The following is a 51819-nucleotide window of genomic DNA, read 5'->3' as shown; positions in this document are numbered from 1 at the left end:
GCCGCGCCCCGTCGAAGGGCGCGGCCGGCCGTGTCGTCGCAGGTCAGCGCGGTTATCCCAGGCAATCAACGCATTTCGGGCCCGATGATCACGATTCGGTCACGGAGTGCGGCGAAGGCGTCAGCCGGCCTGTGCGGCGTACTCGTCGGCCGTCAGCAGGGCGCCGCGGGAGGTCACGTCCACCTTGAAGAGCCAGCCCGCGCCGAACGGGTCGGAGTTCACCACGGCCGGGTCGTCCACGGCCGACTGGTTGACCTCGACGACGGTGCCGCTCACCGGCGAGTACAGCTCCGAGACGGACTTGGTGGACTCGATCTCGCCGACGACGGCGCCCGCCTCGATCGTCGCGCCCACCTCGGGGAGCTCGAGGTAGACGACGTCGCCCAGCGCGTCGGCGGCGACGGACGTGACGCCGATCGTGGCGGGCGACGCATCGTCCACCCACTCGTGCTCGGCGGAGTAGCGGAGGTTCTCGGGGAAGTCGGCCATGGGGACTGCTCCTTCGGGGGTTCTGCGTGCTGGACGGCGGTCGGGCTCAGAGCGAGGTCAGGACGATCGTCCTACGACCGCTTGTAAAAGGGCAGCGGCACGACGACGAAGGGCTCGGCGCGCCCGCGCACGTCGACGGCCAGCTCGGTGCCCTCGGCGGACACCTCGGGCGTCACGTACGCCATCGCGACCGGGTAACCGAGCGTCGGCGACGGCGCGCCGGACGTCACATGACCGACGACGGCACCCACCGCGCCGTCGAGGCCGCGCTGCACGACGTCGTACCCCGCGCGGGCGGGGCGGCGGCCCTCCCCGCGCAGGCCGACGAGGACGCGCGCCGGAGCGCTCTGGGCGCGCGCCGCGAGGGCGTCGCGGCCCACGAACGGCAGCGGTGCGCCGGCGGCGTCGGTCTTGTCGAGCTTCACGACGCGGCCGAGGCCCGCCTCGTACGGCGTGGTCGTCTGGTCGAGCTCGTGCCCGTAGAGCGGCATGCCCGCCTCGAGCCGCAGGGAGTCGCGCGCGGACAGGCCCGCGGGGACCAGGCCGCGCCCCTCCCCCGCCGCGAGCAGCGCCCGCCAGAGCTCCACGGCCCGGTCGGCCGGCACGAAGAGCTCGAACCCGTCCTCCCCCGTGTACCCGGTACGGGCCACGAGCACGCCGATCCCCGCGACCGTGGCCTCCGCGGAGGCGTAGTACCTCATGCCGCGCACCGTGTCGACGTCGCCGTCGGCGGTGAGCGACGCGACGATCTCCTCGGCCTGCGGGCCCTGCACCGCGACCAGGGCCGTCTCGGCCGAGCGGTCCGTGACGACCGTGTCGAAGCCGGCCGACCGTGCGACCAGCTCGGCCGCGACGCGCGGCGCGTTGCCCGCGTTCGCGACGACGAGGAAGTGCTCGTCCGCCAGGCGGTACACGATGAGGTCGTCGAGCACGGAGCCGTCCTCGGCGCAGATCATCGAGTACCGCGCCCGGCCGACACCGATCGCGCTCGCGTTGCCGACCAGCGCGGCGTCGAGCGCGGCGCCGGACCCGGCCCCCTCGAGGTGGATCTCCCCCATGTGCGACAGGTCGAACAGCCCCGCGGCCTCCCGCACCGCGCGGTGCTCCGCGAGGTCGGAGGTGTACCGCAGCGGCATCAGCCACCCGCCGAAGCCGGTGAGGCTGGCGCCCAGCGCGACGTGCTCGTCGTGCAGCGGCGTGGTCTTGTCCTGCTGGTCCTCGGCCATCGAGGCTCCCTTCGTGGTGCACGGTCGTCGCTGTGGGTGCGCTCGTGGCCCTCTTCGAGGCGAGAACTGGGCCACGAGCCCACCCACAACGGGTCAGTGGGTGGGGGCCGGCTCCGCGTAGGACTCCAGCGGCGGGCAGGCGCACACGAGGTTGCGGTCGCCCTTGGCCCCGTCGATGCGGCGCACGGGCGACCAGTACTTCGCCGCCCGCAGGCTCGGCACCGGGTAGGCGGCGAGCTCGCGGGAGTACGGGTGCGTCCACTCGTCGGCGACGACGCTCGCCGCGGTGTGCGGGGCGTGCCGCAGCGGGTTGTCGTCCACGGTCCACTCCCCCGCCGCGACCCGGTCGATCTCGCCGCGGATGGCGATCATGGCGTCGACGAAGCGGTCGAGCTCGGCCAGGTCCTCGCTCTCGGTGGGCTCCACCATGAGCGTGCCCGCCACCGGGAACGACATCGTCGGCGCGTGGAAGCCGTAGTCGATGAGGCGCTTGGCCACGTCCTCCGCGGTCACGCCGGTCTCGGCGGTCATCGGCCGCAGGTCGAGGATGCACTCGTGCGCCACCAGGCCGTTCTCGCCCGTGTAGAGCACCGGGAAGTACGGGTCCAGCCGCTTCGCGACGTAGTTGGCGGTGAGGACGGCGGCCTTCGACGCCTCCGTGAGCCCGTCCGGGCCCATCAGCGCCAGGTAGGCGTACGAGATCGGCAGGATGCCCGCCGACCCGTGCGGCGCCGCGCTCACCGGCGCGATGCCGTCCTGCGCGCCGACCCCCGGCGTCGGGTCCGCCGGCAGGAACGGCACCAGGTGCGCCGCCACCGCGACCGGGCCCACGCCCGGGCCGCCGCCGCCGTGCGGGATGCAGAACGTCTTGTGCAGGTTGAGGTGCGACACGTCGCCGCCGAACTCCCCCGGCCGCGCCAGACCGACCAGCGCGTTGAGGTTCGCCCCGTCGATGTACACCTGACCGCCTGCATCGTGTACAAGGTCGCAGACCTCGCGCACGTGCTCCTCGTAGACGCCGTGCGTCGACGGGTACGTGATCATGATCCCGGCCACCTGCGGCCCGTGCTGCGCCAGCTTCGACCGCAGGTCGTCCAGCTGGATCTCGCCGTCGTCCGCCGTCGCCACGACCACCACGCGCAGCCCCGCCAGCGCCGCGGACGCCGCGTTCGTGCCGTGCGCCGACGCCGGGATCAGCACGATGTCGCGGTGCTCCTCGCCCCGCGACCGGTGGTAGCCCTTGATCGCCAACAGCCCCGCGAACTCCCCCTGCGAGCCCGCGTTCGGCTGCACCGACACCCCCGCGTACCCCGTGATCTCCGCGAGCTGCGCCTCCAGCGTGGACACCAGCTCCGCGTACCCCAGCGCCTGGTCAGCGGGCACGTACGGGTGGATGTCCGCGAAGCCCGGCCAGCTGATGGCCTCCATCTCCGCCGTCGCGTTGAGCTTCATCGTGCACGAGCCCAGCGGGATCATCGTGCGGTCCAGCGCCAGGTCCTTGTCGCTGAGGGACCGCAGGTAGCGGAGCATCGAGGTCTCGCTGCGGTGGATGTGGAAGATGGGGTGCTGCAGGTACTGCGTCGTTCGGGTCACGGCCGCGGGGAGGTCGGAAACCCCTCGCGCGGACGCGTTCACGGGCGCCTGGGCGCCCTCCACTTCGGGAAGGTCTACGTCCGCGCGAGGGGTTTCCGACCTCCCCGCTCCCTGCACCGCGTCGGCGTTCGTCAGCACTCGCGTGAAGGCGGCGAGGACTGCACCGACGTCTGACTGTGTGGTGGTCTCGTCGCACGCGATCTGTACGTGGTCGGCGTCGGCCTTGTACAGGTTGTAGCCGGCGTCGGCGGCTGCGGCGACGACCTGCTGTGCGCGGCCGGGGACGACGGCGCGGACGGTGTCGAAGAAGACGTCGTGCTCGACCGTGACGCCCGCCGCGCGCAGGCCCGCCGCGACGGCGGCGGCGCGGGCGTGGGTGCGCTCCGCGATCGCGCGGAGGCCGTCGGGGCCGTGGTAGACGGCGTACATCGAGGCCACGATGGCGAGCAGCGCCTGGGCCGTGCAGATGTTGCTCGTGGCCTTCTCGCGGCGGATGTGCTGCTCGCGGGTGGCGAGCGCGAGGCGCAGGCCCGTGGCGCCGTCGGCGTCGGTCGAGACGCCGACCAGACGGCCGGGGAGCTGGCGCTCGAGGCCCTTGCGGACCGCCATGAAGGCGGCGTGCGGGCCGCCGTAGAACAGCGGGACGCCGAAGCGCTGCGCCGAGCCGACCGAGACGTCCGCGCCCAGCTCGCCGGGGGAGGTCAGCAGGGTGAGGGCCAGGAGGTCCGCGGCCACCGTGACCAGGGCGCCCCGTTCCTTGGCCTCCGCGACGACGCCGCGCGCGTCCAGCACGCGGCCGGACGCGCCGGCCTGCTGCACCACGACGCCCACCAGGTCGCCGTCGGGCAGGGTGCCGCCGGCGGCGACGAACGCGTCGAGCCCCGCCGCCAGGCCGTCGTCGAGCCGGACCACGACCACCGGCAGGCCGATGGCCTCCGCGCGGCCGCGCGTGACCGAGAGGCTCTGAGGGAACAGGTCGGCGTCGAGCACGACGTAGCCGCTCTTCGCGCGCGACGCGCGCCACATCAGCGCCACGGCCTCCGCGACGGCGGTGGCCTCGTCGAGCAGCGACGCGCCGGCGATCCCGAGGCCCGTGAGGTCCTCGACGGCCTGCTGGAAGTTGAGCAGCGCCTCGAGGCGACCCTGCGAGATCTCGGGCTGGTACGGCGTGTACGCCGTGTACCAGGCGGGCGACTCGAGCACGTTGCGGCGGATCACCGGGGGAGTGGTGGTGCCGTAGTAGCCCAGGCCGATCATCTGCCGCTTGACCTGGTTCTTCCCCGCGAGGTCGCGCAGGTGGGCGAGCACCTCGGCCTCCGAGCGGGCGGCCGGCAGGTCCAGCGGGCGGTCCGTGCGGATCGACGCGGGGACGGCGGCGTCCACCAGGGCGTCGAGGCTCGCGTGGCCGAGGGTCTCGAGCATCGCGGCGACCTCGCGGCCGCGCGGGCCCACGTGCCGGTCGGCGAAGACGTCGGGGTCGATGCCGAGGAGGGCGCCCGAGAGGTTCGCGGGCGAGTCGTCCGGGAGGGTGGTCACGTCGGAGCTCCGAGGGTCGGGCCGGGCAGGCGGGGACTGGCGGGTCCTCCCCGCTCTGTCATCGGACGCGCGCGCGTCGACCTGAGAGTTTTGCCGGTCCGCCATGGCGTCGTCGCAGACGTGACCTACGACGTCGACGGGGCGCGCCGACTTGCACCGTCGGTGGGCCCGCGCCGTCACGAGGACGGAGCAGGGCCGCTTTCCAGAGTTGCCTCGCCGTGACGGTACGGATGCCTGAGAGATTCCCGGGGAGGGTTGCTCCTTCGGCGCCGGCCGGCCACCTTGCGGGGCACGGCGCGAGCTCTCCCGTCGCGGTTCGAGCGGCTATGTGGCAACCGCACCCGGGGGTGCGGCCGCGTTGTGGGGCAGCCGGGGCTGCGGTGTGACGCGGCCGATCCTACCCGGCCTCGGTGCCCTCCCGGGCCTTGCGGGCGTCGCGGGCGCGCGTGCCGGTGGCGAACGCGCCCACGACCAGCACCGCGCCGGCGAGCAGCAGGTAGAGCGCCAGCAGCTGCGCCCCCGTCGCGACGTCCGAGCTGGGCCGCAGCAGCATGACCAGGCCGAGCACGATCCACAGCACCGCGTTGACGAGCTGCCAGTCCCACGACGTCGTGCGCAGCGCCCGCCCGCGCAGCGCGCCGATGACGCCGACCACGCCGGCCGCGCACGCCCACACCGCCACGACCAGGTACAGCACCGGGCCGCTCATGGACGGCCACACGATGATGAGGACGCCCGCGAGGAGGCTGACGACGCCCGCGATCAAGCGCCAGCTGATCTCGTCGCCCGCGCCCTGCGGGCGGCCCGACCGCTTGGTGGGGGCGCCCTCGACGGTGAGCAGCACACCCTGGGCGACGATCACCAGGCCGACGAGCCACCGCACCCAGACGAGCCCGCGGTCGGGGTTCGCGAACAGCACGATCCCGGCCACCAGGTACAGGAGCGCGCGCAGGTAGACCAGGCCCCAGAGGCGGCGCGCGACGCCGAAGGTCCGGTCGGACAGGGGAGCGGCCCCCGCACCCGACGACCCGCCCGAGCCCGACGTCGTGTCGCTCATGCTCGCGATGCTAGAAGCGGTGCCGCCGGGTCGCGCGCCGGGGACCTGCGGCGTCGCGCGCGAGGGCGACCGTCAGCCGAGCTCGAGGTCGCGGGTCACCTCGACCATCGCGTCGACGACGGCCCGCACGGCCGGGCCGGGCTCGTGCCGCGTGGCGCGGTGCCGCGCCACGATGCGGCGGGTGCCGAGACCGGCGAGACGCGCGACCTCGACGCCCTCCGGCACGTCCCCGCCCTGCAGCGCGAGCGCGGGAAGCATCGCCACGCCCTGGTTCGCCGCGACGAGCGAGAGCGCCGTGTCGAAGTCGAAGAAGGCGTGCCGCTGGCTGACGGTCGCGCCCAGCGTGCGGGCCAGGCGGCGCAGCGCGCGGTCGGACGCGGTGTCGGGCTCCGCGCCCACCCACTGCAGGTTCGCCAGGTCGTCGAGGCGTTCGGGCATGGGCAGGCCCGCGGGCACGACGACGCACCACGGCTCGTCGAGCAGCGGGACGTCGTGCACGCCGCGGGGGGCGGGGGAGTCCATGTCGGCGTCGCGCTCGAGCAGGATGACGTCGAGGTCGCCGGCGCGCAGCATCCGGATCGCCTCCGCCGGCTCGTGCTCGCGCACGTCCACCTCGACGGCGGGGTACTGCTCGGCCAGGTCCAGGAGCATCGGGGCGACGACGGCGCGGATGCCCGTCTGGAAGGCGCCCAGCACGACCTTGCCGCTCACCCCCTCGCCGAGCCCGGCGATCGCCTGCCGGGCCTCGAGCAGCTCGGCCTCGATCCGCTCGCCCGCCTCGGCCAGCACGCGGCCCGCGGGGGTGAGGGTGACGCCTCGCGGACCGCGGTCGAGGACGGCGATGCCCTCCTCGGCCTCGAGCCGGGCGATCTGCTGCGACACCGCGGACGGGGTGACATGCAGAAGGTCTGCTGCCGCGAGCACGCCCCCGGCGCGGTGCACGGCAAGGAGGAAGGCAAGTCTCCGTGGGTCTGTAGCCATGTAGAGATACTAACTGCCGGTCGGAGAAGGATTTGATTGTGCTGAACGCAGATCGTGCTGCAGAATCGTTTCGACGCCGGCCGGACTCTCCGGCTCCCGGTTCTCGGGGGCGGCGTCCCACACATCCTCAGTTCTTCCTTCCCGTGGCACACGTGTGCCACGCCGACCCCCCGGAGGTGCCCGTCATGACGATCTCCCTGCTGACCGTGATTACTGCCCTCGGGTGGGTCGGCGCCATCGCCGTCGTCCTCGCCTACGGCATGGTGAGCAAGGGCCGCTGGACGGCCGACGGCATCCAGTTCCAGCTGGCCAACTTCGCCGGCGCGGCCGTGATGCTCCTCATCGCGATCATGAACGGCATCTGGCCGTCCGCCCTCGCGAACGTCGCCGCCGTCATCATCGGCGCCTTCGCGATGCGCACCATCGCCCGCACGCGTCGCGCCGAGCGAGCCGCCGCCGCTCAGCTCGCCGCCGTCCAGGCGACCGGCGACCCGCACGCCGCGGCCGTCGTCGACGGCTCGGCGGACCCGACCGCCGGCGCCCTCGTCGCCGAGACCCTGCACGCCGAGACCCTGGACGCCGCACCCGTGGCCGAGGTCGCGGAGCTGCCGCGCCAGGAGCGCGTCGACCTCGCCGCCTGACGCGGGTCCGAGCCCCGCGTCACTCCCGGCGGTGCCGCACGATCGCGGGCACGACCGCCCACAGGCTGAGCAGCACGACCGCCGACGCGGTGCCCACGACGATCCCCGCCGTGCGGCCCAGGACGACGTCGAACACCAGCTCGGCGGTGCCCGCCAGCGCGATCGCCAGGAGCACCAGGCCGGCGCGCGTCATCCGGTCGCCCCCGGTCACCACCGAGCGCTTGAGGTGCTTGCGGAACAGCGCCCGGTGCAGCGCGACCGGGGCGACGAGGAGCCCCGTCGTGGCCACGCACACGAGCACGAGCACGAGGTACACCGTGCGCTGCACGTCGTCCAGGTCCGCGAAGCGGCTCTGGAACGGCAGGATCAGCAGGAAGCCGGTGAGGATCTGCACGCCCGTCTGCATGACGCGCAGCTCCTGCAGCAGCTCGTTCCAGTTCCGGTCCGAGCGCTGCTCCGGCGTCTCCGGGCGGCCGTGCCCGCGGTCCGGGACGCCCCCGGTGGGCACGTCGGTCATGCCGCCTCCTCGCCGAGCGCGACGTCGACCACGACGGCGCGGTGGTCGCTGACCCCGAGGTCCACGGCCCGTGCCGCGCCGGCCGCGGCCACCGGGCCGTCGGCCAGCACGTGGTCGATCCGGATCCAGGGCCGCGTACGCGGATAGGTCGGCACGTGCACGAGCTCACGCCAGCCGGTGCGCCGGGCGGGCAGGTCGCCGCGCGTGTTGAGGTCGCCCAGCAGCACCAGCGGGCGCGGCGCGTGCCGCAGCCGCCGCCGCAGCCGCCGCAGCTGCGCGCCCTTCCACGGTTCGCGCTGGGACAGGTGCGTGGCGGCGACGGTCAGCCGGCCGTCGGGGGTCGACACGGCGGCCGCGACGGCGACGCGCGGCTCGTCGAGGCCCAGCGGCGGCAGCCCCGGGAGGTTCAGGCCGGGCAGGCGCATGGCGTGCCACGCACGCACCGGGTGGCGGCTCAGCAGCGCGATGCCGTAGCCGGGCGGGGCGGGGAGGCGGCCGTCGTCGCCCTCGGTCGTCCGGGGGGCCCGACGACGGCGCCACGCCGGGTCGAGCGGCCCGCGGACGGCGGGGACGAAGCGGTGCTCCGGCATCCCGAGCGCCGTGGCGACCCGGTACGCCTGCGCCTCACCGTCCGACCGGACCTGGCCGTGGTCCACCTCCTGCAGCGCCACCACGTCGGCGTCCAGCGCGGCCAGCGCCGCCCCGAGCCGGTCGAGGTCCACCTGCCTGCCGTCCACCAGGGCGTGCTGGACGTTCGCCGTCACCAGCCGGATCATCCGTCCTCCGTCCGCGAGGTAGCACCGGGCCGGCCGAGGGAGCGCCGGCACCCCGTGAGGTAGTGCGAGCCTCCCGCACGATGCGGCGTCTCGCACCCACGACCGGTGCGCGACCTGCTCCCTCGTCGTCAGAGGGTGCGGTGCCAGGCGACGATGCGGTCGACGGCGCGGGAGACGACGTCGGGTGCCGCGGCGAAGGAGAGGCGCACCCAGTCGCCGCCGCCCACGACGTCGAAGTCCGCGCCGGGGGTGATCGCGACGTCGGCCTCGGCGAGCAGGCGGCGGCAGTAGGTCACCGAGTCGCCGCCGACGGCGTCGCGGAAGCCCGCGACGTTCCCGTACAGGTAGAACGCGCCGTCGGCGGGCGCGACGGGCCGCCAGCCGAGCTCGTCCACGCGGTCGAGCAGGGCGGCGCGCGACGCCGCGTACCGGGCGACGTTGTCGGCCGCGGCGGCGTAGCCGGCCGGGGAGAAGGCCGCGACGCCGGCGTGCTGCGCCAGCGCCGGGGGCGAGAGGGCGACGTTGCCGGCGAGCGCGTCGACGGGGCCGACCAGCTCGTCGGGCAGCACGAGCCAGCCCAGCCGCCACCCGGTCATGGCCCAGTACTTGGAGAACGAGTTGACCACCACCGCACCGGAGCCCGTGTACATCGCGGCGGTGGCCTGCTGTACATCGGCCGAGTAGGCGATGCCGTGGTAGATCTCGTCGCTGATCAGGCGGACGTCGTGCTCGTCGCACCAGCGGGCGAGCGCGGCCAGTTCCGCGGGCGGCAGCATCGTGCCCGTCGGGTTGGCGGGCGACGCGACGACCAGGCCGTCCAGCCCGCCCTCGTAGTACGCCTCCATGAGCTGGGAGACCATGGGCTGGTACCGGGTGTCGGGGCCGCAGTCGAGCTCCACCACCTCGCAGCCCAGCGCCGCGAGGATGTTCTTGTACGCCGGGTAGCCGGGCCGGGCCAGCGCCACCCGGTCGCCGACGTCGAACGCGGCGAGGAACGCGAGCAGGAACCCGCCGCTCGACCCGGTCGTCACGGCGATGCGCGACGGGTCGACGTCGACGTCGTACCACCGCCGGTAGTGCCCGGCGATCTCGCGCCTGAGCGCGGGCACGCCCATCGACTCGGTGTAGCCGAGGTCCGCGGTGCGCAGCAGCTCCGCCGCCTTCTCCCGCACCACGTCCGACGCCCCGGTGGATGGCTCGCCCGCGCACAGGTTGAGCACGTCGTGCCCGGCCGCGCGGCGCTCGTTCGCCGTGGCCAGCACCTGCATGACGGCGAACGGCGGCACGTGGCTGCGGCGGGAGACCTTCATACGGCCATCATGCCGGGTCGCCCACCGCCGTGGTCGGTCGGTCCGCGCCTAGGCTGGGCGGAGACGACCCGAGGGGATGCCGATGTTCCGACGCCGCCGCGACGACCCGAGCGACCCCGCGCGCCGGGCCGCGCAGTACCAGGTGGACCGCGAGATCGCGGCGGACGAGGCCGCGGACCCGGGCACGGAGACCGGCGGCGCCGACCGCTCGGCCGCGCAGCCCCGCCGGCGCATGGACGACCGCGCGCTGTGGGTGGACACCGTCGTCGACCAGGCGATCCGCCGCGGCGAGTTCGACGACCTGCCGCTGGCCGGCAAGCCCATCCCCGGGCTGCGCGGCACGCACGACCCCGACTGGTGGCTCAAGAACCTGGTCGAGCGCGAGCAGATCACCGGCGTCCTGCCGGCCGCGCAGCTGCGCCGCGACGACGCCGAGCTGGACGAGACGCTCGACCGCGAGCCCGAGGAGGGGCGCGTCCGCGCGATCGTCGAGGACTTCAACGCGCGGGTCGTCGACGCCCGCCGGCAGCTGCTCGGCGGCCCGCCGGTCGTGACGCCCACGCGCGACGTCGAGCGCGAGGTGCAGCGGTGGCGCGAGCGCCGCCGCGCGCGCGGGATCCTCTGAGGCCGCCGTGGGCGACGTCGTCGTGGTGACGGGACCTCCGGGATCGGGGAAGTCCGCCGTCGCGGGGGAGCTGGCCGACCTGCTCGACCCCTCCGTGCTCCTCGAGGCCGACTGGTTCTTCGGGCGCTGGCGACGCGGCGCCGTCGACCCGTGGCTCCCGGAGGCCGCGGCCCAGACCGCGCCGGCGGGCCGGGCCGCGCTCGCCGCGACGGTCGAGTTCGCGCGCTCCGACGCCTGGGTGGTCTACGACGGCGTGCTGCACCAGGACGCCGCCGAGGATCTCGCGGCCCGCGCCGCGGACGCCGGCGTCGCCGTGCACCGCGCCGTCCTGCTGCCGCCGGTCGGCGTGTGCCTCGCCCGCGTGGGCGCGCGCACGGGGCACGGCTTCGACGACCCCGACGCCACGCGGGCCATGCACGCGGCGTTCGCCGCCGAGGTCGGCGGGACCGCGGACGACGCCGTCCTGCGCGACGACGCCGCGTCGCCCGGCGGCCTCGCGGCACGGGTCCGCGACCTGCTGCGCGCCGGGGCGCTGCGGGTGCCGGGCCCGGTCGCGGCCGGGGGAGTGCGGCCGTGACCGGGCACGCCGTCCTGCTCGACCTGCAGGGCACGGTCTACGAGGGCGACCGCCTCGTGCCCGGGGTCGACGACGCCGTCACCGCGCTGCGCGACGACGGCCACGCCGTCCGGTTCGTCACGAACACGGACTCGCAGGACTCGGCCTCGATCGTCGCGCGGCTGCGGGGGATGGGCCTTCGCCTCGACGCGACCGAGCTGTTCACCCCGGTCGACGCCGCGGTCGCGGACCTCGAGGGGACGGGCGCGCGGGTGCACGTGCTTGCCACGGCTGCCGTCCGCGACCAGCTCGCCGCGCGCCTCGACGTCGTCGGGGCGGAGGACGACCCCACGCACGTGCTGGTCGGCGACGTGCACGACGAGCTCGACTACCCCGCCCTCGACGCCGCGTTCCGCGCGGTCCTCGGCGGCGCGGAGCTGCTGGCGCTGCAGCACGGCCGCTGGTTCCTGCGGGGCGGCCGGCCCGCGCTCGACACCGGGTCGGTGGTCGCCGCGATCGAGCACGGCGCGGAGGTCACGGCGCGCACGCTGGGCAAGCCGAGCACGGAGTTCCTGCGGCTCGCGCTCGGCACGGTCCACCCGGAACCCGCACCCGACCGCACCTGGGTGGTGGGCGACGACCGGTCGTCCGACGTCGCGATGGGCCTCGCCGCCGGGGTCCGCACGGTGCTGGTGCGCACCGGCAAGTTCGCCCGGCAGGCCGACGACGACTCCCTGCCGCGGGCCGAGCACGTGCTGGACGACCTCACCGCCCCGCCGGGGCTGCTCGGCCGGCCGTGAGGGCGTGGGAGGCGGCGGCTACCGTGACGCCGTGACGACGCGCCCCCACGACCCGACCCTCACCGCCGCGTGCCTGGCCTCCCGCGCGGCGGCTGCGCTGGCCGTGACGCCGCGACCGACGACGGTCGACGGCCTGGTCGTCGGCGACCCCGGCACCCTGGTGCGCGGCGTCGCGGTGACGACGCTGGCCACGCTCGAGGTGCTGGAGCGCGCGGTCGCGGCCGGGGCGAACGTCGTCGTCACGCACGAGCCGCCCGACTACGACCACACGGGGGCCGCGGTGCCCGACCTGGAGGCGGAGGGCGACCCGGTGCTCGCGGCCAAGCGCGCGTTCGTCGCCGACCACGGCCTCGTCGTGTGGCGGGCGCACGACGCCTGGCACGACCGGCGCCCGGACGGCGTCGACGAGGGCACGGCCCGCGCGCTGGGCTGGTCGCTCGACCCCGCCGCGGAGGGGGCGTCGGTCTGCGAGGTCGGGCCGACGACGCTGGGCGAGCTGGCCGCGCACGTCGCGACGGCGCTCGGCGCGCGCACGGCCCGCTACGTGGGCGACCCGGACCAGCTCGTGCGGCGCGTCGGCCTGGACCTGGGGTTCCGCGGCTTCGCGCGCAACCGCGCGCTGCTGCGTCGCGCCGACGTGGACGTCGTCGTCGTGGGCGAGGCGCACGAGTGGGAGACGCAGTCGTACGCGCTGGACGCCGCGCACCTCGGCACGACCGGCAGAGGCGCGCCGAAGGGCCTGGTCGTGGCCGGGCACGTGCCGTCCGAGCAGGCGGGGGCGGCGCTCTTCGCCGACTGGCTGCGCGACGTCGTGCCCGAGGTGCCGGTGACGTTCCTGCCCGCGCCGGACCTCGCCCGGCCAGCGCTCCCCACGGAGCGCCCGGCCGAGCGGCCGGCGGGTTGAACGCGGCCCGGCCACGCCGGGCCACGCCGGGCCACGCGGGTCAGTCGACGTACGCGAGCGCGTCGATCTCGACGAGCATCTCCTCGCGGGGCAGCCCGACCATGACGGTGGTGCGCGACGGCAGCACGGCGTCCGGGCCGAGACGCTCGGTGAGGAACGCGCCGTACGCGTCGTTCATGGCGGCGAAGTCGTCGCGCGTCGTGAGGTAGACGCGCAGCATGACGACGTCCGCCATCGTGCCGCCGCCGGCCTTCACGATCGCCTCGACGTTCTGCAGCGTGCGCGTCGTCTGCGCGGCGACGTCGCCGGGGTAGAGGTACTCGTTGGTCGCCGGGTCCACGGGGCCCTGCCCGGAGACCTGCAGCAGGTTGCCGACCCGCACGCCCTGGTGGAACGTGTGGGCCGGGGCGGGGGCCTGGTCGGTGGAGATCGCGGTCTTCGAGGTCTGCTCAGCCATGTGCTCGTCCTTTCGGGGGTGGTACGGCCACTCTGGACCCGGCGTGCATTTCGACGCGCGGTGCGGCATCGTCGCACCGTCGACGGGGGAACGAGGAGGGCCTGACGATGGACGGTACCGGAGCCGAGGACACCTGTCGGATCGACCGCGAGAAGGTCGCCGCCCGGGAGGGCGAGCGCGTCGGCTGGCGGCACAAGGCGATCCCGCCCGAGCTGTGGGGGCTGACCGTCGCGGAGGTCCGCGAGCGCCACCCCCGGCTGTCGCAGCTCCCCACCCCGCTGCTCACGCTGTCCCGGGCGGCGCTCGACACCAACCTGCGGGTGATGGCCGACTGGTGCGCCGAGCGCGGTCTCGACCTCGCCCCGCACGGCAAGACGACGATGGCGCCGCAGCTGTGGGCCGAGCAGGTCGACGCCGGGGCGTGGGCGATCACGGTCGCGAACCCCTTCCAGCTGGGCGTGGCCCTCGAGTTCGGCGTGAGCCGCGTGATGGTCGCGAACAGCGTGATCTCGCCGCTCGCGCTGCGCTGGATCGCGGACGAGCTGGCGGCCGACCGCGACCTGCGGGTGCTGGTCTGGGCGGACTCGCCCGTCACGGTGGACCTCATGCACGACGCGCTCGCGGCGCACGTGGGTGCGTCGGGCTCGCGCCCGCCGATCGACGTGCTCGTCGAGCGCGGCGGCGCGGGCGGGCGGACCGGCGCGCGCGACCTGGACACGGCGCTGGCGGCGGCGGAGCGCGTGGTCGCGTCCCCGCACCTGCGCCTGGCCGGCGTCGGCGGGTACGAGGGCGCGCTCGCGCACGACTCCGACGCCCACAGCCGGGACGTGGTGCGCGGCTACCTGCGCGACATGGTCGAGGTGCACGAGCGCCTGGTCGCGGACGGGCGGTACGAGGTGGAGGTGCCGATCGTGACGGCGGGCGGCAGCGCGTACTTCGACGTCGTCGACGAGGTGATGTCGCCGCTGGTCGCGACGGGCACGCGCGTGGTGCTGCGCAGCGGGGCGTACGTCGTGCACGACGACGGCTTCTACCGGCACATCTCCCCGCTGGGGGAGGAGCCGCGCAGCGGCGGGCCGGGGTTCCGCAGCGCGATGCACGGGTGGGTCCGCGTGAGCTCGCAGCCCGAGCCGGGCCTGGCGCTGTTCGACGCCGGCAAGCGCGACCTGCCGTTCGACGAGGGCCTGCCCGAGGTGCAGCTCCGCCGCCCGCGCGCGGCGGGCGAGGATCCCGCCGCCGTCCCGGGCGTCCAGGTGACCGCGCTCAACGACCAGCACGGCTTCCTGCGGTGGGGCGGCGACGGCGTGGACCTCCGGATCGGCGACGAGCTGCGGCTGGGCCTGTCGCACCCGTGCACGGCGATGGACAAGTGGACGCTCGTGCCGGTGGTCGACGACGCCGACGCGGCCGACCCGGTCGTCGTCGACCTCGTGCGCACCTGGTTCTGAGTACTGGTCTGAGAGGGGACCGCGAGCAATGACCGCCGACTGGCTGATCCGCGACGCGCTGGTGCTCGACGGCACGGGCGCGCCCGGCGTCGTCGCCGACGTCGCCGTGACCGACGGGCGCGTCACCGCCGTCGACGGGGGCCGCTCGGACGCCCGTGCGGAGGGCGCCCGCCGCACGGTGGATGCCGACGGGCGCGCCCTGACGCCCGGCTTCATCGACATGCACGCGCACTCCGACGTGCAGCTCCTCGCGAACCCGGACCACACGGCGAAGGTGAGCCAGGGCGTCACGCTGGAGGTGCTGGGCCAGGACGGCCTGTCGTTCGCGCCCGTCGACGAGCGCACGCGCACCGCGATCCGCGCCCAGATCGCGGGCTGGAACGACGACCCCGAGGGCTTCGCCTGGGACTGGGAGTCGGTGGCCGGCTACCTCGACCGCCTGGACCGCGGGATCGCCTGCCACGCCGCGTACCTGGTGCCGCAGGGCACGCTGCGCCACCTCGTCGTCGGGCCGGACGAGCGCCCCGCGACGCCCGCGGAGGTCGCCCGGATGAGCGAGCTGCTCGCCCAGGGGATGCGGGAGGGCGCGCTGGGGATGAGCAGCGGCCTCACGTACACGCCGGGCATGTACGCGGACGACGACGAGCTCGCCGCGCTGCTGCGCGTCGTCGCCGCCCACGACGGCTACTACAGCCCGCACCACCGGTCGTACGGCAAGGGCGCGCTCGAGGCGTACGCGGAGATGATCGACCTGGCCCGCGCGACGGGCTGCGCGCTGCACCTCACGCACGCGACGATGAACTTCGCGCCCAACAAGGGGCGCGCGGGCGAGCTGCTCGCCCTGATCGACGCGGCCCTGGACGACGGCGTCGACGTCACGCTGGACACGTACCCGTACCTGCCCGGCTCGACGACGCTCAGCGCGATCCTGCCGAGCTGGTCCTTCTCCGGCGGCACCGACGCGCTGCTCGCCCGGCTGGCCGACCCCGCCGACCGCGAGCGCATCCTGTACGAGCTGGAGCACGTCGGCACGGACGGCTGCCACGGCTGCGTCGCGGAGTGGGACACGATCGAGATCAGCGGGGTGCAGAACCCCGCGCTCGCGGGCCGCGTGGGCCGCACGGTCGAGGCGATCGCCCGCGACGAGGGCCGCGCGCCGGGCGACGTCTTCGTCGAGCAGCTCGTGGCCGACAAGCTCGGCACGACGATCCTGCAGCACGTGGGCCACGAGGAGAACGTGCGGGCGATCATGCAGCACCGCACGCACTGCGGCGGCTCCGACGCGATCCTCGTGGGCGGGCGCCCGCACCCGCGCGCGTGGGGCACGTTCCCGCGCTACCTCGCGCGGTACGTGCGCGAGCTCGGCGTCCTCACGCTCGAGGACTGCGTGCACCACCTCACGGGCCGCCCCGCGGCCCGGCTGAAGCTGGTCGACCGCGGCCTGGTCCGCCCGGGGTTCGCCGCGGACCTCGTGCTGCTCGACCCCGACACCGTCCAGGACACCGCCACGTTCGAGGACCCGCGCCAGCAGGCCACCGGGATCGACCTGGTCCTGGTCGACGGCGTCGCCGTCATCGACGACGGCGCACGCACCGACGCCCTCCCCGGGCACGCGCTGCGGCGCACGGGGGCCGGCACCCGCTGAGACAGGAGGAACCCGGGATGCGCACGCTGCTGCAGGCCGCGGGGGACGACGACAACACCCTCGAGCTGATCAACCAGCCGTGGGCGGAGCACGACACGCAGGTGCTCGTGGTCACCGCCATCGGCATCGCCGTCGTGGTGCTGCTCATCACGATGCTCAAGATGCACGGCTTCCTCGCCCTGACCATCGGGTCGCTGTTCGTGGCGATCGGGTCCGGCATCCCGCTCGGCGACGTCGCCGGGGTGTTCGAGACCGGCGTCGGCGACGTGCTGGGCACCGTCGGCGTGCTGGTGGTGCTGGGCGCCATGCTCGGCAAGCTGCTCGCCGACTCCGGGGGAGCCGACGAGATCGTCGACAAGATCTTCCGCGGCAGCACCGGCAGCCTGCCCTGGCGGATGGCGCTCATCGCGTTCCTCATCGGCATCCCGATGTTCTTCGAGGTCGGGCTGGTGCTGCTGATCCCGGTGATCATGCTGGCGGTGCGCCGCTCCGGCCTGCCGGCGATGCTGCTGGCGATGCCGGCGCTGGCCGGCCTGTCGGTGCTCCACGGCTTCGTGCCCCCGCACCCCGGCCCGCTGGCCGCCATCGGCAACCTCCGCGCCGACGTCGGCATCACCATGGCGCTCGGCCTGCTCATCGCGGTGCCCACCGTGATCCTCGCCGGGCCGGTGTGGGGCCGGTTCGCCGCGCGCCTCGTGCCCATCGGCGCGCAGGGCGGTGGCGGTGGCATCGTCGCCGGCGACACGGACGGGGGCGACGCCGCCGTCTCGGCCGAGCCGGGCACGGTGAAGACCCGCAACCCCACGTTCGTGCTCACGCTGGTGACCATCCTCAGCCCGGTGATCCTCATGCTGGTGCGCGCCGGCGTCGAGGTGTGGGCCAGCCCGGACTCGTGGTTCTTCCCGTTCGTCTCGTTCATCGGCGAGCCGCTGGTGGCGCTGCTCATCGCCGTCCTGCTCGCGATGATCACGTTCGGCACCAGCGTCGGGTTCTCGCTCGGCACCCTCGGCTCGAAGATGACCGAGAGCCTCAAGCCCATCGCGAGCGCCACGATGATCGTCGGCGCCGGTGGCGGCTTCAAGGCCGTGCTGGTCGAGGGCGGCACGGGCGTCGCGATCGGCAAGGCCGCCGTCGCGATGAGCCTGTCGATCCTGCTGCTCGGCTGGCTCATCGCCGTCCTGGTGCGCATCGCCACCGGCTCCGCCACGGTCGCCATCGTCACGGCGTCCGGCATCGTCGCGCCGCTGGCCACCGGCCTGACGCCGACGCACCTCGCGCTCCTCGTGCTCGCCATCGGCGCCGGGTCGTTGATCCTGTCGCACGTCAACGACGCCGGGTTCTGGCTGGTCAAGGAGTACTTCGGCATGACCGTCGGGCAGACGTTGAAGACCTGGACGGTGATGGAGACGATCATCGCCGTGCTCGGGCTGGTCTTCACCTGGCTGCTCTGGCTCGTGGTGTAGCCGGGCGCACAGCACGCCCGGTCGCGCCGGCGCGCCGGGTTCCTTACGTTCGGGTCGTGGAGCAGGCCGGCACGAGCAGCGCGTGGGAGCCCGACGTGCTGCCCGGCTTCGAGCGGCTGACCCTGCCGCTGGAGCCGGACTTCGAGGGCGACGTCGTCGCGACGCTCGTACGCCGCGCCCCGGAGCCCGGCGGCGGCGACGCGACGCCCGACGCCGGCATCGACGTCCTGTACGTGCACGGCTGGGTGGACTACTTCTTCCAGACCCACCTGGCGGCGTTCTGGGAGCGGCAGGGGGCGCGGTTCTACGCCCTCGACCTGCGCAAGTACGGCCGCAGCCTGCGCGAGCACCAGACGCCGGGGTTCGTCACCGCGCTGGCGACGTACGACGAGGACGTCGAGGCCGCGCTGGCGGTGCTCGGCCACGGCCCGAAGGCGTCGTCGGACCGCCGGCTGGTGCTCATGGGCCACTCCACGGGCGGGCTGGTGCTCAGCCTGTGGGTGTCGCACCGGCCGGGCCGCGCCGACGCGCTGGTGCTCAACAGCCCCTGGCTCGAGTTCCAGACCCGCAGCGTGGGGCGGTGGGTGCTGGAGCCGGGCCTGCGCGCCCAGGCCGCGCTCGCGCCGCGCAGCCACCTGGTGAACGTGGACCTCGGGTTCTACGCCCGCAGCGTCTCCCGGCGGTTCGACGGCGCGTGGGACATCGATCCGGCGTGGCGCCCCGACACGGGGTGGCGCACGACGCCGGCGTGGCTCTCGGCCATCTTCCAGGGGCAGGAGCGCGTGGCCCGCGGCCTCGGCATCGACGTGCCGGTGCTGGTGCTGCTGTCGACCCGGTCGACGGCGCCCGTGCGGTGGAGCCCCGAGATGATGACCACCGACTCGGTGCTCGAGGTGGGCGGCGTGGCGCGCCGCGTCCCCGCGCTGGGCAGCCTCGTGACGCTGGTCCGGATCGACGGCGCCCTGCACGACGTCACCCTCTCCGCCCCCGCCGTACGCGACGTCGTGTGGCGCGAGATCGCCCGCTGGGTCGGCGCCTACGTGCCGTCCCTGCCACCCGCGGCCGAGCCGGAACCGCAGGGGCTGGCCGCCTGGTGGCGCCGGGCCTTCGGGCGCGGCCGCCCGTCGCGGCCTGCGGTCAGAGTGCCCGCACCAGCTCGATCTCCTCGCCCTGCTCGAGCACGAAGCGGTCGCCCGACGGCGTGAACCCGAGCTTGCGGTAGGCGGCCTGGGCACGGGGGTTGTCGACGTGCACGCACAGTCGCGCCCGCTCGACACCGAGGCCCCGCGCCCAGTCCTGCACGCCGTCGAACAGCCGCGCGAGCAGGCCGCCGCCGCGGTGCTCGGGCCGCACGAACACGCCCACCAGGTGCACCTGCCGCCGCGTCACCGGACCGCCCAGGACGTCGGTCGCGCCCGGCTCCTCGACGAGGCCGGTCGTCGTGCCGACCCAGCGCCCGTCCGCGTCGACGGCGACGAACGCCGCCACCGTGTCGCTGGTCGCGTTGCCCCGCGCCCGCTCCTGCCAGAACGCGTCCGGGCGGGCCGCCGCGACGTCGTGCGTCTCCAGGAACGCCACCGGCGCCGCCGGGTCCTGGAGCGCCGCCAGGCGCAGGTCGCGCGTCTGGCGCCACTCGTCCTCGCGGGCGCGGCGGACGGTGAGCGGGGCGGGCGGAGTGGTCATGGAGCGATCCTTCCATCCCGCGGCTGCGGCCCGCCCACCATCCTCCGCGAGGTAGTACGGATCTCGGCGAGGTAGTACGGACCTCGGCGAGGTAGTAACCGCCGAGGTAGTCCGCACTACCTCGCGCGAACTGGTACTACCTCGGCAGGCTTGGTACTACCTCGCGGCGGTTCGCTGGGTCGACGCCCCCTCGAGCCGGGCACGCACGTGCGCGACGATCCCGTCGGCGGCGGCCTCGATCTCGGCCATGGTGGTCTCGAAGCCGGACTCGTCGCCGTACCAGGGGTCGTCGACGTCCAGCAGGTGCTCGTCGCCGCCCGGCTCGACGACGGGGGCGTCGGGGTCGAACGACCGGTACAGGCGGATCTCGGCGAGCCCGGGCGAGCCCGCGGCGCCGTCGGCGAGGCGGCGCAGGCGGCGCGCGTGCTGCGCCGTCATGGGCAGCACCAGGTCGTGGCCGGCGAGGTCCGCGGAGGTCACCTGGCGGGCGCGGTGGCCGTCGCCGGTCGGGTAGCCGTGCGCCGCGAGCACGCGCCGCGCCCGGCCGTCGACGGGGTTGCCGTGCTCCTCGTCGCTCACGCCCGAGGAGTCCACGACGACGCGGTCGCCGAGGCCTGCGGCCTCGAGCCGGTCGCGCAGCACGATCTCGGCCATGGGGGAGCGGCAGATGTTGCCGGTGCAGACGGTCATCACGCGGTACGGGGTGGCGGTCACCGTGCCATTCTCACCTCTCGCCGAGCCCGGCCCCCGATCCGTGCCTACCGTGAATGCATGGCGAGATGGGCGGCGGACGGGCGGATCGCCGTGACCGGGGCGAGCGGACGGCTCGGGTCCCGGCTGGCGTTCCGGCTCGCGGCGGAGGGCGCGCGGCAACGACTGGTCGTGCGGGACCCGGCACGCGCCCCGCGCCTGTCGGACGGGCGGGCGCTGCCGGAGTGCGAGCTCGCCGTCGCCGACGGCTACCGCGACACCGAGGCGATGCGCGCCGCGTTCGAGGGCGTGCGCACCGTGTTCCTGGTGAGCGCGCGCGAGGCCCCGGACCGCGTCGCGCAGCACGCCGCGATGATCGACGCGGCCGCGACGGCCGGCGTCGAGCGCCTCGTGTACACGTCGTTCGCGGGCGCGGCGCCGGACGCCACGTTCACCTTCGCGCGCGACCACTGGCACACCGAGGAGCACCTGACCGCCGTCGCCGCCCGCACCGGCCTGCGCTGGACCGTGCTGCGCGACAACCTCTACTTCCACGCGCTGAGCATGTTCGTGGGGCGCGACGGCGTGATCCGCGGCCCCGCGGCGGACGGGCGCGTGGCGGCCGTGTCGCACGACGACGTCGCGGACGTCGCGACCGCCGTCATCCTCGACGAGCGGCCCGCCCGGCACGACGGCGCGATCTACGAGGTCACCGGTCCGCAGGCGCTCACCCTCGACGAGGTCGCGGCGACGCTGGGCCGCGCCGCCGGCCGCGACCTCACCTACCACCCGGAGACGGAGGACGAGGCGTACGCCTCCCGCGCCGGGTACGGGGCGGAGCCGTTCGAGCTCGACGGGTGGGTCTCGTCGTACACCGCCATCGCCGCGGGCGAGCTGGCGCACGTCTCCGACGACGTCGGCCGTCTCGTCGGGCGGCCCGCGCGTTCGCTCGCCCAGTGGCTGGACGACTACCCGGGCGAGTGGGCGCACCTGCGGCGCGCCTGATCCCGGCCTCGTCGTCCTGCGGAGTTCAGCCTGCGGAGTTCACCCTGAGGAAAACCCTTGGCCTCCCTCGCCGTGCGGGCGTAGCGTCGTCGGCACATGAGAAGGGAGGTGATCCGAGCAGTGAAGACTCTTCGGACCCATGAGGTGGTCGCGCGCTAGTCGCGCGCGCTAGAACGTCGGGCGGGTAGCGAGTTCCTCGCGACCACCGGAGCCCGCGGGTGCCGTGACCTCGTCCAGCACGGCAGGAGGTTCGATCTCCAGCCCGCGGGCTCTTCGCTGCCCACGGACGGCGGGTCGACTTGACGAATTCATGCCCCGGTCATCACGATGGTTGACCGTCCGACCGGACACGGTCATGGCGACGTCGTCGTGCCTTCATCCACCGGGGGGAACCACCGCATGTGGGATTACGTCGTCGCCCGCCGCGACGAGATCCTGTTCTCCTCTTATCAGCACGCCAGCCTCGTGATCCAGTGCGTCGTGCTCGCCACGCTGATCGCACTCGTCGTCGCGGTGCTGGTGTACCGCAACCCCCGCCTGACCTCCCTGGCCGGCTCGACGACGGCGATCGGCCTGACCATCCCGTCGTTCGCGCTGCTCGGCATCCTGCTGACCTGGCTCGGCTTCGGCGTGACGACGTCCGTGGTCGCGCTGACCTTCTACGCGACGCTCCCGATCCTGCGCAACGCCGTCGTCGGGCTGGCGGGCGTGGACCGCGGCACGGTGGAGGCGGCCCGCGGCATCGGGATGAGCCGCACGGCCACGCTGCTGCGCATCGAGCTGCCGCTCGCCTGGCCGGTCGTGCTGACCGGCATCCGCGTCTCCACGCAGATGGTCATGGGCATCGCCGCCGTGGCGGCGTACGTCCTCGGCCCCGGCCTGGGCGGCTTCATCTTCAGCGGGCTCTCGCGCCTGGGCGGCGCCAACGCCGTCTACTCGGTGCTCACCGGGACGATCTTCGTCGTCGTCCTCGCCCTGCTGGTCGACCTGCTGCTGGTGCTCGTCGGCCGCCTCACCACCTCCAGGGGGATCCGTGCCTGACACGACCACGACCGCCGTCGCCGGCACGACCGGGGCCACCGGCGCGTCCATCCAGCTGCAGGGGGTCACGAAGAAGTACCCCGGGCAGCCGCGTCCCGCCGTCGACGGCGTCGACCTGGAGATCCGAGCGGGGGAGATCCTCGTGCTCGTCGGGCCCTCGGGCTGCGGCAAGACCACCACGCTCAAGATGATCAACCGACTCATCGAGCCGACGTCGGGCCGGATCGTGCTCGACGGCGAGGACGTCACGACGCAGGACGCCGACAGGCTCCGCCGCCGGATCGGGTACGTCATCCAGGCCGGCGGGCTGTTCCCGCACATGACCGTGGCGGCGAACGTCGGCCTGGTGCCCAAGATGCTCGGGTGGGACAAGGCGCGCACCGCCGCCCGCGTGGACGAGCTGCTCGAGCTCGTCGGACTGGACCCCGCCGACTACCGCGGGCGGTACCCCCGCGAGTTGTCCGGCGGCCAGCAGCAGCGCGTCGGCGTGGCCCGTGCCCTGGCCGCCGACCCGCCGGTGCTGCTCATGGACGAGCCGTTCGGCGCCGTCGACCCGATCACCCGGCAGAGGCTGCAGAACGAGCTGCTGAGCATCCAGGACGAGCTGGGCAAGACGATCGTCATGGTGACCCACGACTTCGACGAGGCGGTGAAGCTCGGCGACCGCATCGCCATCCTCGACGTCGGGGCCCGGATCGTGCAGCTCGGCACGCCCGAGGAGATCCTCACGGCCCCGGCGGAGGAGTTCGTGTCCGACTTCATCGGCACGGGCGCGGCGCTCAAGACCCTCACCCTGTCCACGCTGGCCGACGTGCCGCTCGAGCAGGGCACCACCGCCACGGTGGGCACCCGGGCCGCCGAGGCCGTCGAGCGGGCGAGGGCGGCGGGCGACGACTTCGTCGTCGTGCTCGACGCCGCCGGCCGACCTCGCCGGTGGGTGGACGTCGACCGGCTCGCCCGCGAGGAGACCGTCGCGAGCGCCGTCGACCGCGACCTGCCCACGCTGTCCCGCCGGGCCACCCTGCACGAGGCTCTCGACACGATCCTCACCACGGCCCACAACGCCGTCGTCGTCACGGGCCGCCGCGACGCCTACCTGGGGTACCTGTCGGCCGAGACGCTGATGTCGTCGATGACGCCCGCCCGGCCGGCGCCCGCCGCCGCGACGGACGGGCCGGCCGCGCCGGGGTCGCCGTCATGAGCACCGCGGCCACCGAGGAGCTCGTCGAGACGTCGCCCGCGCAGGCACGCGGCGGCTGGCGCGCCCTCGTGATGCAGCCGGTGCTCGTGGCGGTGGTGCTGGTCGCCTACTTCGTCTGGCTCGGGCAGGCGGACCTCAGCAGCACCGAGAGCCGGCCGCTCGGCTGGGACGCGCTGCTGCCCGCGATCGGCGAGCACCTGCGCCTGACGTTCGCGGCCGCGGTGATCGTCGTCGTGGTCGCCGTCCCGCTGGGCATCCTCCTGACCCGCGGCCGGCTGCGCCGCCTCGCCGGCCCGGTCGTGGCCGTCGCGAACGTCGGCCAGGCCGCCCCGGCGATCGGCCTCATCGTGCTGCTGGCGATGTGGCTCGGCTTCGGCGCCAGCACGGCCGTCGTCGCCCTCGTGGTCTACGCGGTGCTGCCCGTGCTGAGCAACACCATGGTCGGGCTCGCGGCCGTCGACCCCCGGCTGGTGGAGGCGGGCCGCGGCATGGGGATGTCGGCCCTCGCCGTCCTGGTGCGCGTGGAGCTGCCGCTCGCCGTCCCCGTGATCCTGGCCGGCATCCGCACCGCCCTCGTGCTGCTGGTCGGCACCGCCACGCTCGCCGTCTTCATCGACGGCGGCGGGCTCGGCCTGCTCATCACCACGGGGATCAACCTGTACCTGCCCACGCTGCTCGTCTCCGGCGCGCTGCTCGTGGCGCTGCTGGCCCTGCTCGTGGACTGGCTGGGCCGCGTCGTCGAGCACGTCGCCCGTCCCCGAGGCCTGTGAGGTGCGGACGTTGAGGAACCCGACGAGACACCCGACGCGCCGCCGCCTGCTGGCGGCCCTCGCCGCCGCGGCCGTCGCCGCCCCGCTCGCCGCGTGCGGCCTGCAGCCGTCGTCCGGCTACGCGCCGCCGGTGGGCCCGGGCTCGATCCAGCGGATCGACGCGGCGGCCGGCAGCACCGTCACCGTGGGCTCCAAGAACTTCACCGAGCAGCTGGTGCTGGGCAAGCTCGCGGTGCTGGCGCTGCGGGCCGCGGGCTTCACCGTCGTGGACGCCACCAACATCCCGGGCTCCAACCCGGCCCGCGGCGCGATGGTCAACGGCGACACCGACGTCCAGCTCGAGTACACGGGCACGGCCTGGGTGTCCTACATGGGCGAGACCGGCATCCCGGACCAGCAGGAGCAGTGGCAGGCGGTGCACGACGCCGACCTCGCGAACGGGCTGACCTGGCTGCCGCCCGGCCCGATGAACAACACCTACGGCTTCGCGATGAACCCGGAGACGACCGAGCGGCTCGGCATCGAGAGCCTGTCCCAGATCGCCGACGTGCCGGTCGAGGAGCGCACGTTCTGCGTCGAGAGCGAGTTCCGCAGCCGCGACGACGGCCTCGAGCCGATGCTCGAGCACTACGGGATCCCGCTCGACGACCCGGACGGCGTGCCCGCCGACAACATCCGGATCATGGACACCGGCGCGATCTACCAGGCCACGGCGGACGGCGCCTGCAACTTCGGCGAGATCTTCACGACGGACGGGCGCATCCTCGCCCTCGACCTCACCGTGCTCGCCGACGACGAGAAGTACTTCCCGTCGTACAACGTGGCGCCCTACGTGCGCACGGAGACCCTCGAGGCGAACCCGGCGATCGCGGACGTGCTCAACCGCATCTCCCCGCTGCTGACCGACGAGACGATGATCGAGCTCAACGCCCGCGTCGACGTGGAGGGCGAGGAGCCCGGCGACGTCGCGCTGGACTGGCTGGTGTCGCAGGGCCTGGTGACACGCGGCGGCTGAGCCCCCTGCCGGGACCGGTGCTCAGACCAGCACCGCGGCCCGGCGCTCGCGCCGCAGCCGCCGCTCGGCCTGGGCGACGAGCTCGTCCGCGTCGGCCGCGCCGGCCACCGACCACGCGGCGGCCGAGTGCAGCGCCGGCCACGCCGCGGGGTCGAACCCGTCGGACGGCGCGGCGAGGTGCGCGAGCACGTGCTGCCGCAGCGCGTCCGCGGACGCCGCCGCCTGGATGTCGTCCATCGCCGGCAGCGTGGCCAGGACGGCGAAGCCGTCGCCCTCCACGCGACCCACCTCGCAGCCCGCCGGCAGCGCCGCCCCGATCCGCGCCGCGAGCTCCGCGAGCACCGCGTCGCCGGCGTCCTGCCCGTGCTCGGCGTTGAGGCGGGACATGTCCCGCACGTCGAGCAGCACCAGCACCACGCGGGTCGCGCCGCCGCGTACCAGCGAGCAGCGGTGCCGCAGCGCGTACCAGGTGGCGGAACGCCCCGGCAGGAGCGTCAGCGGGTCGTGCGTGGAACGCTCGGCGAGCTCGGCGACGACGGCGCGCATGACGTCGGCCGTGCTCGCGGCGCCCCAGGCCGCGGGGCCGCTCACCAGGACGTCGTCGTAGCGGCGTTCCGCGGTGCGCGCCATCGCGAGCGCCGCGACGTCCGCCAGCGCCGTCCCCTGCTCGACGACGAGGGGCGACCAGTCCGCGACGGCCCCGGTGGGCCGTCGTTCCAGCACCGCGCGCCCGTACCCGAGGCGTCCCGTGAGGGCCGCCGCCAGCCCCGCCCGGGTGACGATGCCGGTCCGCGTGGGCGCGGCGTCGTCCTGCACCGCGACCGAGCCGACCTCCGGGCGCCGGAAGATCACCTCGAGCTGCCCGACGGGCAGCGTGGAGCCCACCACCAGCACCGGCTGCGCCAGCTCTCCGGCCGACGCGACGCGCGTCGCCCGACGGGGGGCGACGTGGCGGGCCAGGCGGGCGATCTCGTCGTGCACAAGCGGAAGTATGGCCACCCGGCGGCGCCGTCCGCGGCGCTCCGCGGAGATGTTCGCCGAGCGTTCGCCGACCGTTCAACCGCGTCCTCCGGGTGAGAGCGCGACCACCCAGCGTTCAGGGCGACGGGTCCCTAGAGTGTCGCGAGGTACGCGGGATCTCGCGACGTCTCCGGGGGGCGGCACATGCGCAGGACGGGCTCGACGACCGGTCGCAGGACCACGAGCGGCCTGCTGGCCGCCGCGCTCGCGCTGGGCGGCATCGTGGGCCTCGGGGCGCAGACGGCGACGGCGCCGCCGGCCGCCGCGGCCGAGGGCGACGTCAACCCGTTCACGTCGGCCGGCGGGTTCACCGTCTACGCCCAGCGCGACGCCGTCGTCGGCAACCAGGAGCTCGAGGGCTCGCTCGCCGCGGGCCGCGACCTGACCGTGACGCAGACGTCGCAGTGGGCCGTGATCCACGTCGCGGCGGGCACGGCGGACTACACGATCCCCACGGTGGACGGCGACCCGACGCGGCTGCTCATCGGACGGTTCGACCCGGACGACACCCGCAACGTCGGCCAGGTGAACATCACCAGCCGCGGTGCGACGACACCGGACAACGTCGGCGCCCTGAAGACCGTGGACCGCGACCTCGGCCCCTACGCCACCTCGGCGCGCGGCGAGGGCTGGGTCCGCGAGTCGGAGGAGGGCTCCCAGCCTCCGCTCATCGACGCGACGGCACAGGCCTATCCCGCCGACGCGGAGCCTCCCACGGGTGACAACACGTCGATCTTCACCGAGCGGACGGGTGCCACGCAGGACGTCGTCGCGGGGTACGTGCAGGCGAACCAGGACGCCACGACCGAGGAGAGCGCGCAGTGCCTCGCGGCGCTGGCCGATCCCGAGGGCCACGACGCCCACCACGTGACGGTCGCGGAGGACGACGGGGCTCGCAAGGTGCTCGGCCCGCTCGCCGCCGACCGCCCCAACGTGGTCGCGTACGAGGACGTCGCGGGCGCGGACCTGCTCCAGTTCTCGGCCGGCAGCCCCACGCCGGGCCAGGCGAACCCGCTGATCATCCGCGTGCCCGCGGGGACCACCGACGTGCACGGCCTGCGCGTCGACCCGCAGGGGCAGTACTCCCCGTACATCCTGTGGGACCTGTCCGCGGTGACCGGGGAGGTGACCGTCGAGCACACGGGAGAGCGTCTCGACGGCTCGATCTACGCGCCGTTCGCCGACGTCACCGTCGACGGCGCGCCCCTCGACGGCCAGGTGATCGGCCGCGACGTCACCTTGCTGGGCGGCGAGGTGCACTCGTTCCTCTTCGCGAGCACCATCCCCTGCGGCGAGCCGCGCGGCACCTTCGAGGTGGACAAGGAGCTCGACGGCATCGCCGCGGGCGACCTGCCCGAGGGCACCTCCTTCCCGGTGGACTGGACCGCCACGTCGCCCGACGGCGAGGTGCTCGGCACGGGGACGCTCGCCCTGCCCGCCGACGGCTCGCCCGTGCGCCCGACGGCGGTGGACGGCACCACCCTGACGTTCCCCGTCGGCACGGTGATCACGTTCGAGGAGCAGACGCCGGACGACGTGCCCGGCTGGGAGTGGGGGCCGCCGACCGTGGCCCCGAACCCGGTGACCGTCACCGCCGACGGCGACGCCGTCGTCAGTGCGACCGTCACCAACACGGCGGAGCGCACCCGGGGCACGTTCGAGGTCACCAAGACGGTCAGCACGGGCATGGACGACCAGGTCGCGGTGCCGGAGGGCACCACCGTCACGATGCGCTGGACGGCCGTCGACCCCGACGACAACCGGAGCACCGGCACGATCGACCTGGTCGCGGGGGCCGACGGGAGGTTCGCCCCGGCCGGTCCTGTGGACGACGACGGCGACCCCGTGACCTTCCCCGTCGGCACGGAGGTCACCCTCGCTGAGGTCGCCCGGGACGACCTGCCGGCCGACCTCGCCTGGGGTGGCGTCTCGTGGAGCCCTGGCCGGACGATCACGATCGACCGGGAGGGCCAGACGGTCGCCGAGCACGTGACGAACATGCTCGTCACGAACACGGCGCAACCTGAGTACGCCGCGTTCAGCGTGGTGAAGGTCCTCGATGTCGACGGACCGGTGGACCCGGACCTGCAGTTCTCGGTCGAGTACACGTTCGACCCGCCCGGCGGGGACCGCCAGTCGCGTCAGCGCGAGATCGCCGTCGGCGACCCGGTGACGATCGACACGCTGCTGGACGGCGAGCAGATCCCGACGGGGACCACCGTGTGGGTGCGGGAACCCGAGCCCCTCTTCGACGAGGGCATCGTCTGGGACGAGACGACCCTGCTGGCGTACGGCGAGCCGCTCACCGACCCCGACGAGGACGGGTTCTACCCGCTCGAGCTCGTGGGCGGGGAGACCGTCACGCTCGAGGTGACGAACGTCGGGCACGTCCCGACCGGCTCGTTCACGCTGGCCAAGACGCTGGAGGGCCCGGACGCCGAGGACGTGCCGGAGGACCTCCGGTTCAGCGTGGGCTGGACCGCGACGTACCCGGACGGTGCCACCACCAGCGGCTCCACGACGCTCGCCCCGGACGGACGGCCGGTCGCCCCGACCGGCGCCGACGGCGAGCCGCTGGACTTCCCTGCCGGCACCACGGTGACGTTCGACGAGGCCGACCTGCCCGACCTGCCCGGCTGGGACTGGGGCGAGCCCACGATCACACCGGCCGAGGTCACGGTGGGCGACGGCGAGACGGCCGCGGTCACCGTCACCAACTCCGCCGACGTGGAGCACGGGACCTTCCGGCTGGCCAAGGCCCTCGAGGGGGCCGCCCCCGCCGACGTCGACGCGGAGGCGTTCGACGTCCCCTGGACGGCCACGCTTCCCGACGGCAGCACCGCGGAAGGCGTCCTCCGGGTGCCGACCGACGGCACCCCGGCCGGGCCGGGCCGCGACTTCCCGGTCGGCACCACGGTGCACGTCACCGAGACCGCGCCGTCGGACGACGTCCTGCCGCCTGGCTGGACGTGGGGCGTCGCAACCTGGTCGCCCGGCAGCAGCCTCACGATCGACGAGGGCACCGGGACGGTCGAGGGCACCGTGACCAACTCGGCCGTCCCCGCCACCACCCTGCGGATGGAGAAGCTGGTCGAGGGCACGGACCTGCCCGACGGCACCCCCTTCCCGGTCGAGTACCGCGTGGACGACGGCCCGGTCCAGCAGGGCGACCTCGTGCTCGGCGACCCGTTCGTCGCCGACGACGTGCCGCTGGGTACGACCATCGAGATCCGCGAGGCCGACCCGCCCGCCGTGGACGACGCCACGTGGGACACGCCGCGGTGGACGATCGACGGACAGGTGCTCGAGCCCGACGAGGACGGCTGGGTCGTGATCCACGCAGACGACCAGCGCCTCAACGCCGTCACGCTCACGAACACGGCCCGCCCGGCGACGCCGGAGCAGCCGCAGAATCCCGGCAGACAGCTCCCGGAGACGGGGTTCGGCGGCGGCACCCTGCCGCTGCTGGCCCTCGGGCTGCTGCTCCTGGGCATCGCGGTGCGCCTGGTGGCCCGGACGCTCCGCGCCTGACGGGCCCGGGCGCCCTGGCCGGACGGGCGCCGCCGGGTGAGGATCGTCCCGTGACTCTCGAGCAGCATGGCGGGCCCGACGTCGCGGCGCTGCGGCGCGGCGCGCACGAGCGCGCCGCCGCCCGGCCGCGGCACCCGTTCGCCGGTGCGGTGGCCGACCTCGCGCACGACGGCGTGGCGCTGCGCCGCTACACGCCCGACCGCCGCCGGCCCGGCGCCGCGGCCGTGTTCCTGCACGGCGGGTACGGCCTGTTCGGTGACCTCGAGCTGCAGGACGGCTGGTGCCGGCGGGCGGCCGAGGCGCTGGGCGTCGTGGTGCTCTCCGTCGACTACCGGCTGGCGCCGGAGGCGACGCTCGACGACGCGGTCGCCGACGCCCTGGCCGCCGTCGACCTGCTCGCGGGCGAGGGGTTCGACCGCCTCTACCTCGACGGCGACTCCGCGGGCGGCGCCGTCGCGGTCCTCGCCGCGTCGCGCAGCGCCCGCCCGCTGGCGGGCCTGCTGCTCACCAACCCGAACCTCGACCTCTCGCTCGAGACCTACGACGACGCGCTGCCGGGCGGCCCCGGCCGCGAGCTGTCGGCGTACGCGATGCGCGCGTGGACCGGCGTCGAGCCCGCCGACGCGCCGCGCCTGCACCGGTCCGCGCGCGGGCTCCCCCCGGCGCTCGTCGTCGTGGGCGAGCTGGACTCGCTGCGCCCCGAGGCCCGCGAGCTGGCCGACGCCTGCCGCCGCGACGGCGTGCCCTGCCGGCTGGTCGAGCTGTCCGGCGCCGAGCACGGGTTCGTCGGCACCGAGCGGGCCGGCGAGGTGCTCGCCGAGGCCGCGACGTTCTTCGACCTCGGCTGAGCCCGCCCGCTCACGAGCCTTCGATCAGAGCCCGGCCGCCTCCGCGACGCCCACCGCGACGGCGAGGTCCTGCCAGGACATGCCGGAGCCCTTGAAGACGTTCGGCCGGTCCGTGGCCCGGACCCGCCCCCGCACGGCGTCGGCCAGGGGGACCAGATCGTCGGGCCGCAGCGCGCCCTCGCGGGCGGCGAGGACGACGTCGCCGCACTCGCGCATCGCGGTCGCGCGGTCCTCGACCACCACGAGCGCCCGGCCCATGAGACCGGCGTCGAGCTCGCGACGGTCGGGCTCGTGCGAGCCGATCGCCACGACGCACGCGCCGTCGCGGACCAGGGCACCGTCGAACAGCGGCTCTCCGGCCGACGTCGCGCACACCACGAGGTCGGCGCCGGCGACGTCGCCCGTGGTCCCCGCCCGGGCCGGGAGGCCGCGCGCGACCAGCGCCTCGACGGCGGCCGCGAGGCGCCCGGGGTCGCGGCCCACGAGCGCGACGTCGTCGAGCTCGCGCACCGCCGCCATCGCGACCGCGTGCTCGACGGCCTGCGGCCCGGTGCCGACGACGACCAGGCGCCGCGCGTCGGGCGCGGCGAGGTGGTCCGCCGCGACGGCCGAGGTCGCGGGCGTGCGCAGCTCGGTGAGCGCCGACCCGTCGATCTGCAGCCGCGGGGTGAGCGTGGCCGCGTCGAGCAGCAGGTAGGTCGCCTGGATGCGGGGCAGCCCCCGCGCGGGGTTGCCCGGGGCCACGGACGCGATCTTGACCCCGGCCCAGTCGCCCAGCACCGACGGCATGAGCAGCAGGTGCCCGGCGCCGGCGGCCACCGACGACCGCGCCGGGTCGTCGGCCGGGTCGAACCCGTCGCGCAGCGCCCCCTCGACCAGCCGCCGGGCGTCGGCGGGCCGGACCCGGCGACGGACCTCCTCGGCGGTGACGAACGGCAGCCCGGTCACGCGGCGACCCCCTCGCGCGCCTCGCGCGCCTCGATCCGGGCGCGCTCGAGCCGCACGACCCGGCCGGACAGGGAGACGGCGACGAGGGCGACGGCCGCGAGCCCCACCATGTAGACGGCGATCGGCCACCACGCGCCGTCGAACCGCGAGAGCAGCCAGGTCGCGAGGAGCGGCGCGGTACCGCCGGCCAGCGCGGCGCCGATCTGGTAGCCGAGCGTGACACCGGTGTAGCGGACCCGGGTGGTGAAGGTCTCGGACATCAGCGTGCCGAGGGTCGCCGTGACGGGCGGCCACACGATGCCCAGCCCGAGGACGACGGCGGCGTACACGGCCCAGTCGACGCGGAGGTCGAGCAGCAGGAAGAACGGCGCCGCGAAGAGCGCGATGAGCACCGTGCCGCCGAGGAAGACGGCGGGGCGGCCCAGCCTGTCGGAGAGCCGGCCCATCGCCAGGATCGCGAGCGTGCTGACGAACGCGGCGGCGCTCACCGCGTTGAGCACCACGGACTGCTCCATGCCGAGGGTGCCGGTCGCGTAGCTCACGACGAACGTGGCGAAGATGTAGAAGGGGCCGGTCTCGACCACCTTGGCGCCGACGGCGACGAGCACGGAGCGCCAGTGGTCGCGCAGCGTGTCCTTGATCGGCAGCTTGGCCACGTTGCCGCTCGCCTTGGCCTCCCGGAAGGCGGGGGTCTCGGCGAGGCCCTTGCGGATCCACAGGCCCACGAACACGAGCACCACCGACGCGATGAACGGCAGGCGCCAGCCCCAGGACTGGAACGCCCCGGACGGCAGCGCGCTGACCAGGGCGAACGCGATCGTCGAGAGCAGCATGCCGACGGTCACGCCCGTCTGCGGCACGGAGCCGAAGAATCCGCGGCGGTTCTTCGGCGCGTACTCGTAGGCCAGCAGCAGCGCGCCGCCCCACTCGCCGCCGATGGCGAGCCCCTGGATGATGCGGCAGAGGATGAGCAGCACGGGGGCGAGGACGCCGACCTGCGCGTACGTGGGCAGCAGGCCGATCGCGATGGTCGCGCCGCCCATGAGGGAGAGCGTGATGACCAGCGTCTTCTTGCGCCCGATCCTGTCGCCGATGTGCGAGAAGACGATCCCGCCGAACGGGCGGATGAAGAACGTCAGCGACAGCGACAGGTACGACAGCATCAGCGAGATCGCCGGGTCGTCCGTCGGGAAGAACTGCTCGTCGAAGATGAGGGCCGCCGCGGTGGCGTAGAGGAAGAAGTCGAACCACTCGATCGCGCTGCCGGAGAGGCTGCCGACCAGCACCCGGAGGTTGGTGGCCGGCTTCCCGACCGTGGACTGCTGCGAAGTCACGCGCCTGCTCCCGTCCGGCCCGCCACGTCACGGGCCTCGAATGGCGTGCAACGTACAATTGCACCTGGCGCCGGCGCAAGGGCCTTCTGCGTCGTGAGCAGCACCTATCCCGGTCAGCCGGCGTCCGCGGCGCCGGCGGCACGGGCCACCGAGGCCCCCGCAGCGCCGGAGCCCTGCCCCGACCAGACGTCGCGCACGTGCTGCAGGTGCCGGCGCATCCATGCCTCCGCGCCGGCCGCGTCGCCGGCCTCCAGGAGGTCGAGCAGCTCGTGGTGCTCGCGGATCGTGGCCACGAGACGGCCCTCCTCGTGCAGGCTCTGGAGCCCGAGCAGCCGCGACATCCCGCGCAGGCGGCGGACCTCCTGGACCAGACGCTCGTTCCCGGCGAGGGCCAGCACCTCGGTGTGGAACGCCGTGTCCGCCGCGACGAACTCCTGCAGCTCGCCGGCGGCCGCCGTCGCGTCGATGCGGTCCGCGAGCGGCCGCAGCGCCCGCACCTGGTCGGCCGTCGCCAGGGTCGCGACGCGCGCCACGGTCGGCGCCTCGATGAGCTCGCGGATCTGCAGGATCTCCTCGAGCGCGACGTCGCCGAGCTCCACGACGCGGTACCCCCGGTGCCGCAGCGTCTCGACCAGCCCCTCGCGGGTCAGCTCCATCATCGCCTCGCGCACCGGGGTGGCCGAGACGCCCAGCCGCTGGGCGAGGGCCGGGGCCGAGTAGATGGCGCCCGGCTCGAGCTCGCCGGCCACCATGGCCTCCCGCAACGTCACCAGCACGCGCGACCGGATGCTGTCGGGGACGTCCATCGACCCCAGGATCGACGGCCTGCCGCGGCCGCCCGCACCGGCGCTCATCTGCTGTCTCCTGGCCTCGACGTCACGGACGTGGCCAGGATGCCACGGGACCGCCGCGGGTGTGCGCAGAGCGGACACCCCCGGGCTCGGGGCCGGCCAGCCCGTCGGAGGGGTCGACGGGCCGGCCGGGGTCGGGACGACGGCGCCTGCCGTCGGGGGCGCCGTCCATGTGGTCAGCTCAGCCGAAGGTCACCTCCAGCGAGCCGTCCGCGGCGAAGGACCAGTCGAGGTCGCCCGCGTAGGCGCCGCAGGCGGAGCCGTCGGAGCCCGACCAGAACTGGTTGGTGCCGTCGTCGCTGCCGACGATCCGGTCGTTCGAGCCGCTGTCGCACGACACGTTGCCGCTGAACCGGTGGCTGCCCTCGTCGAAGGTGAAGTTGCGCTCGGCGTTGCCGATGCTGACGTTGCCGTCGATCGTCATCGAACCGGGGTTGCTGTTGTACGTGAACCCGTGCTTGCCGTTGTCCACGGCGAAGCTGTCGCGCACCACGTGGTCGACGCCGATGTCCTCGCCCCCGAGCTTGTAGCCGTTGCGGTCCCCGCTGCCGGCCTGCGAGCCGTCGGAGAGCGTGCCGTTCTCGTAGGCGAGCGAGTGCTCGATGGTCACGGCGCCGATGGGGCCGGTGTCGGTCTTGGTGTACAGGTCCCAGCCGTCGTCGATGTTGTGGTGCGACACCGCGTACCGGAACACGTTGCCCGGGCCGGAGGTGAGCTTGGCGGCGAAGCCGTCCGCGTCCTCGCCGTCGGAGTCGGCGTTGTCGTGCGACTCGGCGCTGAGGACGAGGTTGTTCGCGGGCCACTCGCTCTCCGGCGCGCCGGCCACGAGGCGCGACAGCTGCAGGCCCGTGTCGCGGTTGTACCGCGTCACGGTCCGCTCGACGACGTTGTTGCTGCCGCCGAGCAGGATGCCGTTGTCGCCGGCGTGCTGCACGACGATGCCGTACACGTGCCAGTAGTCGCCGCCGATGGCGAGCCCGCGGTTGGCGGAGTCCTCCGCCTGCGCGGAGAAGTCGAGCACCGGCGTCTCGCCCGGGTACGCCGACAGGAGGGTGCGCTCCGACGACGTGCCGTCGTTGCCCGGCTCGATCGTGAGCGTGTCGGCCAGGTCGTAGCGACCGCCGCGCAGGTAGACCGCCCCGCCCGGTTCCACGGCGGCGATCGCCGCGGCGATCGTCGTCGGGTCGGCCTCCGTGCCCGCCGCGCCGGCCGTGCCGTCGGGCGCCGCGTAGATCACCTCGCCGCTCGGGGTCGGCGGGTCGGTCGGCTCCGGGTCGGTCGGGTCGGTCGGCGGGTCCGTGGGCTCCGGGTCCGGGTCGGTCGACCCCTGGCCGGCGTACGTCTCGAGCTCGGCCACCTGCGGCGTGCCGGAGGCGCCGGTGATCTCGAGGTCGAGCTTGCTCAGCGTGGTCTCGGGCAGGTCGACCACGCCCGCGCCGTCACCGGACGCCAGCACGGAGCCGTCGTCGTGGTTGACGACGCGGAACCCGGTGATCGTGCCCTCCGAGCCGACCGCCTCGACGACGTTCACCTGCGACACGGTCTGCGGCGTCGCCCACTTCACGGACACGCGGCCCGTGGTGCCCGACGGCGACCAGAACGTGCTCAGGTTGCCGTCGACCACGTTGCCGAAGCTGGTGCCCGACGCCTTGGACGAGCCGTCCGCGCCCGCGCCCACGCTGAGGTTGGTGCCGCTCGGCGGGTCCGTGGGGTCGGTCGGCGGGTCGGTCGGGTCGGTCGGCGGGTCCGTGGGATCCGTCGGCGTCTGCGCCTCGCACGAGCCGTCGGACACCTTGAGGCCCTTGTTCGCCCCCGCGGTCGCGGCGACGACGTCGGGCACGCAGTCGGCGTCGTCGAGCGAGTAGTCGTAGGGGATGCTGACCGTCGTCGTGGACGTCGGGTTCGGGCCGGCCGGGGTGTTGTCCTCGCCCGGCTCCGACCAGGTGACGTTGTCGAAGGTGTTCCCGGCGACCTGCCAGTAGCCCGGCAGGTCGGTGTAGAACGTGCCGAGCACGTCCTTGGAGTCCTGGAAGTAGTTGTTGTCGACCTTCGCCTTGCCGCCGGCGCGGGCGTTGATGCCCGACTCGTGGATGTCGACGTAGTGGTTGTTGTAGATGTGGGCCGTCGCCCCGCGCAGCAGGGGGAGGCGCGAGTCGATGTTCTCGTAGAGGTTGTGGTGGTAGGTGACCGGCCCGTTGCCCAGGTCGCTGTCGCCCGACCCGACGAGGCCGCCGCGGCCGGAGCCTCGCAAGATGCTGTAGGAGAGCGTCACGTACGTCGTGTCGCCCTTCATGTCGAAGAGGCCGTCGTAGCCCTCGGACTCGCCGCCCGAGGCCTCGAGCGTCACGTGGTCCGCCCACACGTTCGACACGCCGGACTCCATGCCGATCGCGTCGCCGCCGTTGGACGTCGGGGAGCCCGACTTCTTGACGTTCTTGACCGTGACGTTCTGGATGATGATGTTGCTGGCCTCGCGGATGTGGATGCCCACCTGGTCGAACGTGGCGCCGCTGCCCACCCCGACGAGCGTGACGTTGCTGATCTGCTTCAGCTCGATCACCCCGTCGGCGGTGTTGCAGCTGTCTCCGGAGACCTTGCTCGTGTTGCCGTGGTTGATCGTGCCCTCGACCTGGATCGTGATCGGGGTGTCGGACGAGGCCCGGCCGCACAGGGCCTCGTGGATCTGGGTGCCGGTCGTCGCCCTCACGACGGCGCCACCGGCGCCGCCCGTCGTGCCGCCGTTCTGGGTGGCGAACCCGGTCGGGCCGCTCTCCACCGCCTGGGCGCCGGGGAGCGTCAGGGCGGTCACTCCGATCGCCGCGGCCAGGGACGTCGTCACCCCCGCCGCCAGGAGTCGTCGCGCTGCGTGCCGTCTCATCGTTGCTGCCTCACCTTCGTCGTCGAACGCGGGACTTGCAGACCGGTGCCGGGGCCGCTCCGCGCGGCGGAACGACGGCTGTCCGGACCCACATTGGTCACGAACAGATCACAGCAACCGGTTTCCTGACCGTAGGGGACCGGTTTCCCGCAGCGCAACCCCCAATGTCACCCGGCCCTCGAACCGGCGACGCGTTCGACGGGACGACAGGACGGCCGAACGTCAGGCGGCAGCCTCCGCAGAGCTCCGCGCCCACCCGGCCAGGAGGTCGGCCACCTGCACGCGGGGATCGCGGCGGGAGTCCACCTGCCGCACCCCGAGGAGGGGCGGAGGGGCGGGCGACACCGCCGCGGCGAGGGTGGCCGCCAGGACGGCGGTGCGCTGCCGCGTGAGCGCGCTCTGCTCGTCGTGCACGACGACGACCGAGCGGCCGCCGTCGCTCCACCGCAGCACCGTCTCGGCCAACGCCGGCACCAGCGGCTCGAGCGGCGGCGGGACGGCGGGGTCGGCGTCGAGCAGCCGGTCCAGGACGGCCACGACGCCGCGCCGGGTCACACCGGCCAGCTCCGGGACGCCCTCGGCCACGACGCCCGGGACCAGGGCGAGGAACCGGTCGACGGCGGTCCGGTCCGGCCGGCGCCGGTGCTTGAGGTGGGTCATCGCGACGAACGCGGCGAGGACGTCGCCCCGCTCCCGCAGGACGGCGACCGCGCGCCCGCGGTCGCGGCCGAGGCGCGTCCCGTCCACGTACGAGGGCTCGCCCGTGAGCAGGTCGAGCACCCGCCCCGCGACGTGGTCGCGCTTGTCCACGACGTGCACCGTCGAGCGGCCCGCCAGCTCGTCGAGGAACCACGCCACGGCCTCCGGCTGCCCCGGCCTCAGCAGCAGGTGGGCCTTGTGCTCCGCCGTCCGGCGATGGTTGAACCGCGACCGCAGCGTGCCGAGCACGGTCGCCGCCTCCTCGCGGGTGAGGTCCACCGCGGCGTGCGCGATCACAGGCGACGCCGGGTCCAGCAGGTTCGTCCCGGAGAACCCCGACTCGTCGCACGCGATCTCCACGACGGCGACGGGCCCGGACATGACGTCATCGTGGCCCGGGCGCCCGCCCGCCACCACCGGTCCGGGGCATGACACATGTCATGGCCGGGGCGTGCGATCGACACGGGAACCGGTGACACCGGGCACTACCAGGCCCTCCGGATCGCGGGTGGACTGGGTGCATCACCCGGCAAGCCCCCGACACCACCCGGAGCACCTCGTGAACCTCGTCGACACCTTCCAGGACCTGGTCGCCCAGGTCCCCGACCTCGTCCAGCCCTTGATCGTCGCTGTTGCGGCCATGGTCCCCTTCATCGAGGGGGAGGGCGGCGCGACCATCGGCATCCTCGGCGGCATCCACCCCGCCGTCGCGGCGGTCGCGGCGATGATCGGCAACTTCCTCGCCGTCACCGCCGTCGTGCTGGCCAGCGCCGGCGCCCGTGACGCGGTCGTGAACCGCCGTCGGGCCAAGGCCCGGCAGCGCAGCGCCGTCCTGGTGGGCTCCGGGTCCGCGCAGGACGCCGTCAGCACCGCCGAGCCGGCGGACGACCGCCGCGGCGCCCGCCGCGCGAAGTTCCAGCGCGCCTACGAGCGCTACGGCGTCCCCGGCGTCAGCCTCCTCGGCCCGCTGCTGCTGCCCACCCACTTCACCGCCTCGATGCTGGTGGCGTCCGGCGTCGGCAAGGCCCGCGTCCTCGTCTGGCAGGCCGTGGCGATCGTCGGCTGGACCACGGTCACCGCGTTCCTCGCCAGCCGGCTGCTGACGCTCGTGCACTGAGGGGTGTCAGCGCCGCACGTCGTAGACGAGCTTGACCACACCGTTCGCGTACGTGGCCGAGTCCCGCAACGCCAGGGTGCGGCGGTCCGCGCCCTTCGTGCCGAAGATCGTCTTCCCACCGGGGAGCAGGTACGGGAACATCAGCAGGTTGTAGCGGTCGACGAGGCTCGCCTCGCTCAGCCGCAGCGCGAGCTCCGCGCTCCCGTGGACGAAGATCGGGCCGCCGTCGGTCTGCTTGAGCGCGGCGACGTCCTGGGTGCTCCGCAGGATCGTCGTCGGTCCCCAACCGTCGACGAGGGCGTCGTCGTCCAGCGTCGTGGACACGACGAACTTCGGGAGGTCTCGGTACGCCGCGTGGTCGTCGGAGCCGGGCCAGACGGCCGAGAAGGCCTCGTAGCTGCGGCGGCCGAACATCAGGGCCGTCGTCTCCTCGAGCTCCTCGCTCTTCAGGGCGTACGCCTCGGGGACGAACTCGGTGTCGAACACCCAGCCACCGCCGGGGTGCCCCTCGCTCCTGCCACCGGGAGAGTCCACCGAGCCGTCGAGGGTGATGAAGCCGGTGTAGACGAGTTCACGTGCCATGGTTCCGCTCCTGCCGGGAGTGCCGTCACTGTCACCCCCAGGTCGAACGGGAGCGCCATGGATCGACACCCGCAGACCGCCATCATGGAGAAGGTCCCGGCCAGGAGAACCTGACCGGGACCTTCTCTTCACGTGCGCGAGGGGGGAGTTGAACCCCCACGCCCTCTCGGGCACACGGACCTGAACCGTGCGCGTCTGCCTATTCCGCCACTCGCGCGTGCCGCAGAAGATTAGCACGGCGCAGGGGGTGCTCCCCAATCGCCTGCTGAGGGCCCCGCGCACCCCGGGAACGGCCCGGTCCTGCGGCTGGCGGTGAGCGTGGCGGCCGTCACTCCGCCGTGACCTGCCGGTTCCGCTTCTACGCCGAGCGTTCGCAGGAAATCCACACCGCGCGGAGGAGTGGTGCTGCAGCGCTGCCTACGATCTAGATAGTCTGCCCGCGGACGTGTCGGGCCAACGAGAGGAGGTGGCATGGGCGCCCTGGATCGCTTCGAGAAGAGCGTGGAGCGCGTGATGAACAACGCGTTCGCGAAGGTGGGTCGCAACAGCGAGATCAAGCCGGTCGAGCTGGCGAGCCGCCTGCGGCGCGAGATCGACGACCGCGCTGCCGTCGTCGGGCGTGACCGCACGGTCGTGCCGAACGAGTTCACGATCGAGCTGTCGTCCGCGGACTTCTCGCAGATCGACGCCTGGGGTGCGGAGACGATGGCCGACGAGCTGGCCACGAACCTCACCGAGTACGCCGCCTCGCAGCACTACGCCTTCGTGGGCCCGGTCAGCGTGTCGTTCGAGGAGCACGAGGACCTGCCGGGCGGCCGCTTCCAGCTCCGCTCCGCGACCGTGCGCGGCAACGTCGCGCCCGCCACGTCGGCGGCGCCGTCCACGCGTCACCCCCTCATCGACATCGACGGCCAGCGCTACCTGCTCACCGGCCCCGTCACGGTCATCGGCCGCGACGCCGAGGCTGACATCGTGGTCGACGACCCGGGCGTCTCGCGCCGCCACCTGGAGATCCGCGTGACGCCGGAGGGCGTCGTCGCCACCGACCTCGGCTCCACGAACGGCCTGTTCGTCGAGGGCCACCAGGTGCCCGCGGCCACCCTGCTCGACGGCAACACCCTGACCATCGGCCGTACCCGCATCATGTTCTGGACCGGCAGCGCCTCGGGCCAGCAGAACGAAGGCTGGTGATCCCCCCAGGATGAGTGAGCTGACGATCACCCTGCTGCGGCTGGGCTACCTGGTGCTGCTCTGGGTGTTCGTGCTCTCGGCGATCGCGGTGCTGCGCCGCGACCTGGCGCCGCGCGGTGCCCCGCGCGCGTCCAAGGCCGAGCGCCGCCGCTCCGAGGCCGCGCCCGCCGCCGGTGCTCCGGCCGCCGCCGCGCCCGCGCCGGCCCGGCGCTCCGGCCCCACGCGCCTGGTCGTGACGACCGGCCCGCTGACCGGCACCACCCTCCCGCTGTCCTCGGCGTCGATCCTCATCGGCCGGTCGCCGGGCTGCACCCTCGTGCTCGACGACGACTACTCGTCGTCGCGGCACGCCCGCATCTTCCCGCAGGGCGACCAGTGGTACGTCGAGGACCTCGGGTCGACGAACGGCACCTTCATCGGGGACACCCAGGTGTCGGGACCGCAGCCGCTGGCGCCGGGTGTCGGCGTCCGGATCGGCCAGTCCGTCGTCGAGCTCCAGGGGTGACCGCTCCGTGACCCTCACCCTGCGCTACGCCGCGCGGTCCGACGTCGGGCTCGTGCGGTCCAACAACCAGGACTCCGCGTACGCCGGGCCGCACCTGCTGGTCGTCGCCGACGGCATGGGCGGGCACGCGGGCGGCGACGTGGCGTCGCGCCTCGCGATCGCCGCCCTCGCGCCGCTCGACCGCACCGAGCACGGCCCCGAGGAGGCGCTGACCGACCTCGAGCACACCGTGGAGCGCGCCCGGCAGGACCTGGTGCGCGCCAGCGACGCCGACCCGGAGCTGGTCGGCATGGGCACCACCGTCACCGCCCTGCTGCACACGGGCACCACCCTGGTGATGGCGCACCTCGGCGACTCGCGCGCCTACCTGCTGCGCGAGGGCCGCCTCACGCAGGTCACGGTGGACCACACCTTCGTGCAGCACCTGGTCGACACCGGCCGCATCTCGCCGGAGGAGGCGGAGCACCACCCGCAGCGCAACGTCGTCATGCGGGTGCTGGGCGACTTCGACGTCGACCTCACGCCCGACATGTCCGTGCGCGAGGCCCGCGCCGGCGACCGGTGGCTGCTCTGCTCCGACGGGCTGTCCGGGTTCGTCTCGCCCGAGCAGATCACCGAGGTGCTCACCGAGACGTCGGCGCCCGACGAGGCGGCCGACCTGCTCATCACGCTGTCCATGACGGCGGGCAGCACCGACAACATCACCGTCGTCGTCGCCGACGTCGTGGAGGATGACGACGCCCCCGCGGCCGAGGACGCGGCGTCGGCCCCGGTCGAGGGCGCGACGGTGCCGCAGGTCGTGGGCGCGGCCGCGACGGGCGAGCTGCCCGCCGTCCTCGCGACGCCGGCCGAGGACCCGGCCGACGACCCCGAGACCACCCCGCAGGGCGCGGCCGACGACGACCCGGACGACCCCGAGGACGACCCCGAGGACGACGCCGACGACGACGCCCGGCCCGCCCGCAAGCGCCGGCCGTGGATCACGGTGCTCGTGGTGCTCGTGGTGCTCGGCGGCGTCGGGTACGGCCTGTGGCGCGCGTACGGCTGGACGCAGCAGCAGTACTACGTCGGCGTCGCCGACGGCGAGGTCGCCGTCTTCCAGGGCATCCCGGCCAGCGCCGGCCCGCTGACCCTCTCCACCCCCGTGGAGCTCACCGGCACCCCGGTCTCCGACCTTCCGGACTACTGGGCGGACCGCCTCGACGGCTCCATCCGCGCGTCGTCCGAGGCCGAGGCCCGCGAGCGCGCGGACCGGCTCATCGCCGAGGCCGCGCCCGAGCCGACGCCGACTCCCACCCCCTCCCCGACCCCCTCGAGCACGCCGTCCGCGACCCCGTCACGGAACACGGCGACCACGACACCCGCGAAGCAGCCCGCCGACGCCACGACCGACAACAAGGCCGACGGGGGGTCGAAGGGGTGAGCGCCGCCGTCGAGACCCCCGCCGGGCGTACGGTCGAGCCCACCGAGCGCCGTCCCGCCCGTCTGGCCGAGCTGTTCCTGCTGATCCTCGCCCTGGCCGCGGGCATCAGCGCGTTCGCGATGGTCGGGCGCAGCGTCACGGGTGAGCTCCCCGCGGACTTCTGGGCCGTCAGCCTGCTCCTCGTCGGCATCGCCGCGGCCGCGCACGTCGTGCTGCGCCTGCGCGCACCGTGGGCCGACCAGGTGATCCTGCCCGCCGTCGTGCTGCTCAACGGCCTGGGGCTGGCGATGATCCTGCGCCTGCAGCTCGCGGGCACGAAGGGCGCCGACGCCTGGTCGCAGATGATGTACACCGCGCTCGGCGCGGTGGTCGCGATCCTCGTCGTCTGGTTCCTGCGCGACCATCGCTGGATCCGGCGCCTCACGTACACGGCGATGCTGGTGGGCCTCGTGCTCGTCGTGCTGCCGCTCATGCCCGTCATCGGCCGCGAGATCAACGGCGCGCGGATCTGGATCAACATCGGCTTCTCGGTGCAGCCCGCCGAGTTCGCGAAGATCGCGTTCGCGATCTTCTTCGCCGGCTACCTCGTCGCCAACCGCGACACCCTCGCGCTGGCAGGCAAGAAGGTGCTCGGCCTGCAGCTGCCGCGCATCCGCGACCTCGGCCCGATCCTCATCGTGTGGGGCGCGTCGCTGGCCGTCCTCGTCTTCGAGCGCGACCTGGGCACCTCGCTGCTGTTCTTCGGGCTGTTCGTCGCGATGCTGTACCTCGCCACCGAGCGGTTCAGCTGGGTGCTCATCGGTCTCGTGCTGTTCGCGGCCGGCGCCCTCGTCGCGGCGAGCGTGTTCCCGCACGTCGGCGCGCGCATGGACGTGTGGCTGCACCCGTTCGACAACGACCTGTACAACGCGCCCGGCGGGTCGTACCAGATCGTCCAGGGCACGTTCGCGCTGGCCGCGGGCGGCCTGTTCGGCACGGGCTGGGGCGAGGGCTACCCGTACCTCGTGCCGTACGCGTTCTCCGACTTCATCTACTCCTCGCTCGGCGAGGAGCTGGGCCTCACGGGCCTGCTCGCCATCCTGCTGACGTACCTGCTCGTCGTGCAGCGCGGCCTGCGGACGGCGGTCGCGGTGCGCGACGGCTTCGGCAAGCTGCTGGCCGGCGGTCTCGCGTTCGTCATGGCGCTGCAGCTGTTCGTCGTGGTCGGCGGCATCACCCGTCTCATCCCGCTCACCGGCCTGACCCTGCCGTTCATGGCGCAGGGCGGGTCGTCGCTCGTGGCCAACTGGATCGTGATCGCGCTGCTGCTGCGGATCTCCGACAACGCGCGGCGACCGTCGGCCCTGCCCGTCCGCGGCACGGTCGCGCAGGGCGGCGCCATGCACGACCCGATCGTGGTCGGCGCGCACGACGGGACGACGCCGGGCGGTGGTGTCCCCGTCCGCCGGTCGGCCACGGACGCGCCGTCCCGCGGGTCGACGCCGTCGCACCCCACCGAAGCGATCAGCGGCCCGCTCGACCCGCGCCGCGACGATCCCCGAGGAACGACTGGAGGTGAGCACCTGTGAACACGACCCTGCGCCGGCTCGCGAGCGTCGTCATGGTCATGTTCCTGGCGCTCATGGTGTCGACCACGTGGATCCAGTTCTTCCACGCCGACGAGCTGAACAGCGACACCCGCAACATCCGCTCGATCTACGCCGAGTACGGGCGCGCCCGCGGCCCGATCGTCGTGGGCGGCGAGGCGGTCGCGCTGTCCAAGCCCGTCGACGACGAGTTCGGGTACCAGCGCGAGTACACGAACGGCAGGCTGTACGCGCCGCTGACCGGCTTCTTCTCGCTCGCCAACGGCACGACGGCGATCGAGCACGCGGAGAACGACTACCTCAACGGGCAGGCCGACGCCCTGTGGGTGGACCGGCTGCAGAACCTGCTCACCGGTCGTGACCCGGAGGGCTCCTCGGTGGAGCTCACCATCGACCCGAAGGCGCAGCAGGCCGCCTGGGACGCGCTCGGCGACCAGCGGGGTGCCGTCGTCGCCCTCGACCCGAAGACGGGCGCGATCCTCGCCCTGGTGGCCAAGCCGACGTTCGACCCGAACGACCTCGCGTCGCACTCCACCAAGGAGGCGGGCGAGGCGTACACCGACCTGCTCAACGACGACTCCAGGCCACTGATCAGCCGCGCCACCGCCGAGGTCTACCCGCCCGGGTCGACGTTCAAGCTCATCACCACCGCGGCCGCGCTCGAGAGCGGCGACTACAAGCCGTCGACCGTGATCCCCGCGCCGTCCTCGTACACCCTGACGGGCACCAGCACCCAGGTCGGCAACTTCGCCGGCACGTCGTGCGCCTCGGCGGGGGAGATGACCCTGGCGGACGCGCTCCGGATCTCGTGCAACACCGCGTTCCTCGGCCTGAGCGGCGAGCTCGGTGCCGACGCGATGGACGAGCAGGCCGAGAAGTTCGGGTTCGGCAAGTCCGTCGACATCCCGTTCAAGGCCGCCGCCAGCCGGTACGACGAGGACCCGGACGCCATGAACACGGCGCAGGTGGAGCTGTCGGGCATCGGTCAGGGCAGCGTCGTCGCGACACCGCTGCAGGTGGCCATGGTCTCCGCCGCGATCGCGAACGGCGGCGAGGTCATGCAGCCGTACTCGGTGGACACGGTGCGCGACCCGCAGCTCGAGGTGGTCCGCCAGACGTCGCCCACCAGCTTGGGCCGCGCCGTCTCGGACGAGACCGCCGGCCAGCTCACCGACATGATGAAGAGCGTCGTGGAGTCCGGCTCGGGCACCAGCGCTCAGATCCCGGGCGTCCAGGTGGCCGGCAAGACGGGCACCGCGCAGTGGGGCGACACGTCGAAGACGGACCCGCACGTCTGGTTCACCGGCTTCGCCCCCGCCGACGACCCGCAGGTCGCCGTGGCCGTCGTCGTGGAGAGCGGCGGCGACCTGGGCGGCCAGGCCACCGGCGGCTCCGTCTCCGCGCCGATCGCGAAGGCCGTGATGGAAGCGGTGCTGAACGGATGAGGCCGACGACGGGGCTCGCGCTCGGCAAGCGGTACCGCCTCACGCGCCGCATCGCGATCGGCGGCATGGGCGAGGTCTGGGTGGCCGACGACGGCTACCTGGGCCGCGAGGTCGCCGTGAAGGTGCTCCGCGAGGAGTACACCGGCAACGAGGACTTCCTGCGCCGCCTGCGCACCGAGGCCCGCAACAGCGCCGCCCTGTCCCACCCGAACATCGCCCAGATGTACGACTACGGCGAGCAGGACGGCGCCGGCTTCCTCGTCATGGAGCTCGTGCTGGGCGAGCCGCTGGCCGACCTGCTGGAGCGCGAGCCCGTCGTCGCGCCCCGCAAGCTGCTGCCGATCCTCGCGGCCACGGCGCGGGGCCTGCACCATGCGCACCTCGCCAAGGTGGTGCACCGCGACGTCAAGCCCGGCAACATCCTGCTGGAGCACGGCGGCAGCGTGAAGATCACCGACTTCGGCGTCTCCCTCGCGGCCAACCAAGCCCCGATGACGGCCACCGGCATGGTCATGGGCACCGCGCAGTACCTGTCGCCCGAGCAGGCGGTGGGGCAGCCCGCGACGGCGGCGTCCGACGTCTACGCGCTCGGCGTCGTCGCGTACGAGGCGACGGCGGGCAAGCGCCCGTTCACGGGCTCGACGCCGGTCGACATCGCCGTGGCACACGTCAACGCGCCGGTGCCGCCCCTGCCCACGCACGTGCACCCGGGCCTCGCGGACGTCATCGGGCGCATGCTCGAGAAGGACCCGTCGCGCCGGCCCGAGTCGGCCGCCGCCCTCGCGGGGGAGCTGGAGTCGCTCGCCCGCGAGATCGCGGAGGACCCGCTCGGCGCCCGGTCCCGGTCGGCGCGCCGCGCCGCGGCCGCGCGGCAGGGCGCCCGGCCCGCACGTGCCGTCCCGGCGCACGCCGCGCCCACGACGCCGCGCCCCTCGGGTCCGGCGAGCCCCGCCGTCCCCGCCGGGCCGACCAGCCCCGCCTCGCCGCCGTCGGCCGCGCTGCCGGTCGCGTGGGCGGCGGTCACGCCGTCCGAGGACGAGCGCGCGACGTCCCCCGAGCCCGCACCCCAGGGCGACGAGCCCCCGCAGACGCCGGTCGACGGCGTCGCCGCCGGGCGCGCCTACCCGCTGCGCCGCGAGGTGCGCGCCGGCGCCCACGACTCCCGCCGTCCTCCGGTGCGCAAGCCCCAGCCGACCGGCACCCGCAGCCGTTCGTCCTCCCGGTCCGCCCCCGAGGCGAAGACCGCGCGCCGGACGTCGACATCGACGGGCCAGCGCTTCGGCCCGCTCGGTCGCCTCTCCTGGCCGCTGCTCGCGCTGCTCGGCCTCCTCGTCGTCCTGCTGCTCGCCACCCTCGTGCAGGCCATGGCGGCCGACGCCGAGGGTCAGGCCGCGGCCCTCCTGGCGGTGCCGGCCCTCGCGCTCTCCCGCCCCTCCCGCACGGGTGCGCGTCCCTCCTCTGGGATGATGCTCCGAGACACGCCGCGCGCCCCGCGCGCGGCCATGACCGAGAAGGACTTCTGAGTGGTGGACAACACGCCCCGGGTACTCGCCGGCCGTTACGAGGTCGGTGAGCTCATCGGCCGCGGCGGCATGGCCGAGGTGCACATCGGGCACGACACGCGCCTGGGTCGCACTGTCGCGATCAAGGTGCTGCGGTCCGACCTCGCCCGCGACCCGTCCTTCCTGGCGCGGTTCCGCCGCGAGGCCCAGTCGGCCGCCGCGCTGAACCACCCCGCCATCGTCGCCGTCTACGACACGGGCGAGGACACGCACACGGACACGCAGGGCGCGTCCGTGCACGTCCCGTTCATCGTCATGGAGTACGTCGAGGGCCACACGGTCCGCGACATCCTGCAGGACGGCGCGGCCGTGCCGATCGAGGAGGCCGTGGAGATCACGGCGGGCATCCTCAGCGCGCTGGAGTACTCGCACCAGGCCGGCATCGTGCACCGCGACATCAAGCCCGCCAACGTGATGATCACGCCCACCGGCGCGGTCAAGGTGATGGACTTCGGTATCGCCCGCGCGATGGCGGACTCCGCGGCGACGATGACGCAGACGCACGCCGTCATCGGCACCGCCCAGTACCTGTCGCCGGAGCAGGCACGCGGCGAGACGGTGGACACCCGCAGCGACCTGTACTCCACGGGCTGCGTGCTGTTCGAGCTGCTCACCGGGCGACCGCCGTTCATCGGCGACTCCCCGGTCGCGGTGGCGTACCAGCACGTCGGACAGGCGCCGCAGCGCCCCAGCGAGCTTGCGTCCGACGTGCCCGAGGTGCTCGACCGCATCGTGCTCAAGGCCCTCACCAAGGACCGCGACGCCCGCTACTCGACGGCCGCGGAGTTCCGGGCCGACCTCGAGACCGCGCTGCGCGGCGGCGACGTCACCGCGCCGCTGATCGGCCCGGCCGCGGCCGGCGCCGCCGCGACGCAGGTCATGGGCCAGCCCCAGGGCACGCAGGTGATGGACCCCGCGAGCACGTCGCAGTGGGGCACCACCGGGGTCCAGGGCACGAACGGCGAGCCCGACGACGAGAAGAAGAGCCGCAAGGGGCTCATGTGGACGCTCATCGCGATCGGCGTCGTCGCGCTGGCCGCGATCATCACGTTCCTCGTGATGAACGGGGCCGAGGCCAAGACGAGCGTGCCCGAGCTCCAGTCCAACGTCACCCCCGCCGAGGCAGAGCGGGAGATCACGGCCGCCGGCCTCGTCTACGAGCAGGCCATGGACACCGAGTCCACCGAGCCCGAGAACACCTTCCTCGAGCAGAGCCCCGCCGGCGGCACCGAGGTGGACCGCGGGACCACCGTCATCGTGACGTTCTCCGCGGGCCCCGACACCGTCGCGGTGCCCGACCTCGCGGGCATGACCGAGGACGAGGCCGCAGAGGAGCTCGAGGAGGCCAACCTCACGCTCGGCGACGTGTCGCAGGGACGCAGCAAGGACGTCGAGGAGGGTCGCGTCATCGAGTCCGACCCCGGCGAGGGTCAGGCGGTGAGCGAGGGCTCCTCGGTCGACATCGTCGTCTCGGACGGCCGGGTCGAGCTGCCGAACCTCGTGGGCAGGTCGGAGCAGCAGGCCAAGGACGCGCTGACCGAGCTCGGCCTGAGCAACTCCACGAGCACCGAGGAGAGCGACCAGAAGCCCGGCACCGTCATCCGGCAGAGCCCCCAGGCGGGCAACGTCCCCCAGGGCAGCTCGGTCGACCTCGTCATCGCCAAGGAGAAGGCCCCGGAGATGACGACGGTGCCGAACGTCGTGGGACAGTCGGCCGCCGAGGCCCAGGCGGCCATCACCGGCGCCGACCTGAGCCCGCAGATCACCTACGAGCCGTCGGACGACGTGCCCAACGGCTTCGTGATCTCGCAGGACCCGGAGGGCGGCGAGGCCGAGGTCGGGTCGAACGTCGCCATCGTGGTGTCCAGCGGCCCGGAGGCGGGGGAGACGCCGCCCTCGGGCGAGCCGTCCGACGAGCCCACGGACGGTGAGACGGACGCCGGCGACCCGCTCGGCATCCTCCCCGACGGCGACGAGTAGCGGCCGGCGTCAGCCCTGGTGCACCAGCGGCGCCATGCCGCGCGACCGCTCCACCGCGGCGTCGTCGCCGCACACGGCGAGCCAGTTGGCGAGCAGCCGGTGCCCGCCCTCGGTGAGCACGGACTCGGGGTGGAACTGCACGCCGTGCAGCGGCAGCTCGCGGTGCTGCAGGCCCATGACGACGCCGCTCGCCGTCGCGCCGGTCACCTCGAGCTCGGCGGGCACGCTCTCCGGGAGCACCGCGAGCGAGTGGTAGCGCGTGGCCGTGAACGGCGACGCGAGGCCGTCGAGCACGCCCTCGCCGTCGTGCTCCACGAGGCTGGTCTTGCCGTGCATGAGCTCCGGCGCGTGCGCCACGGTGGCGCCGTACACCTCCGCCAGGGCCTGGTGGCCCAGGCAGACGCCGAGCATCGGCGTGCGGGACCGGGCGCAGGCGCGGATGACGTCCTCCGACGAGCCGGCCTCCTTCGGGGTGCCCGGGCCGGGGGAGACGAGCACGCCGTCGAAGGGCGCGCCGTCCGCGTCGTGGAAGACGCCGTCCGCGTCGGGCTCGGGCACCGCGTCGTTGCGCACGACGACGGTGCGCGCGCCGAGCTGGTCCAGGTAGCCGACGATCGTGTAGACGAACGAGTCGTAGTTGTCGACCACGAGGATCCGCGGGCCGCGGGCGGTGCTGGTCATCGAGTGCTCCTGGTGGTGGCGGCGGTCACGAGAACACGTCCGTGCCGGCGGGGACGGTGGCGAACTTCATCTCGGAGCTGCCGGTGTACGCGGGCAGCTCCAGCGTGCCCGCGTCCTTGACCGACCACCCGAGGGCGACCCAGTCGACGTACTGCTGGTAGATCGCCACGCCCGGGTCCGCGTCCAGAGACGCCCGGAGCTGGTCCGGGTCGCCCACGGCCTCGATCACGTACGGCGGGGAGAAGACCTTGCCGTGCAGCAGCAGGATGTTTCCCGAGCAGCGGAACGCCGACGTGGCGGTGACGCGCTCGCCCTGCAGCGTCATCGCCTCGGCCCCGCCCGCCCACAGCGCGTTGATCACGTGCTGCACGTCCTGCTGGTGCACGACCAGGTCGTCCGGCCGCACCCCGGCGATCGACTGGCTGGACGCCGGCGCGTCGTCGAGCGCCACGCGCAGCCCGGGCCCCGAGACGGGCGCGGCGCCGGTGACGACCGACTCGTCGGCGACGAGGTCGGCGCTCCGCGTGGGCAGGTCCGTGCCGACCTGCTCGCCGAGGTCGTCGATCTGCGCCTCGAGCTCGTTCATCCGGTCGGTGAGGTCGGCGACGCGGTCGGACTCCGTGGTGACGAGCTCGGCGAGGTCCTGCGGGTCGCGCCCGTCCTTGGTGTCCGCGAGCTGCGCGCTGGCGGTGAACAGGAGCCCGGACGCGGCGAGGACGCACGCGACGGTCGCGCTCTGGCGCAGTCGGCGGTTCATCGGCGCTCCTGTCGGTCCCTGCTGTCCTTCTCGAGCCTGCTGACGACTACGCTAGTCGACAGAATCGCCGACGGTGGCGGGCATCCGGCCCGCGGCCGCCGCCCACACCGTCCGGACAGGAGATCTCCCCGTGCCCGAGTCGAAGTCCCGCAAGAAGAAGAGCACGCCCGCCGACCAGCCGGCCGCGCCGAAGGCCAAGCCGCAGGGCAACCCGCGCTGGCTGGTGCCGACGATGCTCACGCTCATGCTGCTGGGCCTCGCGTGGATCGTCCTGTACTACCTCACGGCGCAGGGGCTGGGGCTGCCGATCCCGGCGCTCGGGGCCTGGAACCTCGCCGTCGGCTTCGTGCTCATCATCGCGGGCTTCGGGCTCACCACCCGCTGGCGCTGACGACGGCACCGACAACGACGCCGACGCGCGGACTTCCACCCGTGTAGTTCGTTCCACACCTGTGGACAACCCTGTGGGCGGCGTTCAGAGCATCCCCACCGAGGCGTACTTCCACAGGGTCGCGGCGACGAGGACGACGGCCACTCCCGCCGGGAGCAGCCACCCCACGAGCTTCTGTCGCTCGCGCGGCGCGAAGGCGAAACCGGCCCCCATCGCCAGACCGACCACCAGGCCGCCGAGATGCGCCTGCCAGGCGATCCCCCCGACGAAGAACGGGATCGCCATGTTGATGGCGATGAGCACGAGGATCTGCGTCGCGCTGCGCCCGGTGCGTCGCAGCACGGGGATGATCGCGCCGAACAGGCCGAAGACGGCGCCGGAAGCGCCGACGACGGCGGTGACCCAGGAGTAGCTGTACGGGTCGGCGAGCAGCAGGTAGCCGACGGACCCCGCGATCGCGGACAGCACGTAGAGCGCGATGAACCGGCCCCGCCCGAACGCCTGCTCGAGGAACGGGCCGGTGAGCCACAGCGCGTACATGTTGAAGAGGATGTGCAGCGGGCTGGTCGAGTGCAGGAACGCGGCGGTGAGGAACCGCCACGGCTCCGCGAGGCCCACGGACGGGGCGAACGCCCAGCGCTGGGTCCACTCACCCCCCGTGGCGAGCTGCAGCACCCAGCTCACCACGCACAGCGCGACGATCGCCAGCGTGACGACCGGCCGGCCGCCGCGCACCGTGCCGCCGAACATCGTCCGCGCGCTCGGCACCGCGCGCGACGCCTCCTTGACGCAGTCGACGCACTGGATCCCGACCGCCGCGGGCCGCTGGCACTCCGGGCACGTCGGCCGGCCGCAGCGCTGGCAGCGCACGTAGGAGACGCGGTCCGGGTGCCGCGGGCACACCGGCGGAGCACCGGCGGGCTGCCCGAACTGCGGGGGAGTCGGTGTCGAGATGGGTCAGCCCTCCGTGAGCCGAGAGAAAGGTCGGGGTCGAGAACCTCGTCGCAGTCCTATCTTTCCCGAAGTGGAGCGCCCCCTGGGGCGCGTGAACGGGACTGCGA

Annotated in this window: 46 protein-coding genes, 1 tRNA gene and 1 riboswitch; of the genes, 25 read left to right on the top strand and 22 right to left on the bottom strand. The window is 74.0% G+C overall.

The window, feature by feature from the left end; genetic code table 11:
- Positions 1 to 120: 120 nt before the first annotated feature.
- The 5 genes from gcvH to ACFUVW_RS03460 form a co-directional block, all read right to left on the bottom strand.
- A complete protein-coding gene (gcvH, locus tag ACFUVW_RS03480; protein ID WP_430569956.1) occupies positions 121 to 489 on the bottom strand; it encodes a glycine cleavage system protein GcvH in 369 nt (122 codons plus the stop codon).
- A gap of 71 nt (positions 490 to 560) precedes the next feature.
- Positions 561 to 1715, bottom strand: coding sequence for a glycine cleavage system aminomethyltransferase GcvT (gcvT, locus tag ACFUVW_RS03475; protein WP_430569955.1), 1155 nt, complete (start codon positions 1713 to 1715; stop codon positions 561 to 563).
- A gap of 93 nt (positions 1716 to 1808) precedes the next feature.
- Entirely contained in the window at positions 1809 to 4730 is a 2922-nt protein-coding gene (gcvP, locus tag ACFUVW_RS03470) for an aminomethyl-transferring glycine dehydrogenase (RefSeq protein ID WP_430569958.1), read from the bottom strand.
- Between the two features lie 326 nt (positions 4731 to 5056).
- Positions 5057 to 5163: riboswitch (glycine riboswitch) on the bottom strand.
- Positions 5164 to 5241: 78 nt separating this feature from the next.
- Positions 5242 to 5901, bottom strand: a complete 660-nt coding sequence (locus tag ACFUVW_RS03465) for an HdeD family acid-resistance protein (protein WP_430569954.1) — start codon at positions 5899 to 5901, stop codon at positions 5242 to 5244.
- 72 nt (positions 5902 to 5973) lie between these two features.
- Entirely contained in the window at positions 5974 to 6882 is a 909-nt protein-coding gene (locus ACFUVW_RS03460) for a LysR family transcriptional regulator (RefSeq protein ID WP_430569953.1), read from the bottom strand.
- 185 nt (positions 6883 to 7067) lie between these two features.
- On the opposite strand from ACFUVW_RS03460, the gene ACFUVW_RS03455 reads away from it, so the two are divergent.
- Positions 7068 to 7523, top strand: a complete 456-nt coding sequence (locus ACFUVW_RS03455; RefSeq protein ID WP_430569952.1) for a hypothetical protein — start codon at positions 7068 to 7070, stop codon at positions 7521 to 7523.
- Positions 7524 to 7542: 19 nt separating this feature from the next.
- On the opposite strand, the gene ACFUVW_RS03450 is transcribed toward ACFUVW_RS03455, so the two are convergent.
- The 3 genes from ACFUVW_RS03450 to ACFUVW_RS03440 form a co-directional block, all read right to left on the bottom strand.
- Entirely contained in the window at positions 7543 to 8040 is a 498-nt protein-coding gene (locus ACFUVW_RS03450) for a DUF6328 family protein (protein ID WP_430569951.1), read from the bottom strand.
- Positions 8037 to 8804, bottom strand: a complete 768-nt coding sequence (locus tag ACFUVW_RS03445; protein WP_430569950.1) for an endonuclease/exonuclease/phosphatase family protein — start codon at positions 8802 to 8804, stop codon at positions 8037 to 8039. Before ACFUVW_RS03445 ends, ACFUVW_RS03450 begins: the two co-directional genes overlap by 4 nt.
- Positions 8805 to 8944: 140 nt before the next feature.
- A complete protein-coding gene (locus ACFUVW_RS03440) occupies positions 8945 to 10126 on the bottom strand; it encodes an aminotransferase class I/II-fold pyridoxal phosphate-dependent enzyme (protein ID WP_430569949.1) in 1182 nt (393 codons plus the stop codon).
- Positions 10127 to 10208: 82 nt separating this feature from the next.
- Here ACFUVW_RS03440 and ACFUVW_RS03435 point away from each other — a divergent pair, with 82 nt between their 5' ends.
- The 4 genes from ACFUVW_RS03435 to ACFUVW_RS03420 are packed head-to-tail and all read left to right on the top strand — an operon-like array spanning position 10209 to position 13011.
- On the top strand, positions 10209 to 10751 hold the full coding sequence (locus tag ACFUVW_RS03435) for a DnaJ family domain-containing protein (protein ID WP_430569948.1): 543 nt from the start codon (positions 10209 to 10211) through the stop codon (positions 10749 to 10751).
- A gap of 7 nt (positions 10752 to 10758) precedes the next feature.
- On the top strand, positions 10759 to 11328 hold the full coding sequence (locus ACFUVW_RS03430) for an AAA family ATPase (RefSeq protein ID WP_430569947.1): 570 nt from the start codon (positions 10759 to 10761) through the stop codon (positions 11326 to 11328).
- Positions 11325 to 12107, top strand: coding sequence for an HAD-IIA family hydrolase (locus ACFUVW_RS03425; RefSeq protein ID WP_430569946.1), 783 nt, complete (start codon positions 11325 to 11327; stop codon positions 12105 to 12107). The genes ACFUVW_RS03430 and ACFUVW_RS03425 overlap by 4 nt, the downstream gene beginning before the upstream one ends.
- A gap of 31 nt (positions 12108 to 12138) precedes the next feature.
- Positions 12139 to 13011, top strand: a complete 873-nt coding sequence (locus tag ACFUVW_RS03420; protein ID WP_430569945.1) for a Nif3-like dinuclear metal center hexameric protein — start codon at positions 12139 to 12141, stop codon at positions 13009 to 13011.
- 40 nt (positions 13012 to 13051) lie between these two features.
- Here the strand turns inward: ACFUVW_RS03420 and ACFUVW_RS03415 are convergent, their stop codons facing one another.
- The gene (locus tag ACFUVW_RS03415; RefSeq protein ID WP_430569944.1) at positions 13052 to 13468 is read right to left on the bottom strand and encodes a RidA family protein; all 417 of its coding nucleotides are present in this window, start codon (positions 13466 to 13468) and stop codon (positions 13052 to 13054) included.
- 107 nt (positions 13469 to 13575) lie between these two features.
- On the opposite strand from ACFUVW_RS03415, the gene ACFUVW_RS03410 reads away from it, so the two are divergent.
- From ACFUVW_RS03410 to ACFUVW_RS03395, 4 genes are read left to right on the top strand one after another with little or no spacing between them, the layout of a single operon-like run.
- Positions 13576 to 14916, top strand: coding sequence for an amino acid deaminase (locus ACFUVW_RS03410; protein ID WP_430569943.1), 1341 nt, complete (start codon positions 13576 to 13578; stop codon positions 14914 to 14916).
- A gap of 28 nt (positions 14917 to 14944) precedes the next feature.
- Positions 14945 to 16561: an amidohydrolase family protein gene (locus ACFUVW_RS03405; RefSeq protein ID WP_430569942.1), complete on the top strand. Its 1617-nt coding sequence runs from the start codon at positions 14945 to 14947 to the stop codon at positions 16559 to 16561.
- A gap of 17 nt (positions 16562 to 16578) precedes the next feature.
- Positions 16579 to 18024, top strand: a complete 1446-nt coding sequence (locus ACFUVW_RS03400) for a gluconate:H+ symporter (RefSeq protein ID WP_430569941.1) — start codon at positions 16579 to 16581, stop codon at positions 18022 to 18024.
- Positions 18025 to 18080: 56 nt separating this feature from the next.
- On the top strand, positions 18081 to 19229 hold the full coding sequence (locus ACFUVW_RS03395) for an alpha/beta hydrolase (protein ID WP_430569940.1): 1149 nt from the start codon (positions 18081 to 18083) through the stop codon (positions 19227 to 19229).
- Here the strand turns inward: ACFUVW_RS03395 and ACFUVW_RS03390 are convergent.
- Both ACFUVW_RS03390 and ACFUVW_RS03385 read right to left on the bottom strand, forming a co-directional pair.
- Positions 19162 to 19707 carry a GNAT family N-acetyltransferase gene (locus tag ACFUVW_RS03390; RefSeq protein WP_430569939.1) on the bottom strand — a complete coding sequence of 182 codons (546 nt, stop codon included), beginning with the start codon at positions 19705 to 19707 and terminating at the stop codon, positions 19162 to 19164. The genes ACFUVW_RS03395 and ACFUVW_RS03390 overlap by 68 nt on opposite strands.
- A 156-nt stretch (positions 19708 to 19863) precedes the next feature.
- Positions 19864 to 20397, bottom strand: a complete 534-nt coding sequence (locus tag ACFUVW_RS03385) for a low molecular weight protein-tyrosine-phosphatase (protein ID WP_430569957.1) — start codon at positions 20395 to 20397, stop codon at positions 19864 to 19866.
- A gap of 81 nt (positions 20398 to 20478) precedes the next feature.
- Between ACFUVW_RS03385 and ACFUVW_RS03380 the strand changes: the two genes are divergently transcribed.
- From ACFUVW_RS03380 to ACFUVW_RS03360, 5 genes are all read left to right on the top strand, one after another.
- Positions 20479 to 21402 carry an SDR family oxidoreductase gene (locus ACFUVW_RS03380; protein ID WP_430569938.1) on the top strand — a complete coding sequence of 308 codons (924 nt, stop codon included), beginning with the start codon at positions 20479 to 20481 and terminating at the stop codon, positions 21400 to 21402.
- Positions 21403 to 21801: 399 nt separating this feature from the next.
- Positions 21802 to 22443 (top strand): ABC transporter permease, encoded by a 642-nt coding sequence (locus ACFUVW_RS03375; RefSeq protein WP_430569937.1) that lies wholly within the window; start codon positions 21802 to 21804, stop codon positions 22441 to 22443.
- A complete protein-coding gene (locus ACFUVW_RS03370; protein WP_430569936.1) occupies positions 22436 to 23644 on the top strand; it encodes an ABC transporter ATP-binding protein in 1209 nt (402 codons plus the stop codon). The genes ACFUVW_RS03375 and ACFUVW_RS03370 overlap by 8 nt, the downstream gene beginning before the upstream one ends.
- Positions 23641 to 24414 (top strand): ABC transporter permease, encoded by a 774-nt coding sequence (locus ACFUVW_RS03365; protein WP_430569935.1) that lies wholly within the window; start codon positions 23641 to 23643, stop codon positions 24412 to 24414. The genes ACFUVW_RS03370 and ACFUVW_RS03365 overlap by 4 nt, the downstream gene beginning before the upstream one ends.
- A 1-nt stretch (position 24415) precedes the next feature.
- Complete coding sequence (locus ACFUVW_RS03360) at positions 24416 to 25429, top strand: glycine betaine ABC transporter substrate-binding protein (RefSeq protein WP_430569934.1); 1014 nt, start codon at positions 24416 to 24418, stop codon at positions 25427 to 25429.
- Positions 25430 to 25450: 21 nt separating this feature from the next.
- Here the strand turns inward: ACFUVW_RS03360 and ACFUVW_RS03355 are convergent, their stop codons facing one another.
- Positions 25451 to 26410, bottom strand: coding sequence for a GGDEF domain-containing protein (locus tag ACFUVW_RS03355; RefSeq protein WP_430569933.1), 960 nt, complete (start codon positions 26408 to 26410; stop codon positions 25451 to 25453).
- Between the two features lie 183 nt (positions 26411 to 26593).
- On the opposite strand from ACFUVW_RS03355, the gene ACFUVW_RS03350 reads away from it, so the two are divergent.
- Together ACFUVW_RS03350 and ACFUVW_RS03345 are read left to right on the top strand one after the other, a co-directional pair.
- Positions 26594 to 29980 (top strand): DUF5979 domain-containing protein, encoded by a 3387-nt coding sequence (locus ACFUVW_RS03350; protein WP_430569932.1) that lies wholly within the window; start codon positions 26594 to 26596, stop codon positions 29978 to 29980.
- Positions 29981 to 30030: 50 nt separating this feature from the next.
- Positions 30031 to 30828 carry an alpha/beta hydrolase fold domain-containing protein gene (locus ACFUVW_RS03345; RefSeq protein WP_430569931.1) on the top strand — a complete coding sequence of 266 codons (798 nt, stop codon included), beginning with the start codon at positions 30031 to 30033 and terminating at the stop codon, positions 30826 to 30828.
- 24 nt (positions 30829 to 30852) lie between these two features.
- Here the strand turns inward: ACFUVW_RS03345 and ACFUVW_RS03340 are convergent, their stop codons facing one another.
- The 5 genes from ACFUVW_RS03340 to ACFUVW_RS03320 form a co-directional block, all read right to left on the bottom strand.
- Positions 30853 to 31776: an ornithine cyclodeaminase family protein gene (locus ACFUVW_RS03340; protein ID WP_430569930.1), complete on the bottom strand. Its 924-nt coding sequence runs from the start codon at positions 31774 to 31776 to the stop codon at positions 30853 to 30855.
- A complete protein-coding gene (locus ACFUVW_RS03335; RefSeq protein ID WP_430569929.1) occupies positions 31773 to 33110 on the bottom strand; it encodes an MFS transporter in 1338 nt (445 codons plus the stop codon). The genes ACFUVW_RS03340 and ACFUVW_RS03335 overlap by 4 nt, the downstream gene beginning before the upstream one ends.
- Before the next feature lie 113 nt (positions 33111 to 33223).
- Positions 33224 to 33964, bottom strand: coding sequence for a GntR family transcriptional regulator (locus tag ACFUVW_RS03330; protein ID WP_430569928.1), 741 nt, complete (start codon positions 33962 to 33964; stop codon positions 33224 to 33226).
- A gap of 178 nt (positions 33965 to 34142) precedes the next feature.
- Positions 34143 to 36839 (bottom strand): polysaccharide lyase family 1 protein, encoded by a 2697-nt coding sequence (locus ACFUVW_RS03325; protein WP_430569927.1) that lies wholly within the window; start codon positions 36837 to 36839, stop codon positions 34143 to 34145.
- A gap of 222 nt (positions 36840 to 37061) precedes the next feature.
- Positions 37062 to 37919 carry a hypothetical protein gene (locus ACFUVW_RS03320; protein WP_430569926.1) on the bottom strand — a complete coding sequence of 286 codons (858 nt, stop codon included), beginning with the start codon at positions 37917 to 37919 and terminating at the stop codon, positions 37062 to 37064.
- 178 nt (positions 37920 to 38097) lie between these two features.
- Here ACFUVW_RS03320 and ACFUVW_RS03315 point away from each other — a divergent pair, with 178 nt between their 5' ends.
- Positions 38098 to 38655 carry a small multidrug efflux protein gene (locus ACFUVW_RS03315; RefSeq protein ID WP_430569925.1) on the top strand — a complete coding sequence of 186 codons (558 nt, stop codon included), beginning with the start codon at positions 38098 to 38100 and terminating at the stop codon, positions 38653 to 38655.
- A 6-nt stretch (positions 38656 to 38661) separates the two neighbouring features.
- On the opposite strand, the gene ACFUVW_RS03310 is transcribed toward ACFUVW_RS03315, so the two are convergent.
- Both ACFUVW_RS03310 and ACFUVW_RS03305 read right to left on the bottom strand, forming a co-directional pair.
- A complete protein-coding gene (locus tag ACFUVW_RS03310) occupies positions 38662 to 39237 on the bottom strand; it encodes a dihydrofolate reductase family protein (RefSeq protein WP_430569924.1) in 576 nt (191 codons plus the stop codon).
- A gap of 133 nt (positions 39238 to 39370) precedes the next feature.
- Positions 39371 to 39454 (bottom strand) — tRNA-Leu (locus ACFUVW_RS03305).
- 254 nt (positions 39455 to 39708) lie between these two features.
- On the opposite strand from ACFUVW_RS03305, the gene ACFUVW_RS03300 reads away from it, so the two are divergent.
- The 7 genes from ACFUVW_RS03300 to pknB are packed head-to-tail and all read left to right on the top strand — an operon-like array spanning position 39709 to position 48929.
- Complete coding sequence (locus ACFUVW_RS03300) at positions 39709 to 40428, top strand: FhaA domain-containing protein (protein WP_430569923.1); 720 nt, start codon at positions 39709 to 39711, stop codon at positions 40426 to 40428.
- Between the two features lie 10 nt (positions 40429 to 40438).
- Positions 40439 to 40933, top strand: coding sequence for an FHA domain-containing protein (locus ACFUVW_RS03295; RefSeq protein WP_430569922.1), 495 nt, complete (start codon positions 40439 to 40441; stop codon positions 40931 to 40933).
- Positions 40934 to 40940: 7 nt separating this feature from the next.
- Complete coding sequence (locus ACFUVW_RS03290; protein WP_430569921.1) at positions 40941 to 42356, top strand: Stp1/IreP family PP2C-type Ser/Thr phosphatase; 1416 nt, start codon at positions 40941 to 40943, stop codon at positions 42354 to 42356.
- The gene (locus ACFUVW_RS03285; RefSeq protein ID WP_430569920.1) at positions 42353 to 43924 is read left to right on the top strand and encodes an FtsW/RodA/SpoVE family cell cycle protein; all 1572 of its coding nucleotides are present in this window, start codon (positions 42353 to 42355) and stop codon (positions 43922 to 43924) included. The genes ACFUVW_RS03290 and ACFUVW_RS03285 overlap by 4 nt, the downstream gene beginning before the upstream one ends.
- Positions 43921 to 45387, top strand: coding sequence for a peptidoglycan D,D-transpeptidase FtsI family protein (locus tag ACFUVW_RS03280; RefSeq protein ID WP_430569919.1), 1467 nt, complete (start codon positions 43921 to 43923; stop codon positions 45385 to 45387). The genes ACFUVW_RS03285 and ACFUVW_RS03280 overlap by 4 nt, the downstream gene beginning before the upstream one ends.
- Positions 45384 to 46910, top strand: coding sequence for a protein kinase (locus ACFUVW_RS03275; protein WP_430569918.1), 1527 nt, complete (start codon positions 45384 to 45386; stop codon positions 46908 to 46910). Before ACFUVW_RS03280 ends, ACFUVW_RS03275 begins: the two co-directional genes overlap by 4 nt.
- Positions 46911 to 48929 (top strand): Stk1 family PASTA domain-containing Ser/Thr kinase, encoded by a 2019-nt coding sequence (gene pknB / locus ACFUVW_RS03270; protein WP_430569917.1) that lies wholly within the window; start codon positions 46911 to 46913, stop codon positions 48927 to 48929.
- Between the two features lie 9 nt (positions 48930 to 48938).
- On the opposite strand, the gene ACFUVW_RS03265 is transcribed toward pknB, so the two are convergent.
- Together ACFUVW_RS03265 and ACFUVW_RS03260 are read right to left on the bottom strand one after the other, a co-directional pair.
- The gene (locus ACFUVW_RS03265; protein ID WP_430569916.1) at positions 48939 to 49610 is read right to left on the bottom strand and encodes an aminodeoxychorismate/anthranilate synthase component II; all 672 of its coding nucleotides are present in this window, start codon (positions 49608 to 49610) and stop codon (positions 48939 to 48941) included.
- Positions 49611 to 49635: 25 nt separating this feature from the next.
- Complete coding sequence (locus ACFUVW_RS03260; RefSeq protein ID WP_430569915.1) at positions 49636 to 50367, bottom strand: DUF881 domain-containing protein; 732 nt, start codon at positions 50365 to 50367, stop codon at positions 49636 to 49638.
- Positions 50368 to 50497: 130 nt separating this feature from the next.
- On the opposite strand from ACFUVW_RS03260, the gene ACFUVW_RS03255 reads away from it, so the two are divergent.
- Entirely contained in the window at positions 50498 to 50758 is a 261-nt protein-coding gene (locus ACFUVW_RS03255) for a cell division protein CrgA (protein ID WP_430569914.1), read from the top strand.
- 84 nt (positions 50759 to 50842) lie between these two features.
- On the opposite strand, the gene ACFUVW_RS03250 is transcribed toward ACFUVW_RS03255, so the two are convergent.
- Positions 50843 to 51526 carry a rhomboid family intramembrane serine protease gene (locus ACFUVW_RS03250; RefSeq protein WP_430569913.1) on the bottom strand — a complete coding sequence of 228 codons (684 nt, stop codon included), beginning with the start codon at positions 51524 to 51526 and terminating at the stop codon, positions 50843 to 50845.
- Positions 51527 to 51819: the final 293 nt, after the last annotated feature.

Source organism: Isoptericola sp. NPDC057391 (assembly GCF_042668085.1).
GTDB lineage: Bacteria > Actinomycetota > Actinomycetes > Actinomycetales > Cellulomonadaceae > Isoptericola.
Note: the sequence above shows the minus strand (reverse complement) of the source record. Positions and strands in the feature narration are given on the sequence as shown.

Excerpts from the sequence above, each read along its gene's own strand:
- gcvH (WP_430569956.1), bottom strand. The coding sequence starts at position 489 with ATGGCCGACTTCCCCGAGAACCTCCGCTACTCCGCCGAGCACGAGTGG.
- gcvT (WP_430569955.1), bottom strand. The coding sequence starts at position 1,715 with ATGGCCGAGGACCAGCAGGACAAGACCACGCCGCTGCACGACGAGCAC.
- gcvP (WP_430569958.1), bottom strand. The coding sequence starts at position 4,730 with ATGCTCGAGACCCTCGGCCACGCGAGCCTCGACGCCCTGGTGGACGCC.
- ACFUVW_RS03465 (WP_430569954.1), bottom strand. The coding sequence starts at position 5,901 with ATGAGCGACACGACGTCGGGCTCGGGCGGGTCGTCGGGTGCGGGGGCC.
- ACFUVW_RS03460 (WP_430569953.1), bottom strand. The coding sequence starts at position 6,882 with ATGGCTACAGACCCACGGAGACTTGCCTTCCTCCTTGCCGTGCACCGC.
- ACFUVW_RS03455 (WP_430569952.1), top strand. The coding sequence starts at position 7,068 with ATGACGATCTCCCTGCTGACCGTGATTACTGCCCTCGGGTGGGTCGGC.
- ACFUVW_RS03450 (WP_430569951.1), bottom strand. The coding sequence starts at position 8,040 with ATGACCGACGTGCCCACCGGGGGCGTCCCGGACCGCGGGCACGGCCGC.
- ACFUVW_RS03440 (WP_430569949.1), bottom strand. The coding sequence starts at position 10,126 with ATGAAGGTCTCCCGCCGCAGCCACGTGCCGCCGTTCGCCGTCATGCAG.
- ACFUVW_RS03435 (WP_430569948.1), top strand. The coding sequence starts at position 10,209 with ATGTTCCGACGCCGCCGCGACGACCCGAGCGACCCCGCGCGCCGGGCC.
- ACFUVW_RS03415 (WP_430569944.1), bottom strand. The coding sequence starts at position 13,468 with ATGGCTGAGCAGACCTCGAAGACCGCGATCTCCACCGACCAGGCCCCC.
- ACFUVW_RS03410 (WP_430569943.1), top strand. The coding sequence starts at position 13,576 with ATGGACGGTACCGGAGCCGAGGACACCTGTCGGATCGACCGCGAGAAG.
- ACFUVW_RS03405 (WP_430569942.1), top strand. The coding sequence starts at position 14,945 with ATGACCGCCGACTGGCTGATCCGCGACGCGCTGGTGCTCGACGGCACG.
- ACFUVW_RS03400 (WP_430569941.1), top strand. The coding sequence starts at position 16,579 with ATGCGCACGCTGCTGCAGGCCGCGGGGGACGACGACAACACCCTCGAG.
- ACFUVW_RS03390 (WP_430569939.1), bottom strand. The coding sequence starts at position 19,707 with ATGACCACTCCGCCCGCCCCGCTCACCGTCCGCCGCGCCCGCGAGGAC.
- ACFUVW_RS03385 (WP_430569957.1), bottom strand. The coding sequence starts at position 20,397 with ATGACCGTCTGCACCGGCAACATCTGCCGCTCCCCCATGGCCGAGATC.
- ACFUVW_RS03380 (WP_430569938.1), top strand. The coding sequence starts at position 20,479 with ATGGCGAGATGGGCGGCGGACGGGCGGATCGCCGTGACCGGGGCGAGC.
- ACFUVW_RS03375 (WP_430569937.1), top strand. The coding sequence starts at position 21,802 with ATGTGGGATTACGTCGTCGCCCGCCGCGACGAGATCCTGTTCTCCTCT.
- ACFUVW_RS03365 (WP_430569935.1), top strand. The coding sequence starts at position 23,641 with ATGAGCACCGCGGCCACCGAGGAGCTCGTCGAGACGTCGCCCGCGCAG.
- ACFUVW_RS03350 (WP_430569932.1), top strand. The coding sequence starts at position 26,594 with ATGCGCAGGACGGGCTCGACGACCGGTCGCAGGACCACGAGCGGCCTG.
- ACFUVW_RS03330 (WP_430569928.1), bottom strand. The coding sequence starts at position 33,964 with ATGAGCGCCGGTGCGGGCGGCCGCGGCAGGCCGTCGATCCTGGGGTCG.
- ACFUVW_RS03325 (WP_430569927.1), bottom strand. The coding sequence starts at position 36,839 with ATGAGACGGCACGCAGCGCGACGACTCCTGGCGGCGGGGGTGACGACG.
- ACFUVW_RS03320 (WP_430569926.1), bottom strand. The coding sequence starts at position 37,919 with ATGTCCGGGCCCGTCGCCGTCGTGGAGATCGCGTGCGACGAGTCGGGG.
- ACFUVW_RS03310 (WP_430569924.1), bottom strand. The coding sequence starts at position 39,237 with ATGGCACGTGAACTCGTCTACACCGGCTTCATCACCCTCGACGGCTCG.
- ACFUVW_RS03300 (WP_430569923.1), top strand. The coding sequence starts at position 39,709 with ATGGGCGCCCTGGATCGCTTCGAGAAGAGCGTGGAGCGCGTGATGAAC.
- ACFUVW_RS03295 (WP_430569922.1), top strand. The coding sequence starts at position 40,439 with ATGAGTGAGCTGACGATCACCCTGCTGCGGCTGGGCTACCTGGTGCTG.
- ACFUVW_RS03275 (WP_430569918.1), top strand. The coding sequence starts at position 45,384 with ATGAGGCCGACGACGGGGCTCGCGCTCGGCAAGCGGTACCGCCTCACG.
- ACFUVW_RS03265 (WP_430569916.1), bottom strand. The coding sequence starts at position 49,610 with ATGACCAGCACCGCCCGCGGCCCGCGGATCCTCGTGGTCGACAACTAC.
- ACFUVW_RS03260 (WP_430569915.1), bottom strand. The coding sequence starts at position 50,367 with ATGAACCGCCGACTGCGCCAGAGCGCGACCGTCGCGTGCGTCCTCGCC.